Below are 57,671 nucleotides of genomic sequence, written 5' to 3' on the forward strand. Positions count from 1 at the left end.
TGCTGCAGACCACGTATACCGTCAAGCGATTACCGCTGCTGGAACGGGATGTATGGCTGCTCTAGATGCTGAAAGATATTTGGCTGCTAAAGAATAATAAGATCTGGCAGTTTCAAAATAAAAAGTCCCATTTGCAATAGCAAATGGGACTTTTTATAGTTTAGGATATTTTTAAAAAGTCTCTAAACTTTTTATGAAAAGGTTGGGCATAACATTTTCTATTTCAATTTTTTAATCAATTTGGCTTCATCAGCAAATTTTCTTATTTCAATTTTAGCAGCGCCTACCAGTTGGATTTCCGATTTATTAGCCGCATCAATCACTACGGTTGTACTAACATTAACACTGCAATTGGAATAACTTTCTGTCGTCACATCCGCATTTTTTAGCGTTAATTTGTTTGCCGTTAAACTGGCATTATTGTCTAATCGTATCACAGCACTAGTAGCTTCACCTTCCAGAGTCGCATCCGATTTTTGGTACATATCTATTTTTAAATTAGTTGCGGTGATTAAGGCCTTCAAGGAACTATTTTTACTTAATTCAATAGTTGTGTTTTCGGATTTTATGTTGAGCTCTGTTTTTGATTTATCATTGGATTGTAGTACGAATTTTGAAGCATTAACATTCATAAACAACTTGGATGCATCATTCGCTTTCAAGGCGAAATCATCTAATAAAACTTCTTGAATAGCAGTTACCGTGGTTTCGTTTTTAGAGGTAATTGATTTTAGATCGCTCGTATACGTTATTCTGACAATTAATTTTTTGAAGTTAGTTGCTTGTTTTGAAGTGTAAATTCGAAGGGAATTATCACTTTCATCAAGCGCAATAATATCATGTAAATTTTCATCGGCTTCGATTTTTAGTTCTGCTCTTTCCCCTCTTTCCAAATACACTTCTAGATTGTCTTCAACGGTAAGTGATTCGAAGTCACCAATTTTTCTTTGCTCTGTTGTTACTATTTTAGATCCTTTGATTTTATCTTTCTTTTGCCCAAAAGCTACTGTCGTTAAAACAAACAGCAGGAATAACAGCGTATACTTTCTCATAATATTTTAATTTTATATCTACACAAATGTAAAAAAAATCATCCACTTGTAGCGGATGATTTTTTTGATAGTAATAAATAAATGGAGAAGTAGATTACTTCAAAAAGATGTTTAGCTTACTTTTTATTGAATAAAAATTCTTGTCCATTTACCTTAAGAGTAAACTCATTTTTGGATTCTTTAAAATGAATTTCAATTCCTGCTGGTGAATAACTAAATGTATCTGTACCTATCGATTCAAAAGTAAGCGTGGGTTGATCTGTAGCAATTCCGGTAAGATTCCCATTTTCATCTGTTAAAGTGATTTCTATTGGAATCTGTTTGCTTGAAAAACTTCCAAGGTAAGCGTCTAAAATAACTGCTTTTTCCAACTCACTTTTATCGGCGGTCCATACATTATTTTGTGTATTGGTATCTGGTAAGGCATGATCTGGATCGATGGTAATGGATGCAATCTCTTCGGTAGAAGCATGTTTAAATGCCCAATTCGTATTGCGTTGCCAGATCTCTACAGGGAGTTGAACTCTTGAAGTGGCTCCACTTTTAGTTTTGATTTCTAAAACTACTGGCATGGCCATTTTTTCTAAATTATCAATATAAATTTGTGCTCCTAATTTCGGGTCATTTTTTAAATATTTAATTTTAGTAATGCCTTGATCTAGACTCCAATTATTGACGAACCAAGCTCTCCAAAACCAGTTTAAATCCTCTCCAGAAACATTTTCTATTGTTCTAAAAAAATCATCTGGTGTGGGATGTTTAAAAGCCCAACGCTCTGTATATACTCTAAAAGCCTTGTCAAAACGATCCTTGCCTAATACTTGTTCTCGGAGCATAATCAAACCTGAGGATGGTTTTTCATACGCCAATAATCCTAAGTTCGATTCTTTCATCCCGTCGGGTGCAGTCATTATAGGTTCTAATTCTGCATTGGTTAACATATCTGCCATTCGTTGCATATTTGAAGGTCGTTTAGATTTATATTCTCCCTTATTGAAATCTTCAGCACTCAATGAATTGATAAAGGTATTTAATCCTTCATCCATCCAAGCAAATAAACGTTCGTTAGAGCCCACAATCATAGGGAACCATCCATGCCCAAATTCATGATCCGTAACTCTCCACAACTCTCTGTCTTTTGATTTCCAGTCGCAAAAAACAATTGCGGGATATTCCATTCCGCCTTCATTTCCAGCTACATTGGTGGCAGTTGCATACGGATACTCGAACCAACGTTTAGAATAATTTTCAACAGATGATTTGGTGTATTCCGTTGCACGACTCCAAGCATCTTGACCAGCGCTTTCAACAGGATATGCTGAAATAGCTAACGATTTTTTCCCACTAGGTAAATTAATTTTCGCGGCATCTATAACAAATGCTGCTGAGGATGCCCAAGAAACATCACGAGCATTTTTTATTTTAAAATGCCAATCTAAAGTTGATTTTCCAGTAGGTCTAGAAGTTGTATTTGTCACTTCGGCTGCTGATCGGATTATTACTGTGTTGTCGCTTTTAGCAGCTAATGCCCACCTATTCAATTGTTCTGCTGTGTACACTTCTATCGGATTGATTAATTCGCCGGAGCTTACTACAATATGATTTGCTGGTGCTGTAATGGTAACGTCAAAATCGCCAAATTCCAAATAAAATTCGCCAGCTCCTAAATAAGGTAAAGTGTTCCAGCCTTTTACATCGTCATAAACACACATTCTAGGGTACCATTGCGCCATGGTAAATACTTTTCCATTTTTAGTGTCTAAAACACCCATTCTATCCGACCCAAAGTCGGGAGAAATAAATGAAAAATCAATTTTAAGTTGTACACTTCCACCATTTGGGTTTATCTCTTGCGGAAGAAATACTTGCATTCTAGTATCAATTATTTCAAATTTCGCATCAGTTTCTATGGTTTTCCCTTTTTTGTTAGTGACTATCTTAATCGATTTTATTTTATGTCCTCCGTCAAAAATTTGTCCTTTGTCACCGTTACGACTGCCTGCAATGGAGATTATTTTTTCGCCTCTAGAATCATTTTTAAATAGATTTTGATCTACATTCATCCATAAAAAAGAAATTTTATCTGGACTGTTGTTCGTGTACGTTAAAATTTCTGAACCAATAATTTCATTGCTTTTTTCATTCAAAATAGCAGTTAATTTATAGTCAGCTTTGTTCTGCCAATATTTTGCCCCAGGCTGACCGCTCGCTGATCTGGATTCTGTGCCGTTTTTAGTGTAAAAATTGGGGCCAAAAGAATCGTGATAATTGTATTTTGACGCACTTTTATTGTTTATAGTAGTTGCAGTTTTGGTCTCTTGTGCTTGGAGTGACGCTACTCCAAAAAACAAAGCTAAATAAGGTGTAGCTTGAAAGAAAATGTTTTTCATAATGTGATTTTTTGATTGATGATTGCTGGTTGCGATCTTGATTTCGATCTTTAAAATGATTAAAAAATAGGGTTTGGATTGTTAAAAATGTATTATTTTTTTAAACAGGGTTCAAAAAAAACATCCTTGATTAGAGAATGTTTTTTATGACTTTTCAAAATTATTTATATCCTGCTGATACTGCCCCCAGAATTAGATTCTTTACGAACTGATTTTGGTTCTTTACTATAGCTTATGCTTCCGCCACTTGATGCTTCTGCATCTAAACTCACAATGGCATTGGTACTAATAGTTGCACCGCTGGATACATCGGCAGTGACTTCATTTGAGGCCAAATTTTTGGCGTCGATCGCACTGCCACTAGAGGCACTCAATTGTATATTTAAAGCAAGACCATTAATTTTGATAGTGCTTCCGCTACTAGAATCGCAGGTAATATCATCCGCCTCTATAGTGAGATCTATTGTCGCAGCACTTGATGTGTTTAGTGCTATATTCTCTCCTTTTATGGTGTTCTTACTAGTAATTGAAGCATCACTACTGGCTTCGAGTTGTTCAATTACAGGCATTTTAACGGTTACTTTCATAACTTCGGTATTGATAAAATACGTTTCATCACATGATATTACCAGTATTCCATTTTCTACAGTTGTACTAATGTGTTTTTGCAAGTTGTCATCAGCTTCAACCATTATTCCAGTTTCGTCCGATTGTTCAATAACGACATCTATGCTATTGCTAACTTCTATGCTTTTGAAATTGCCTTCAACAATGCGTTTCTCTGTGGTTATGTTTCCACTTCCCTTTATTGAATTCAAATTAATAGAGTGGTTGCACGAGGCAAATAACAATGCTATTATGGCAACCAGAATGAATTTTGTGATTAATGTGATGATTTTTAACATGACTAATTTGTTTTAATGATGATACCGTCTTTATTCATTGTTAAGCTACTTTTGGATGTAGTTGTTGTTATAATATTTTGTCCATTTACTTTTAAAATAACTTCCGAAGAATCACTTTTAGAATTAGGAGCATTGACATCTATATCTGTGGCCTCATTCGTGTTGCTTAGATTATTTTCATCACTCACGCAGTTTATGCATCTCAATATATTGTCTTCAACTCTATAAACGTCATTGCTAGATTCAGGATTCCATAAGAAGTAATCTCCATCAGTACGATCATAATTTCTCATGGATGCATCTGGTTTTATTAGAGTTCCTTTAGGTAAATATAATGTTATTTCAATTTCCTGATCTCTGAATTTATTTTTTAAATCGGTTAATAAATAGTTGTCTAAAATCAATTGATTTCCAATTATTGTATAAGCATATTTAATTTTTTCTGCTCTTTTTTTAGCTTCTGACAATGATTTTCCTTTTGCCTCTTTTTCAATTTGGATGTAAGGTAGTTTTTCGTCTGTATTTTCTATTTTAAAACTAACCTCATTAGAGTAAATGACATCAGTACCCGTAGAATCTTGGCTTACTGTAAAATCAGTGCGGTCTTCAACGTTTTTAGCAAAATAATCATTGTGTCTGAATTTGATATAAAGAGTGTCATTTGGATTCAAATTAATGATTTCTTTCTTAACCACTCGACCGTCTACTGCAAATGCACTTGCTTGTTTTATTCCAATTGATATCGCTATCGAAACTGCAATCAACCAAAGTGCTAACAAGGTGTATTTTGCAATGTTTCCTATAGATTTCATATTGGGAGCTAATAATTTGAACCCTAATAACGCTAGGAAAAAGAAAGGAATTCCAACAGCAAAGAACATCAAAAGTCCAAAAGCCCATATCGGATAATCTGTAAAATTACCTGCTTCTATAAAGCCCTGCCAAGGAAAATCAATAAATAATCCAGATCCAAGTGTAAAAATACCCACCAGCAGAAAAAATAATACTGTTATGCCGGTAATGATCAAAATCACTCCTAAAAACTTAGCAAAAACTTTGAATACAGTCATAACAAAATCACCAAAGGAATTTCCCAATCTTCCTGCACCTGTTTTTATTTGATTCCCGTATTTATCGTAATCAACATTTTTCAATTTATCCGAAACATTTTCAAATTCCTCTCTTACTTTTTTTTCAATATTAGAAATAGTAACTGGTTCTCCCGTCATTTCTAGTTTTTCAGATGTGGTTATAGCTTCGGGTGCTACAATCCAAAGGATGATATAAGCTAAAATTCCAGTTCCAAATCCAGCAAAAACTAATAGTATCAATACAATTCTGATCCAAACAGCGTCTAGTCCAAAATAATGACCTAAACCAGAAGCTACACCGCCAATCATTCCTTTTTCTTTATCGCGGTATAATTTTTTTGTTCTAGTGTTTGCAGTAGAGTTATAGGATGTAGCTCCTTTTAATTCATCCTCTATAATGTAGTCCTCTGGTTGTCCCATAACGGCAATAACCGCATCTACATCTCTTAAACCTACGACTTGTTTGTCATTTACCAGTTTCTCATTCAGTAATTCCGAAACACGCATTTCAATATCTTTTATAATTTCATCATGTCCTGATGAGTTCGATAAAGAACGTTTTATGGCATCAAAATATCGTGTTAATTTTTGGTATGCATCTTCATCAATATGAAAAATCATTCCGCCTAGATTTATATTTACAGTTTTGTTCATGACTATTGTTTTTGGTTGGTTATAAGGTTTACGGCATCAGATAATTCAGTCCAAGTGCCACTAAGTTCTTTTAAAAATGTTTGTCCTATTTCGGTTAGACCGTAATACTTTCTTGGCGGTCCGGATGTGGATTCTTCCCAACGGTAGTTGAGCAATCCATCATTTTTCAATCGGGTTAGTAAAGGATAAATGGTTCCCTCAACTACTAATAACTTTGCGTTTTTTAAGGTGTCTAATATTTCCGAAGTATAGGCATCTTTTTCTTTTAGAACTGATAAGATGCAAAACTCGAGAACACCTTTACGCATCTGGGCTTTTGTGTTTTCAATGTTCATAATTTCTTTTTTTTGATTTTGTTTGGATTAAATAGTTCATTTTTTGATTGATGATTGAATTTTCTTTGCAACGTACAAAGCAGTTTTGAATAACTTATTTTTTTTGTAGCTTAATCCCGCTTTTCATTACAATCTTTTTTATTTTAAAAAAAAATAAAAAAGGATTTCCATTGCAATCGGGGCTAGGGAATTCGCTTGATGAGAGCGTTTACTTGATAAATGGAATCGTTATCGGATAGTTATATTTTTCACCGTTTGATGTTTTGATAGAGGCATATATGATTAAAAAGAATTCAGCGACTTTCAAAAGACCAAATAGTACAACAGCTATTATCCCTACTGTTACCATTCCTATGTTTCCATCTATATTAAAATTTCTAAAAACAAAATCGTGATCATTAACCACCGCCTCAAAAGGAACATTATTAAAAAGTGTGATTAAAAATGTAGGAACAGCAATTAAAACAAGCACGAAAGAATACAATAATAAACTCAACTGAAAATTTAGAACTTGCTTTCCGTGGTGATCCACAAATTCAGAGCTTTCTTTTTTTGAACTCCAAAATAGTATTGGAAAAATATAATTTCCAAAAGGAATAAAATATTGAGTCAATGCACTCAAGTGTGTAAACGTTGCGGTATTTTTTTCAGTTGTGGTTTCCATTTTAATTTTTTTTAATTAGTGATTGATTGATAATTGAAATTTTACAAGGGCTTATTTATTTGTACCTAGTAATTTCTTATGCAAATATATATCTAAAAGACAGTATCTTGCTTCGCATAGTACTTAATATTAACAAAAAATTAACAAAAAAATGTATTAGGCGTGCATAGTATTTTTTTGTATATTAGCAAAAATCCCAGTGATTATAGAGTACGCCAAGATGCAAACTCTCAAAAAGCAGGTATGAATGGCGTCACCTTATTTTTATCAAAAACTTATATTTACTACCTATGAAACTAACAGCATCAAAACTCAATAAATTTCTCTTTTTTAAATTGCCGTCAGCGTTTATCTGTGGTGTGCGAGTCGCAACTATTGATGAAAAACAATGTGTGGTATCTGTAAAACACCGATGGATCAATCAAAACCCATTCAATTCTATGTATTTTGCTGTTCAAGCAATGGCGGCAGAACTAGCTACAGGTGCTTTAGTAATGTTTCAGATTCAAAAAAGTGGTAGAAAAATATCGATGCTTGTGGCTAACAACAAAGGGAATTTTACAAAAAAAGCAACCGGAAGAATTACTTTTACTTGTAATGATGGGCATTTAATCGAACAAGCTATTCAGGAAACCATAGCCACTGGTGAAGGGCAAACCTTCTGGATGAAGTCTATTGGTACTGATGAAAAAGGGGTTCAAGTATCAGAAATGGATTTTGAATGGAGCGTTCGCGCTAAGTAGCTCGCAACAGTTTGGTATAATTTAATAAGACAATGCATATTGCAATTACATATCGTTAAATATCGAAAAACACCGCAGATTTTAGCGGTGTTTTTTTTGGGTACAAATAGAATATTTGAAAATTAACATTTTTTGCCAGATGCCTTTGTCATTGCAGCATCGCACTTTTTTCCTTCAGCTTTGCATTTCACTTGACACTTTTCTAACATTTCAGCACTCATCGCTCTAGATTTGGAATCTTTTTTAGAACAACAGGATTCCTTTTTAGTTCTTTCCTGTGGATTTGTCTTGTTTTCTTGAGCACTTCCAACTATTGTTACAAATGCAAAGGCCAATACAGTTACTATTTTTTTCATTTTCATTTTTTTTAATAGTGTTGATTAATGATCGTGTTCTATTTTTTTAATTTCAAATATAATTAAAATAGTGCCTTACTTAGATGAAGTTTAATTGTCTCAAAATATTTTTGTTTTTAAAACCATAACACTTTTTGATATAAAACAAGTACTATAACACCATCTATTTCGGCAGTGATAAGCAGTATATTTTACCAGCTACTACGAAACAGGATTATATTGGGCGAGTAGATTTAATAGGATAAATTTAGTAATATAATCTAAAATCAAGCAGTTTGCAGCGTGCATATTGCTTTTCAAATAATTCATTAACTATTGCTACAGGATCATCTTGTTCTTCAAATAAACTAAAAAAAAGAGTATCAAGAATACTACTAGTTAACGTGCTAGAGGATGTGCCATAACCTGAAATAGCTCTCGCTCCTGTAACATCTAAGAAATATTGTGCCTCATCATTGCTTAAGTCTAAAACCTTTGAATTGGCAAAATGTATAATTTTCCCTTTCATTTTTCCTTCAAAAATTTCTGCTATTTCTTCTAAAGTATAATAATATGCATTGAGGCAAATAGTATTTCCTTCGCCTTGCATGACAAAGTAGATTATTTCATAATTTTTGAAATTATGATCGTCGTACAGTAATGTATTTAAACTTTCTTCCAAGCTCTCAATAGTATCGCATGTTTTATAAATGCTCGCGATTCCCTGCTTAAAAGCTAATTGTTCTAAATTTTTGACAACTTCGCTAGCTGTTTCAGTTTCAATATCAGCGACTGCTTCAAGGCAAAAAATAAAAGTATCTGAATCCATGGAGTTTAATTTATGATGATGGGTAACGATCTGTAATGCGGAACACATTTAATTTGAACTTAATAAATCTGAGGAGTCCAAATTAACATTAGCATTCTAGTAATTGTTTTTTATTCTATGATCATTTAATGTACATCGTTTAACTTTTTAATTTACAAAAATACTTCAGAAACGAATTCGCTGATAGTTTTTACGCTAATTAATTATTAACTCTTAGAATCCAATTTCGATTATCTAATTTTAAGCTGCGTTAGTCAATTATTAATACTGATTACGTTAATTTTTATACTTAAGAATTATCAAATCAAGCTGAAGAGTCATTTATAAAGAAATAACTTTAATGCTCAATCCAGTCGAAATAATTTAATTAGTATTTTCTGTAAAAGGATTTAATTCCGAATTAAAGGTAAAACAGCCAACTAATTAATAGAAAATCAACCCATAGAAGAATTTACTTTTCCTTACTGAGTAAACGTGGTTACGAATAACCGATATAAAAGTTTGCTTTTGTAATATACAGTATTGTATCAGGTAATTTTTTTCTTTACAGTAGTAAAAGATTCAAATGGATAAAATTTTTAATACCTTAGTTAAGAACTTAATTTCAAATAAATATAATCTCTCATTAAATTCTATAAAAAGACAATTGGTATTTTATTAGTGTAACAAATTACTAAAAAAGGAACTAATCACTCAGAAAGTTAAGAAAATATAAAAAATCAATTAATAAACCTTAAACAATGAAAAACCTAAAAATTTCTTTTGTTGCTGCAGTCGTTCTTATGGCTTCGTGCAATAAAAAAGAAGAATTAATTTCAGGAGTCACCAAAAAAAACATGGATACGCTTGTAAATCCTGGTGACAACTTTGATGCCTATGTAAACGGAACGTGGGTTAAAAACAATAAAATTCCAGCTGATAAAACTTCGTATGGTGCTTTTGATGTGTTGTATGATCAATCTCAAAAGGATGTAAAAGCGATTATCGAAGAAGCATCAAAAGGTACTTTTGCCGAAGGTTCAGATGAACAGAAAATTGGTGATTACTACAGCTCTTTCATGAATAGAAAAGATCGTGATGCCAAAGGAATTGCGCCAATCCAACCAGAACTTAAAAATATTGATGCTATTGCAAATTATTCAGATTTGGCAGCTTATTTTGGAAAATCAAACAGAACAGGTGTTTCAATGCCTTTCTCTGTTGTCGTTACCGAAGATTTTAAAAACCCAAAACAGTACACTTTAATGACTTGGCAAGGCGGATTAGGTCTTCCTGAAAGAGAATACTATTTGCAAGCCGATGCCAAAATGGTAGAAACGCGTGCAAAATATGTAGCACATATAGAAAAAATGCTACAGTTGGTTGGACTTCCAAATGCAGCTGAAAGTGCTACTAAAATTATGGCTTTGGAAACCGTATTGGCAACCAACCACATGAAAAAAGAGGAAACCAGAAACACGGCAAAACTGTATAACAAATACAATGTAGCCGATTTAAAAAAGGTAATGGCCGATTTCGATTGGAATGCAATGCTTAAAAATGCAGGTATCGAAAAAGAAAAAACAATCGTAATTTCTCAGGTGGAATATACCAAAAGCTTAAATAATATTATCAAAAATACACCAATAGATACTTGGAAAACCTACCTAAAATGGAGTTTGATAAACAACACTGCCAACTATTTAACCACTGCTTTAGACAAACAAAATTTTGACTTTTACGGAAAAACACTTTACGGTACAGAAGCTCAGGAAGAAGATTGGAAAAGAGGCGTGAATTCTGTAAACGGTGGATTGGGAGAGATTGTGGGTAAAGTATATGTGAAAAAACATTTCTCGCCAGAAGCGAAAGAACGCATGACCGGAATGGTGAAAAATCTATTGAAAGCTTATGCTGAAAATATCAAGAAGCTAGATTGGATGAGTGAAAATACCAAGAAAGAAGCACTTGCCAAAGTAGATAAATTCATGATTAAAATTGGTTATCCAGACAAATGGAGAGATTATTCAGCTTTAAAAGTGTCCAAAAATGACTTGTTTGGAAATACAGAAAGAGCTAGAGAATTTGAATACAACAGAATGCTAAACAAGTTAGGAAAACCTGTTGATAGAACAGAGTGGGGAATGACACCTCAAACGGTAAACGCCTATTACAATCCTACCTTAAACGAAATTGTATTCCCTGCGGCTATTTTGCAACCACCTTTCTTTAATTTAAAAGCAGAAGATGCAGTGAATTATGGCGGAATTGGAGCGGTAATTGGTCATGAAATTGGCCATGGTTTTGACGATCAAGGAAGTACTTTTGATGGTGAAGGTGTTATGAGAAACTGGTGGACACCACAAGATTTAACATCTTTTAAAGCCAAAACAAAATCTTTAGTAGATCAATACAGCGCTTTCAAGGTTTTTCCCGATTTAAATCTTAACGGAGAGTTTACCCTTGGCGAAAACATTGGAGATTTGGGAGGATTGAGTATTGCAATTAAAGCCTACAAATTAAGCCTTAACGGCAAAGAGGCACCAGTAATGGATGGTTACACTGGAATTCAGAGAGTGTTTTTAGGTTGGGGACAAGTATGGCTAGACAAAAGCCGTGAAAAAGCAATACGCAATCAAATTGCTTCCGATCCACATTCGCCAGCTAAATTCAGAATTAATGCTGTAGTACGCAACGTCCCAGAATTTTATGAAGCATTTAAAATTAAACCAACAGATTCACTTTATTTAGCAACTGATAAACGTGTTAAAATTTGGTAGACGATTTCATATCAAACGAAAGCTCAGCAGAAATGTTGGGCTTTTTTTGTTTTAAAAAACATTCTGGCAAGTGCTATTTTAATTGTAATTAAATTAGAACTAAACTCATAATTCATTGTTTATTTCTTAATTAAAATAGTAAGGTTCTTTCTTCTTGATCCAACAGAAATAGCTTTATGGTTAGTTCGAGTGTGATACTCTCACCAGCGTCTAAGACCTATTGTTCGCACTAGTATTTAGATTTGTTTTTGAATAATCATTGAATTTAAATAAACATTCAAACTAACAACGAAAACCATTAGCGCCGTTGAAATAATAGTTATCTATTCTTAGAAGAGCGAAAATCAAAACTATTTTCGTGGCATAAGAGATAAAACTATTCCTAAAAACTCGTTGTAGTTAAAATTTGCAAAACAGAAAACTACTTCGAAATGATATTAGAATGACGAGTCAGCTTTCCTTTTTTAGGGTTTAAAAAAAATAATAAACATACCATTCTTTAGATAGTGCATCTTCTTGCTGTGTTTCGGATAGCTTATACCAAACTTTTAAATCTACATTTTCTATGTGAATATAAAGTCGTGACTAGTTAGATTTCATTGGCAAATCGTGTACTGTATCGTGTACTGCCATTAAAAGTAACAAAAGTTTAGACATAAAAAAACGGATTAGTTGACACTAATCCGTGATTTACTTGACTTTAAGTCTGTAGCGAGACCGAGATTTGAACTCGGGACCTCAGGGTTATGAATCCTGCGCTCTAACCGACTGAGCTATCTCGCCATTATTCAAGGCCGATTACTACCCCTGAATGCGGGTGCAAATATAAAAATAATATTAATGCTTGCAAGCATAATTTTAATAAAAAAAAATATTTTTGAAAACGTTTTTTTTTCGGAGTTAAATTCTATATATTTCCAAAAAATTAAATGTAGCTCATGGATCAAAAAGTACGTTACGAAATCGAGTTTCCTATAAATTCTTCTCCTCAATTGTTATATCAATACATATCAACTCCGTCAGGTTTGTCTGAGTGGTTTGCTGATAATGTAAATTCTCGTGGTGAATTTTTTACTTTTATTTGGAATGATTCACAAGAAAAAGCTAGACTTGCTTCAAAGAAAACCGGAGAAAAAGTAAAATTTAAATGGGTTGATGAGCAAAGCAAAGACACAGAATACTTTTTTGAATTACATATTTTAGTAGATGAGCTTACCAAAGATGTATCGTTGATGGTAGTCGATTTTGCAGATAAAGATGAAGTGGATGAGGCAACATTGTTGTGGGAAAATCAAATTTCCGATCTTAAACATCTAATAGGTTCCGTATAGTAAAATCGTATTTTATACCTTATATTTGCCCTAAATAAAATTTAGGGCTTTTTTTATGATTAATTTTAATGGAACTATTATATCCGAAGATGCTACTGTATTAACAAAGAACCGAGCTTTTCTATACGGTGATGCTGTTTTTGAAACAATTAAAATCATTAACAACAAGATACTTTTTCTAGAAGATCATTATTTTAGGTTAATGTCTGCCATGCGAGTACTACGAATGGAAATTCCAATGAATTTTACAATGGAATTTCTTGAAGAGCAAATACTTTCTATAGCTGAAAATAATCAAGTAATTGATTCTGCTCGTGCCCGAATTACTGTCTATAGAAATGACGGTGGGTATTATTTGCCTCAAAATAACTCAGTTTCGTATCTTATTCATGCAGTTGGTTTAGAAAATAAAGCATACACAATTGAAAACAAAAGGTATGAAGTAGATTTGTATAAAGATTTTTATATCACAAAGCAACTGCTCTCCTCTGTCAAAACAACCAATAAAATCATTAACATAACGGGAAGCATTTATGCCAATGAAAATGGATTGGATAATTGTTTGTTATTAAACGATAGTAAAAATGTTGTTGAAGCATTACAAGGCAATATCTTTATGTTACAAGGCAATAAACTTATAACACCACCAATTTCCGAGGGATGTTTGAATGGTGTAATGAGAAGACAAATAATAAGTCTAGCAAAAAAAATCGAGAATATAGAGGTTGTAGAAGGCGTTATTTCTCCTTTTGATCTTCAAAAAGCAGATGAATTGTTCATTACAAATGTTATAAAAGGAATTCAGCCCATAACACAATACCGAAAAAAAGAATTCAGCACAAATATGGCTGTGAAATTAGTAGACAAACTAAACCAAATGATAGGTGTTTCTTAGTTTAAATACGGATTTTCTGGAGCGTTAGACCAAATAAGGTACTCTCCACCCAATTCTAAAATTTGCTCTTTCCAAAAATGTGTTGCGGATTTTCCGATAATTTTATTTTCGTAGCTATTCGAGGTTATAATCCAAGAGTTACTTTCCATTTCATTCTCTAACTGGTTTTCATCCCAGCCAGTATATCCAAGAAAGAATCTTATGTTATCATTGCTAATAGCACCTTTGTTAATTAATTCCTTGGTAGACTCAAAATCGCCTCCCCAGTAGATACCATTAGAGATTTCAATACTGTTAGGAATCAATTCGGGAATGTTATGAATAAAATATAGATTATCCTGCTCTACCGGGCCGCCATTGTATATTTTAAATCGCGCCGCTATATCTGGGATTAAGTCATGAATAGTATACTTTAAGGGTTTGTTAATTATAAAACCAACAGAACCTTCAGTATTATAATCAGCTAATAAAATTACCGATCTGTTGAATGATAGATCCCCAATTATAGTAGGCTCTGCAATAAGCAAATTTCCTTTCTTTAGTTTATCTGTAATCATCAGAATGTATTTTTTATTAAATTTATGTTTTTTATTATAATATAGCAAAATAAAATCGTTTAAAAGCATAAAAAAACCTTCCATCTGGAAGGTTTTGATTATACTAGTGTAACTAAATTAGTTTACTGCGCCTTCTAATTCTGCACCTGCTTTAAATTTCACTACATTTTTTGCTGCAATTTGTATAGTTTTTCCTGTTTGAGGATTTCTTCCGTCTCTTGCAGCTCTAGCTGAAACTGACCATGATCCAAAACCTACTAGAGATACTCTACCACCTTTTTTCAAAGTTTCGCCTACATTACCTAAAAACGATTCCAAAGCTAATTTTGCAGCAGCTTTAGTTATTCCTGCATCAGCAGCGATAGCATCGATTAATTCTGATTTGTTCATAATAATTAGTTATTAATTGTTGGTTAAAAATATTGTTAATACACAAATTTAATGGGAAATACGTTCCTTGCAAGACTTTTGCTCATTTTTAGCCTGTTTTGTTGATAACTTATTTTTTTTGTTAACAAGCTAGTCTGTATGTAGTGTTAAAATCGACAAACTACCCGTTTTTATTGATGTTAATGAGCTTTAGCTTCCTCTGAAAATGCAATTCCATTAAGCAGTTCTGATGCGTTCATCTTTTTTTTGCCTGGAAATTGCAAGCTTACTATTTGAATAAATCCATTTTCTACAGCAATCTTCATCTCCTTTTTGGTGCAAATTAGACTCCCTATCTTGAAATCATGGTCTTCTAAAACAATTATAGCCTCGTATATCTTAACATTCCATTCTTCGTTTTTATCTTGAATAAAACACCAAGCAGTAGGATACGGACTCAAACCTCGAATCAAATTATTTATTTCTACAGCTGGTTTGGTCCAGTCTATTTTACAATTCTCTTTGTTTAACTTGTATGCCGTTTTAATATGGGCCGTATCTGTTTGAATAATTGTCGAAACGGTTCCTTTTTCAATCATTTCCAAGGAAGCAATGACAGTTTTACTTCCCAGATCCATCAATCGGTCGTGCAGTTGTCCTGCATTTTCGGTTTCTTCAATCGGAGTTTCAGAACTTAAGATCATGGCACCAGTATCTATTTTATCATCAATAAAAAAAGTAGTAACACCGGTTTTAGTTTCACCATTTATGATTGCCCAATTGATAGGTGCAGCTCCACGATAATTGGGTAGGAGTGAAGCGTGAAGGTTGAAAGTTCCTAATGATGGCATTTCCCATACTACTTTTGGTAACATTCTAAATGCAACTATGACTTGTAAATTAGCATTCAACGATTTTAATTCCGATAAAAAAGTCTCGTCTTTAAGGTTTACTGGCTGTAATAAAGTAATATTATTTTCCAGCGCATACTCTTTTACAGCTGAATATTTTAATTTCTGTCCACGACCTGCAGGTTTGTCTGCGGCGGTAATTACGCCTACAACTTCGTGGTTATTTTTTAGTATTGTATCTAATATCCCTACGGCAAATTCGGGTGTTCCCATAAAAACAATTCGTAATTTTTCCATTATAATTTTAAAGTGTATTTGTTATTTGGTTTAACCAAAATTGTGTTGTTTTCTAATAAATATTGAAGGACTGCGATAACTTCTTCAGAGTTATTTTTAGTCCTGTTTTGTATGTCTCTCGAATTTAAATTTTCTGATTGTAATAAAGTAACGATTGCTGACGCGAGCGATGTATTGTCTTTTTGCTTGTTTTTTTTGGTAATGCAATAGGAACAAATTCCACAATCGACATCTGTTTTTTCACCAAAATAATGCAAGATAAGCTTGTTTTTGCATGCCTTTTTATCTGAAACATAATTCAAAACAGATTGAAGTTGTTCCTTTTTTAATTGATTTTGATTTTCTAAATACTTTGAAACCCGACTAATTGTTCTTTCATCTTCGCGAACTTCATTAAAAATTAATGTAGAATCATTGTTTTTTGATTGGTAATTGATAATCTCTTTTGTTTTTAATTTCTGCAATACTGCTTGTACTTCTGTTTCATTATGATTCGATTTTTTTGCAACTAATGGCAAGTTAAATGCGGTTTGCATTTCATAAATTCCAGGATACGTGCGCAATATTGCCAAAATAATTTCTTCATCATTCGGATTCAAACTCATGTATCGAATCACTTCTTTGGAAGGAATAAGAAATTGCATGGAGATTTTTTCAGAAAATTCTTGGGACAAATTAATAATTCCTTGTCTATCCAGAAATTGCATGGCATTGTAGGCTTTTAAAGTTGGAAACCCATACTTCAAACAAAAATGATGCAAATTGAAGGTAAACTGCTCGTTTATGCCTTCTCCGTATGCAATTTGAAAGTAGTTGCAAAGCTTGACATACATGAGGTTCAAAAACTTTTTGTCAGGAAGAATGTTTATAAATTGGTTTTCAGCCTGAATATTATCTGAAGGACTTGTTAATAAAATAGCAAATGCTTTTTCGCCATTTCGTCCTGCTCGACCGGCTTCTTGATAGTAATTTTCTAAATTTTCTGGCAGTTGAATATGAATTACAGTCTTTACATTGGCTTTGTCAATTCCCATTCCGAAAGCATTGGTTGCTACAATAACTGTTGCGGCTTCATTCATCCACAATTGCATGTTCTTATCTTTTTCTTTAGATGAAAGTCCACCATGATAATAGGTCGCTTTAATTCCTAACGAATTTAATTGCCCCGAAATATCCAGACAGGATTTTCTGTTGCGAACATAAATAATAGAAGATTCTGGGTTTTTCTTTAAAATTTGTTCGATTCTAAAAAGTTTATCTTCTACTTCAAAAACCATGTAGGCGATGTTTTCTCTTGCAAATGATTTCTCAAAAACGTGTACATCCTGCAATCCCAGTTCAGTGATGATATCTTCTTTGACTTTTGGGGTTGCGGTGGCTGTTAATGCAAGGAAAGATATTTTTGGGAAATGTTTTTTTAGTATTGAAATCTTCAAATAAGCGGGTCGAAAATCGTGTCCCCATTGCGATACACAATGCGCCTCGTCAATAGTGATTAAGTTGATTGGAAGATTTTTGATGCGGTCTAAAATCCAGTCTGATTGTAAACGTTCTGGTGATAAATAAAGAAATTTATAATTTCCGAATTGGCAATTGTCCAATAAATCAATCATTTCTTCAGATCGTATACCGCCAGTTAAGGCAATGGCTTTGATGTTCCGCTTTTGCAAATTAGCTACTTGGTCTTTCATTAATGCAACTAAGGGCGAAATTACCAGACAAATACCATCGTTCATCAAGGCTGGAATCTGGAAACATATAGATTTCCCACCTCCTGTTGGCATCAAAGCAAAGGTGTCTTGACCACTTAAAACGGAATCAATAATTTCCTTTTGCAGCGACCTGAATTTGTCGTGTTTCCAATATTTTTGAAGAATAGCTAACGCTTCTTGCATAAATTACAGATTTCAATTCGTAGAAAACATCCCAAATTGTAAATTCTAAACTTGAAAATTATTTAGAAATTTCATCTAAGATAAAAAGAATTCTGTTATCTAGGGTATCTTTAGGAACTTCTATAAGTTCATAACCATAACCTTGATACGTTTCTGTAAGGTGATTGTAGATGAGTTTGGCTTGTTCGAAGTTTTCATACCGTTCGTGATCGCTAATGTAGATTTCTTCCCAAGGTGGTAAAATGAAAATTTTTGAGTAGGTGTGTTCGCGACAAGCACGATCAAAAGAAGCAGGATAGCTATCACCAATGTAGTGCATGTAAGCCAAAACATCTGGAATTCCACGGTCAATAAATACAATTTCATGTGGCTCTTTGTATGCGTTTTGAAACTGTTTTTTTCGGCCTTCAAGAAGTAACTCACTGAAAAGCAGTGGTTTTTCTAGGAACAATTGATCAATTCCTTGCTTTTTTGCCTCTGCAGTTACTTCCCGAGAAATTTCGGGATAACAACAATGTCCTTTGGCTATCAATCCATCAATGATAGTTGTTTTACCTGTTCCTGGACCGCCAATAATAACTATGATTTCTTTCTGCACTTTTAAAAAATAAGCGGCAAAATTACTTAAACTTATTGGGATTTGAAAAAATGATTGCGTTTAAAATAGTATTAGATAAAAAATCATAATTCAAAATTCATAATTCACGTATGAAACAGTATATTTGCCTTTATTTTTAAACTGAAAATGGACAAGAATACTCAAGAATTTTATGATAGATTAAAAGTAGAGTTAGATCTGAGCAATACATGGCCAGCTACGTACTTATTCAAATTTATCGTGCCTAGCGAAAATGATAATATTGATCGTGTTCAATTGGCTTTTGACTGTATGGGAGCGGTAATCAAAACAACAAAATCCAAAACGGGTAAGTTTACCAGTATTTCTGTAGATGTAACTATGAAAGATGCACAAGAAATAGTAGATAAATACCAAGAAGTAGCTACCATTAACGGAATTATCTCACTTTAGTTTCAAAACTACATTTTGATGTTTGTACAAACGAATGATGTCATATCTTCGAAATGGTGCTCATTAAGATCAAAAATATACATTCGAATATGAATTCAAAATATATCAAAGAAAACTCGAACGATGTTGTGCATCATTTGGAGTATAATGCAGAACGGTCTCATTTAATTATTCCAGAATATGGACGCCATTTGCAAAAACTAATTGATCAAGCTACCAAAATTGAAGATGATTTAGAACGCAATAAAGCGGCAAAATACATTATTCAAGTTATGGGTAGTTTGAACCCACATTTGCGTGATGTTCCAGATTTTCAGCACAAATTATGGGATCAGATATTTATAATGTCTGATTTTAAATTAGTAGCTGATTCTCCTTACCCAATCCCATCTCGTGAAGTGTTGCAATTGAAACCGGATGTATTAAGTTATCCTCAAAATTTTCCAAAATACCGGTATTATGGGAACAACATCAAATACATGATTGATGTTGCCAATAAGTGGGACGAGGGCGAAATGAAAAGCGCATTGGTAAAAGTGATTGCCAATCACATGAAGAAATCCTATTTAAGCTGGAATAAAGATACCGTGAAAGATGATGTTATTTTCGAGCATTTATATGAATTGTCAGGCGGGAAGTTGAATTTACTTCAAAGTACCGAAGAGCTTTTAAATACTACTGACTTATTACGAACAAACAAACGAGTTTCGAATAAAATCGCACCTGCAGGTCCTCCAAAAATTCAAAGTAATAAGAATACCAAAATGGGGAAACCAAATCCGATTCACAAAAACCAAAATAGAAAACCGCTTTAGGTTTGTTATGAATTAAGAGTTTTTAGTTTTGAATTTTAGACCCTACTTTTAACTCGTATCTTATAACGCACAATCAATAATTTATAACTCATAACTGTAAAAAAATGGGAATTTTTAAAATAGAAGGCGGCATCAGTCTTAAAGGAGAAATCACGCCACAAGGAGCCAAAAATGAAGCATTACAAATTTTATGTGCTGTTCTTTTAACTCCAGAAAAAGTGATCATCAATAACATTCCTGATATTATTGATATCAATAAACTAATTACTCTGTTAGGAAATTTAGGCGTTAAAATCCAAAAAACGGGACCTGGCTCTTATACTTTTCAAGCGGATGAAGTCAATATACAGTATTTAGAAACCGAAGCATTCAAAAAAGAAGGCGGTTCTCTTCGAGGATCCATAATGATTGTTGGACCACTTTTGGCACGATTTGGTAAAGGTTACATTCCGAAACCAGGTGGTGATAAAATTGGCCGTAGAAGATTAGATACTCACTTTGAAGGATTTATCAATCTAGGTGCAAAATTCCGTTACAACAGAGAAGATCATTTTTACGGTGTAGAAGCACCCAAAGGTTTGAAAGGTGCCGATATGTTGCTCGATGAAGCATCAGTGACAGGAACTGCTAATATTGTTATGGCCGCAGTTTTAGCCAAAGGAAGAACAACAGTTTACAATGCTGCTTGCGAACCTTATTTGCAACAACTGTGTAAAATGTTAAACTCGATGGGAGCAAACATAACAGGCGTTGGATCTAATCTATTAACTATTGAAGGTGTTGAAAGTTTAGGTGGTTGCGAGCATAGAATTCTTCCAGATATGATCGAAATTGGAAGTTGGATAGGTCTTGCTGCAATGACTAAATCAGAAATTACAATAAAAGATGTGAGTTGGGATAATTTAGGAGTTATACCTAGCACTTTTAGAAAACTGGGAATTACTTTGGAACGTCGTGGTGATGATATTTATATTCCTGCTCACTTAGATGGGTATGAAGTAAAAACTGATATAGACGGTTCTATACTTACAATTGCAGATGCTCCTTGGCCTGGATTTACACCAGATTTATTGAGTATTGTTCTCGTTGTAGCTACGCAAGCAAAAGGCGACGTACTGATTCACCAAAAAATGTTTGAAAGCAGATTGTTTTTTGTAGACAAGTTAATTGATATGGGTGCCAAAATTATGTTGTGTGATCCACATCGTGCCGTTGTTATGGGACACGATTTCAAATCACAATTGAAAGCAACAACAATGTCTTCACCAGATATTCGTGCGGGAATCTCGTTATTAATCGCCGCTCTTTCAGCAAAAGGAACAAGTACGATCCAAAACATTGAACAAATTGATAGAGGGTACGAGCGTATTGACGAACGATTGAGAGCCATAGGTGCCAGCATCGTGAGAGCATAAATAAATTAAGAATTTCATAAAATCGTTTTAGTAACCAAGATACAATTTGAATGCAACCATTCAAGACGGTTTACTAAAACGATTTTTGTTTTAGTTCATCTAACAAAAACAAAATGTCAAGCGAACAAACAGCGATTAAAGCCACTTATTTTAGCATCATAGGCAATACGTCTTTGGCAATTATTAAAGGATTTGCCGGCTTCTTCGGAAATTCCTATGCTTTAATAGCTGATGCAATCGAGTCGACTGCTGATATTTTCGCTTCATTTTTAGTGTTGTTTGGCATCAAATATTCGAATAAACCAGCAGATGAAAATCATCCGTACGGTCACGGTAGGGCAGAACCTCTAATTACCTTTTTGGTGGTGGGTTTCTTAATCACTTCTGCTACTATTATCGCTTATGAAAGTGTCATCAATATTAGAACGCCACATGAACTACCTAAACCTTGGACATTGCTTGTTTTAGGCGCTATTATTACATGGAAAGAGTATTCTTTTCGAGTAGTACTTAAAAGAAGTATTCAAACCAATAGTTCCTCGCTTAGAGCCGATGCTTGGCACCATCGCAGCGATGCAATTACATCAGTAGCCGCATTTTTGGGAATTTCAATTGCCTTGATCCTTGGCAATGGTTATGAATCTGCAGATGATTGGGCAGCGCTTTTTGCATCTGGATTCATATTCTATAACAGTTATCTTATTTTTAGACCTGCTTTGGGCGAAATAATGGATGAGCATCTATATGATGATTTGATAGCAGAAATCCGACTCATTTCACTTCAAGTTGACGGGATTATAGATACTGAAAAGTGTTTTATTCGAAAAGCAGGAATGCAATACCATGTAGATTTACACGCAATTGTAGATTCGAATAATACCGTAAAAGAGGGTCATGATTTAGCTCATAAACTAAAGGACACGTTACGAGAACAAATTCCAGAATTGGGACATGTATTGATTCATGTAGAACCAAATTAATTTCATTATTTGAATTATTTATAAAATTAAAAAAGGCACAAGAAGATTATTTCTCGTGCCTTTTTTTGTTAAAAAACTATTTGTATCTATTGATTTACTCTAAAACATTCAAGAATTTAAGTCCAAAAACTACACCGTCTCCTTGAAATCCATTTTGGTAGGAACGCACATAATCAATACGCAACAACTTGAATTTTCCAAAACCTAAATTATCCAAACCAACAGATAATTCTGTATATGGTTTATTGCCTGGGGTAGAAAGTGCATGCCCACCAAGAATTAAAGTTGATTTTAATTTATTCAAAAGCGGAATTTTATTCATAATATAACCCTCGTCATTGTATTCAGAATGCGCTTCAAAATAACGGTTGTTGGTGCTGTTGGAATAATAAGGCAATAAATTAAAGACATTTAGATAACGTGCACTTTGTCCGATGTGCGTTTGGTTGCCGTTAAAATGTTTATAATCCATAAAAGCGATATTTTCAGCATTCAAAAATTTTCCAGCTTTCAAGTTCATGCCAAGTACACCCTTATTCTCTAATTTTAAATCGTACGTTAATTGTGCATTTATATGGTCAAATTCATATTTTTTCTCACTTGCCGCTACAGCTTTTTCATAATTTAATAATAGAGTAGGATACTTTTCATTTCGAATGTTGAATTTACCATCCGGACGAGTAGCATATTTATTTCCAAAATTAATTCTAGTAGTAAGAGTCATCTTTACCAAATGATGCTTTTCAAAAGCAGATGAGGTAAAATCATCTGGTGCCAATGGATTGTTCGAAGTATACAAATCTTCCTTATTGAAATAGGAGAAATCAGTAGTATTAAATAATGGTTTGCGTTGTTGATATGATATTTTTCCACCAAGGTTTACCCCATTTGCGATATTCTGGTTGTATCCAATGGCTGCAGATTCTAAATTATACAACTTCATAAAATTGTTCTTGAAAGACAAAGAACTTATGGAGTTGATAATTTTACTGATGGGTTCACTTGGGTTAAACTGTTGTACGGAACTACCTCCAGTAGCAAATAAGGTAGCGTAATTTTGATTGTTGAATCGATGTATAATTGTTCCCATTACACGCAAACGATCTTCAGCAAAACCATAATTTAGTTTGGTACTGATGGAAGTATAAATTCCTTTTGTTTCTTGGTTTTTTCTATTGGTGTATCGAAACCCAGTGTCAAAATTATACCCTTGTACGGTATTAAAACTCAAAGAACCAAGATTGAATAGTCCATCGTAGCTAAAGGTATTTTTTGTCGTACTGTTATTATAAGTATAACCCGTAATCAACTTTAATAGTTTGAATTTGTTTCCTTTTGCATCAATTGAATCCAAATATTTTTTTGAGTTTCTAACTTTATAAATACTATCTTTCTTAATATAGTCTGTGCTTTCTTCGATAGTTAAGGGAATAGGTCTGTTGCTATTCCAGAAAGTACTGTCCTTTTTATTTGAATTGATTTCAACGCTCGTGATTTCATTGGTAAAGGTTTTTTTTGCAAAAGCATCTACAAATTCGTAATTACTGTACACGTAAGTGTATTTTCCTGTGAATTTTATTCCAAAAGCGCCAGCGGTAATTTCAAGACTTTGTGTGTTTTTAGCCCAGATTTTATTGTTTTTGTTGTAACCGAAGTTTTGTTTTAAGGTCATTACATCTACAAATTCTTCTTTCATACGGTAACCTTTAATGTCTAAATCAACAGCATATAAAGCCCAAGAATCCTCTACAATATAAATGTACCCTTCAAAAACGGGTTCGCTATCTCTAGTGGCAGTCACTTTTATTTTGTTGATCATTTGATTGTTAGCATCGTAAAAAGTATTTTCGAGCTTGTATTTATAATAATTGAAGGCATTAGAAGCGATCGGAGAAATCATTTGCACGCCAAAATCAACGGTGTTGTCATATAAATCATAAAAAGAAGATCGAGCTGTATTGTAACTGTAGCCATTGTCACGTCCGCTAACTTTTGAGGCGGTGACCACTTCTTTTAGATTATTGGGTTTTTCAAAAGTAATTTTAGAAAATGTTTCAGATAAAGAAATAATACCAGTTCCTGTAGAATCTAAAGATCCGTTTAAATCTCCAATTTTTTGACCCAATATCTTTTTTGGTGCATTTTTTAGTTTGAAAATCCCTCGAGAATAAAAGTCGGCATGGAAGCGAGCTGATTTTTTAGTATTTTCTTTTCGGCTTGCAATTGCATTTTTTATGATAGCTATTGCAGGATTAATTTTAGGATTAATCACAACTTCGTTCAAAGAAAAGCTTTCTTCGATCATTTTAACATCAAATGTATAAGGTAATTTATCAGTTTGAACCGCTATTTTTTGTGTTTTGAATCCTAAAAACTGAAAGACAACGGTTTGTTTTTCAGTTTTTTTTAGGTTTAATTCGTATTTGCCCATCTCATTGGAGGTCGTTCCATTATACGTATCTTCTTGAAAAACAGTAACAAAAGGCAATGGATTCCCTTTGTCGTCAGAAACGGTTCCTTTTATTTGAGCATAGTTGGCGATAGAAACCAAGAAAATTAAAAGCAGGTAGTATTTTTTCATGAAAGTTTTTTCTTTCGCAAAAATAGAGGAAGTTTAAAAAGAGGGTATTAATTATATGTTAAACATTCAGCCAAGGTATTTTTATTGCAATTAAAGGAAAGATTGAAGGGCTAATTCATAACTTTTTAAACCAAATCCTAGAATAACTCCTTTTGCATGACCAGAGATGTAGGATTGGTGTCTGAAACTTTCGCGGGCGTAGGTGTTCGAAATGTGCACTTCAACAACAGGAGTTGTAATGGCTTTAACAGCATCACCTATCCCGATTGAGGTGTGTGTATAGGCACCGGCATTGAGAATAATGCCATCGTACCTAAAACCAAATTCTTGAATTTTATCAATAAGTTCTCCTTCTATATTGCTTTGGAAATAGATTAATTCTAAGTCCATATATTTAATTTGCAAAGAGATAAAGTATTCTTCAAAAGTTTGACTGCCGTAAATTTCTGGTTCGCGTTTCCCTAGTAAATTGAGGTTAGGACCATTGATAATGATTATTTTCATGTTTCTATTTTTGTAAAAATAAAAAAACCGTTCCAAATTACGGAACGGTTTCTTGAAAAATAAAGGTTTTATTTAAAATTTGAATCCAGCTGAAACTTGAACTACTGAATTTTTAACTGTTGCATCGCGAGTTGCTTCGGTTAATCCTGCTACATAGCGACCTTGTAAAAAGAAATTTTTTGTAATATTAAAACTTAATCCACCCGCAACTCCAAACTCAAAAGTCTCAGATTCTTTAAAATCCACATTTTTTCGTTCGCTTAATAGGAAAGAAGCTTGAGGACCAAAATCTAAACTTATAAATTTGTTTAAGCTTACTTTAGCAAGAACCGGAATAGATAAATAACCCAATTCGTTATTAAATTCTTCTACTGCATTTTTATAGGTTGCACCTTGTGTAGAATATAGCAATTCGGGTTGTATGGCAAAACCGTCAGTCAATTTTACCTCCGCAAGTAAACCTACATGATAGCTGGTAATAGCTTCACTTTCATAATTGGTGCTATTTACGGTTATATCACTACCATTTTGATTGGCATAGTTTAAACCACCTTTGATTCCAAATTTTACTAATTGTGCTTGCATATCTATCGATGCTGCAAGTAGCACTACTGCGACTAGAATGATTTTTTTCATAATTTATTTTATTGTTATTAATTAAATTTAGGACTATGTCAGAACTATTTTTTTTAAAAAATATTGTATAATCCTACTTGAAAAAGTTATTTGCAAAAATCAGTCCAATGTGTGCCTGATATGATAGCAATTGTTGATTTTTAGTATTAAATTTAAAAAAGTATCCGAATTTAAACATTTAAATGCTAAATATCAAACAGTTACTTTCTTAGTGTACTTTCAAGTTTTAAGGTTGATTTAAGTGCTATTTATGACGGTATGACTTTGGTTTGGAGTTTTCAACGTAAAATATGGTTTACTTCTCAATTGTTTTTTGAATCTTTTACAAATAAAACATTATGCTAGGTTAAAAGTACTAATTTGAATTCCTAATTGCTAAGATAGTTGGTAGTGAATTGAAAGACTTTATATCTTGTGTATTATACTTTTTCATTGTTTTTTTATAAGAATAATCTCTTAAATTATATTATTTCTAAACTTTATTTGTCTCACTAAATTCAGTTAGAACACTTTTTTTAATATTCTGAAATATAGTAGTTTATGATTTTTTTATCTATAAATTTTGGAACGCTGTGAGATTTAATTTAATTTTTTTTTTTCAAAAATTTTATTTTTAGGTATGATTTAATTTACATTTGCGCCATTAAACAAACAAACAAACAAACAAATAAACAAACAAAAACATGAAAAAAATTATTTTAACAGTTGCGGCTGTATTTGCCTTTGGATTTGCTAATGCGCAAGAAACTAAATTTGGTGTTAAAGGTGGATTAAACCTTGCAAACTTTTCAGGAGATATTGAAGATAATTCTTCAAAAGCAGGTTTCCATTTGGGAGGTTTTGTAGAATTTAAAGTTTCGGATAAGTTTGCTATTCAACCTGAATTATTGTTCTCTACTCAAGGAACAAAATTTGACGTGGATGGCGACGATTTAAAATTTAATATTTCTTATTTGAATATTCCAGTTATGGCTAAATATTATGTAGCTGATGCTTTTAGTCTTGAGGCAGGACCGCAAATTGGTTTTTTAACAAGTGCTAAAGCAGTTGTAGGTTCTGAAGATGAAAATATTAAAGACAATTTTGAGTCAATTGATTTTGGTTTTAATTTTGGAGCTGGATATAATTTCACAGAAAATTTATCTGCTGGATTAAGATACAACCTTGGTTTATCTAATATCGCTAAAACAGAAGCTGGAGATAATACTAAAGTTTCAAACAATGTATTATCTGTTTCATTAGGATATAAATTCTAATATTTCTAGAAATAGTTTTCTAAACCTCCCAAATCGGGAGGTTTTTTGTTTACTTTGGAATCTAAAAACATGTTAATAACTTAGTTAAGGTAGGAAGTATATTACTTTTTGTTTTATTTATTTTTACGCTTAAACTAATAATCAAACAAAAAAATGAAAAAAATTATTTTAACAGTTGCTGCTGTATGTGCTTTTGGATTTGCTAATGCGCAAGAAGCAAAATTTGGAATTAAAGGAGGTTTGAATCTAGCATCTTTTTCTGGAGATACTGATGGTTTAGATCTAAAGTCTAAGGCAGGTTTAAATGTTGGTGGTTTTGTAGAGGTTAAGTTATCTGATAAACTTGCTCTACAACCAGAATTATTGTTTTCTATGCAAGGAACTAATATTGATAAATTTGAATTTAGTGATGGAAATCAAACTTTTGTAGTTGATGCAAGCATTAAGATGTCATACATTAATGTTCCAATTATGTTGAAATATTATGCCGCTGAAAAGTTCAATTTAGAGGTGGGTCCACAAGTAGGATTTTTATTGAGTGCAAAGACAGTTGCGAAAGCAAATGGTAACGAAGCTGAAGACGATGTAAAAGATAGTTTTGAGTCTGTTGATTTTGGTTTAAATTTTGGTTTGGGTTATGATTTTACTAAAAATATAGCTGCAGGCGTAAGGTATAATTTAGGGTTGACAAATATTGGTAAGACAGAACCGGGTGATGATTTAAAAATCACAAACTCAGTTTTTTCCCTTTCTTTAGCTTACAAATTCTAATATTTCTAGAAATTGATTTCTAAACCTCCCGAAATCGGGAGGTTTTTTGTTTAATGTCGTACTTAAAATATGTTAATAACTTATCTCAGGTAAGAAGTATATTACTTTGTATTTATTTATTTTTACGCTCATATTAACAAACAAACAAACAAACAAACAAACAAATAAAAAAATTAAAAAATTAAAAAATGAAAAAAATTATTTTGACAGCTGTTGCTGTATTTGCTTTTGCTAATGGATATTCTCAAAAAGAGGGTGGATTTAGAGTTGGGTTAGATTTAGGATATACCGTACCTTCTAATGGAGGTGGAGGAATTTTATTCTCTATTGAACCTAAGTACAACATTAAAGACAATATGAATGTGGGTTTACGCATTGGTGCAGCTGCTATGGTGCGTGATATTCAAGGAGAAGGGGAAACTCAGAGTGCTAAAATTTCAGCTAATGGTTCTTACGTAGGTACTTATGACTACTATTTTAACAAAGGTGGGAAGTCTTTTGTTCCTTATATTGGAGGCGGTGCTGGATATTATTCAATAGCTAATGTTGAGGTTGATAGCAATACGTCAAATGGAGATGTTGCTTTAGATGCAAGTGGCAAAATGGGTGGATTACTTCGAGGTGGATTTGAATGGGGTAAATTTAGAATGGGATTAGAATACAACCTAGTACCAAAATCTACCTTGCAAGATATTAATGGGAATAGTCAAGGGACTATATCTAATTCTTATTTAGGAATTCACCTAGGATTTTTTGTTGGTGGAGGAAAATGGGGTAAGTAATCTTATTTCTATTATATGATAAACCACGTCTATGGCGTGGTTTTTTTATGCTTTAAAATGCTTTACTTTGTACCTATGAACTGGATTTCCTGCATAAAAAATTATCAATCCTATTTGAAAATCGAACGGGGTTTATCAAAAAATACCATCGAAAATTATACTTTTGATGTGGAACGCTTGCTTCTTTTTTTGAATGAAAATGAAATTATCATATCGCCCTTAAAAATTGGAGAGGAGACTTTGCAGCAATTCATTTATAGTGTAGCAAAAGAGGTCAATGCCCGATCTCAAGCTAGAATTATTTCAGGACTCAAAAGTTTTTTTAGTTACTTGATTTTTGAAGATTATCGCAAGGACAATCCTTTAGAATTAATTGAAACTCCTAAAACAGGTCGTAAACTTCCAGACACTTTATCGGTTATCGAAATTGATGCACTTATTGACGCTATTGATTTGAGTACTAAAGAAGGAGAGCGCAATCGTGCCATGATTGAAACTCTTTACGGTTGCGGATTACGGGTTTCTGAACTTGTGGCTCTAAAAATTTCAGATTTATTCTTTGAAGAAGGATTTATAAAAGTAACAGGGAAGGGGAACAAGCAACGTTTTGTTCCAATAAGTGAGGTGACTCAACATTATATTCAAACCTACAGAGATACTATTCGAGTACATGTTACCATTCAAAAAGGCTATGAAGATACGCTCTTTTTAAACAGACGTGGAAAACAGCTCACGCGCGCCATGATTTTCACAATTATCAAAGATTTAGCGGTCAAAATCAATTTGCACAAAACCATAAGTCCACATACATTACGGCATTCTTTTGCTACCCATCTTTTAGAAAATGGAGCCGATTTGCGTGCAATACAATTAATGTTGGGGCATGAATCTATCACTACAACCGAAATATACCTTCATCTAGATCGTACCTTTCTAACGGAGGTTTTACATGCTTATCACCCCAGAAAAAAGGCATTGTAGAGTCAAAGAAAGTATTTCAAAAAAAAAGATGTATTGATTTTTATATCAATACATCTTTTCTATTTATTTTAGAAAGCTATTTATTTAGCAATGTTCACCGCTCTTGTTTCACGAATTACAGTTACTTTAACTTGTCCTGGATAGGTCATTTCCGTTTGTATTTTTTGTGAGATATCAAATGATAAGTTAGCAGCATTTTCATCCGAAACTTTTTCACTCTCTACAATCACACGAAGTTCTCTACCCGCTTGAATTGCGTAAGCATTTTTCACACCACTAAATCCGTAAGCTACTTCTTCAAGATCTTTTAGACGTTGAATGTAAGAATCTAGTACTTGTCGTCGTGCTCCTGGTCTTGCTCCTGATATAGCATCACAAACTTGTATAATTGGCGATAATAATGATTTCATTTCTATCTCATCATGGTGCGCTCCAATGGCGTTACAAACCTCTTCTTTTTCACCATATTTCTCTGCCCATTGCATTCCTAATAAAGCGTGAGGTAGATCACTTTCGGCATCTGGAACTTTACCAATATCGTGTAATAAACCTGCTCTTTTAGCCAGTTTTACGTTCAAGCCAAGTTCAGCTGCCATGATTCCACATAGTTTTGAAACTTCACGCGAGTGTTGTAATAAATTCTGTCCGTAAGAAGAACGGTATTTCATTCGTCCTACTACTTTAATTAGTTCAGGGTGTAATCCGTGAATTCCTAAATCGATAACGGTACGTTTACCAACTTCTATAATTTCATCGTCAATTTGTTTAGCCGTTTTCGCAACTACTTCCTCAATACGAGCGGGGTGAATTCTACCGTCAGTTACCAATTTATGTAGCGCTAGACGTGCAATTTCTCTACGTACAGGATCAAAACAAGAAAGGATAATTGCTTCTGGTGTGTCATCTACAATGATTTCAACGCCAGTAGCTGCTTCTAATGCGCGGATATTTCTACCTTCACGACCAATGATTCTTCCTTTTACATCATCCGACTCAATGTTGAATACGGATACGCAGTTTTCTACTGCTTCTTCTGTACCTACTCTTTGAATCGTATTGATAATGATTTTCTTCGCTTCTTGTTGGGCCGTTAATTTAGCCTCTTCAATAGTATCTTGAATATGAGACATTGCTTTACTTTTAGCTTCTGCTTTCAATCCTTCTACCAATTGATCTTTTGCTTCTTCAGCTGATAAACCAGATATTACTTCTAATTGTTGCAACTGACTTTTATGCAATTTGTCAACTTCAGCTTGTTTTTTATCTAGATTTTCAATTTTTGTTGTGAATTCGGCAGTTTTAGATTCAAAATCATCGTTTACTTTCTTAGCTTTCGATAATTCATTAGAAATTTGAGATTCTTTATCGCGAACTCTTTTTTCTATTTCAGCTACTTTTTTATCACGAGTTAAAATAACTTGTTCGTGTTCCGATTTTAATTCAATAAATTTTTCTTTCGCTTGAAGAATTTTATCCTTCTTTATATTTTCAGCTTCAAGATTTGCATCTTTCAATATAGATGCTGCTTCTTTTTTTGCGTTTTTGATTAAGTTTGAAATGTTACTTTTTTCTATCAGTTTTGCAATACCAAAACCTCCCGCAATACCTATAATTCCTGAAATAATGATCGTTACTATGTTGTCCATGTTTGTTAAAATTTATATATAAAAAAGCCTACATTAGAGGGATTGAATAAACTCGAAAAGACAAGTTTTGAGCTAACTCGTTGTTCAAGCTTCCAAACTGAATTGGCTTGCTATAGTAACGATGATTTGCTCATTCTAAATTGTTAGTGTTGAGTTTACCAAATATGAACTAATGTAGGCAGTATCTTAGTTTTTGTAAAGAACGTTTATTTGTCGAGATATTGGTCTAAAATTAAATTGATTTTTTTAATTCTTTCGATGGTTTCTTCTCCATCAATTGCATTATCAATTTGTTTTTGTTCTGTTTGTGAGGCAAATTGCAAAGCACACATTGCTAGTACATCTTGCTTGTCGCGAACGGCATAATTTTCTTCAAATTGCTTGATCATCTTATCAATTTTTTTAGAAGCGCTTCTTAGGCCTTCTTCCTGAGCGAAATCTACTGTAAGTGGATACACTCGGTCTGCAATTGATATTTTAATTTTAAGCTTTTCGTCCATATCTTATGTTAATCTGATAGCTGGGCTATGCAGTAATCAATTTCGCGAATTAATGAATTTATTTTAAGCTTTGTATCTCTTTTATTATCGTCACTGCCTAGTAATGTATTGGCAACTTTGAGTGTTTCATACTGCGTTTTTAAGGCTTCAATCTCTATGGATTGATTTTGTATTATCGATGCTGTTTTTATTAATTCGTTTTTTAAATCTTGATTATTTCTTTCTAAACTCTTCATTTTTGTAAAAAGTTTTTCAATCTTATCCTCAAGAGTATCAATAAATTCTGCAATTGCACTCATTATATATCCTATTCATTACATAATCATACAAAGTTAGTATTCCTTTTTAATTCTGCAATATTTTATTATTTTTTTTGCATTAAATTAATTAAGTAGCCGTTTTACAAAGGGTTACACTCTATTTTTTTTAGTGTTCTTTTGAATACTTTTTTTATCTTAGCAAAAATGTAAATGATGAAATTTTCCCTATTTTTTTTATTTTTAGGTGTGTCACTTTTTGCACAAGTAGATTATCCAAAAGATTATTTTAGGTCACCTTTAGATATTCCGATGCAGTTATCTGGAAATTTTGGTGAGTTAAGACCCAATCATTTTCATGGTGGTTTTGATTTAAAAACACAACAAAAAGAAGGGTTGCGTGTTTATGCAGTAGCTGATGGATATGTATCCAGAATTAAAATATCCACTTTTGGCAACGGGAAAACAATCTACATTAATCATCCTAATGGGTACACTTCGGTTTATGGACATTTAAAATCAGCCAATGGCGCCATCGAACAATTCATCAAAAAGACCCACTATAAAGAGCAGTCCTTTGAAATTGAAATGTTTTTTAAGCCTGATGAATTGCTGATAAAAAAAGGAGAAGTTATCGCCTTTTCCGGAAATACTGGAGCTTCTGAAGGGCCACATTTGCATTTTGAATTTCGGGATACGAAAACAGAATTTGTAATTAATCCAATGCTTTTTGGATATGATGCACTTATGAAAGATACTAAAAAACCAATAATTTCGGGTCTTTATGTATACCCTTTAGACTCAAAAACATCAGTAAATCGTTCTAAAAGACCTGTATTGCTAAATGTTTCCTTGCAAAAAGACGGTACTTATTTGGCAGACAAAGTTGTTGCCAATGGTTCTATTGGCTTTGGTATTTCGGCTTATGATACTGATGATGTTTCTTTTAATAATAATGGCGTGTTCAAAGTACAATCTTTTTATAATGGGAAACCAAATTTTGGTTATGAATTTAAAACCTATTCGTTTGATGATATGCGATACATTAATGCGCTAATTGACTATTCTAAGTATAAAAAGACACAACAACGGGTGCAGCAATTGTTTATGAAAACACCTTTTGATTTGAGTATTATACAAGTGGATGAAAATAAAGGGGTGTTGCAAGTATCTCCTAATCTCGCATCGCTTTATCGCATTGAGGTATCCGATTTTTTTGGAAATAAAAAAATAGTATCTATTCCCATTCATTATGATTTGTTACCCACAATAATAGCAACGGATGCATTCCCATCTAAATATTTCGTAAGGGCAAAAACAGATACTAATTTTGCTCTTGAAAATATGTCCGTTTTTATACCGGCAGGAACTTTTTATGAAGATTTCAACTTTAATTTTGATGTAAAAAATGACACTCTTTTTTTGCATGAGGATACGGTTCCAGCACACACTAATTTTACAATTTCTATTGAAGACTCCAAGTCGACTGAAGCACAAAAAGAAAAAATGTTTATTGGTAGAATTGACGGTAAAAAAATAAATTACAATCCAACCTATAGAAAAGACAGTGTTTTCAATACCAAAGTTAAAATTTTAGGTAAATACGCATTAGTATCTGATACGGTTGCCCCAACCATAAGTTCAGTATTTCCTATTGATGGTAAATGGATTAGCGATCAAAAAACACTTCAGTTATCCATAGCTGATACTTTGTCAGGCATAAAATCATATAATGGCTATTTAAACGGCAAGTGGGTATTATTTGAATATGATAATAAAACTAGAAAACTAACGCATTATTTTAATGATGGTATTGTGGCAGAAGGTGCTAATGATTTAAAAGTTATCGTGGTCGATAACGTAGGAAATTCAACTACCTTTGAAAGTCGCTTTTTTAGAAGTCAAAAATAATTAAATCATACCCTTTGAGTCCGAAACAACGTATACCACTAGTCTTTTTTCTCTTTATTACTTTAATAATAACGGCACAAACAGCACGGATAAAAGGTGTTGTGTTAGATAAGAATAATCGTCCCGTTGAAAACGTGAATGTTTCGTATTCAAGTAGTGGTACCCAAACTAATAAAAATGGTTTTTACGATTTAAAAGTTCCTGCAAATCAAAATATTACTATCATTTTTACACACATCTCTTTAAAGAAAATAACTATTATTTTTTCTTTGGATTCTAATGAACAAAAAGAGTTTAATCCCGTGATGAGTGATCAAGAGGAGCAAATGGGTGAAGTGATTATTACAGCAAATAACAAAAAGTTGGTTCAAGGAATCACTACGATTGAGCCCGAAGTGATTCGGAAAATTCCAGGAGCAAATGCAGGAATCGAAAATATTTTAAAAACCTTACCTGGCGTAAACTCTAATAATGAATTGAGTACACAATATGCCGTGCGTGGTGGAAATTATGACGAGAATTTGGTCTATGTCAATGAAATCGAAGTGTATCGCCCGTTTTTAGTTCGTTCGGGGCAACAAGAAGGACTGAGTTTCACCAACACCGATTTAGTTCAGAATGTTGATTTTTCTGCAGGAGGTTTTCAAGCAAAGTTTGGCGACAAATTATCATCAGTATTAGATATTACGTATAGAAAGCCAGTTCAATTTGGCGCAAGCCTCGAGGCCAGTTTTCTTGGCGGAAGTCTTTCAGTTGATGCTATTTCTAGAGATAAAAAATGGTCAGCCGTTACTGGAGTTCGATACCGCAACAACAGCCTTTTGGTAAATAGCCAGGAAACACAAACTAATTTTACGCCATCTTTTGCGGATATTCAAACCAATATAAATTACCAGGCTTCTGCAAAATGGCAATGGAGTTTTCTAGGTAATATTTCTCAAAATAAATACCAATACCAGCCATTAACGAGACAGACTAACTTTGGAACCATTGACAATCCTATGGCATTGACTGTTTTTTACGAAGGGCAAGAAAAGGATAAGTATGATACGTATTTTGGTGCTTTAAAAACAACTTTTAATGCCTCCGATAATTTTACATTGAAATTTATTGGTTCGATTTTTCATACTTTAGAACAAGAATATTTTGACATTTTTGCTCAATACAGATTGGGCGAAGTAGACTCTAATATTGGTTCTGAAACTTTTGGCGATGTAGCTTTAACCAGAGGTATAGGATCACAACTAAGTCATGCGAGAAATGATTTAGATGCTTTGATTGTAAACACAGAGATAAAAGGATTTCATGATTGGAAAGAAAACCAATTAGAATGGGGAATAAAATACACACGAGAATCTATACGTGACCGAATAATAGAGTGGGAGGTTATTGATTCCGCTGGTTTCTCTTTAAATCCACCAATTATTGATTTGCCAAGAAATGATCAGCCTTACACGCCTTACACAGGACCATTGGTTCCGTATCAAAATATTCGTGCAACAAATTTTAACTCCATCAATAGATTTTCAGGTTATGTGCAATGGAGTTTGAAATCGAATATTGGTACGAGTCAAGTATGGTATAATGCAGGAATTAGGGCGCACAATTGGGAAGTGATAGGCGCAACAATAGCAGGTAAATCCCAAATAAGGGTGAGTCCTAGAGTACAGTTTGCTATTAAACCAGACTGGGAAAAGGAAATGGTTTTTAGAATTTCAGGAGGTTTGTACCATCAGCCGCCATTTTACAGGGAGTTGAGAGATGCTACCGGAACGGTACAACCCAATACCAAAGCACAACAATCAGTACATTTTGTTTTGGGAAATGACTACAGTTTCAAAATGTGGAATCGTCCTTTTAAATTAGTTTCGGAGTTGTATTATAAATCTTTGACAGATGTAAATACTTATACGATTGATAATGTTCGCATACGCTATGCAGCCAATAATGATGCAACTGCTTACGCACAAGGATTAGATGTACGCCTAAACGGAGAGTTTGTACCTGGAACTGAATCTTGGATTAGTTTTGGTTATTTGAAAACTGAAGAAAATAGTAATGACAGAGGATTTATTGCCAGACCTACGGATCAACGATTGAAATTTGGAATGCTTTTTCAAGACTATATGCCTAATATTCCCAGTATAAAATTGTATCTGAACCTAGTTTACAACACTGGATTGCCTGGAGGTTCGCCATCGTATGCTGATCCATATTTGTACCAAAATAGATTGAATGATTACCGTCGCGTAGATGTGGGTTTTTCTAAGGTTTTTATTGATAACACTACAGTTAAAAGAGATTCGGGTTTGTTCAAAGATTTCCAAGAATTGGCAATAGGATTAGAAATTTTCAATCTTTTTGACAACCAAAACGCCATCACAAATACTTGGGTTAGGGATGTATATTCTAAAAATCAATATGCAATTCCTAATTATATGACAACACGAGTTTTTAATGTTAAGCTTACTGCGAAGTTGTAAACGATATAATTAAAGCAAAGTTGACCCAATTATAAATAGTTAAATCAAGTGGCTAATACCGTTACGGTTTTTAAAAATGATTACATTTGGATATTAATAGTACAACAAAATGAAAAAACTACATATAACAATAGTAGGAATCGCAATTTTGCTTTTAGCCAGTTGCAAAGAGGAAGTTGAAAAACCCAAAGTGACCTACGATGAAACTAGCAAAGCAAGAGAGCTAGTTAAGGCGGATTCTACTCAAATTCAAATTGCTGATTTGCCATTGCAAATGGAAGGAACAGATTATTTAATTCATCCTGTTGGGGATTTAAGTATTCGGGAACGTGGCGTGAAGTCCAGATATGGTTCTTCTAGTGTAAATGATTTGAGTTTTACGATATCGAATTATGGTGAATTTGAAATCACGGGTTTCTTGCAAAATTTAAAATTTCAAAAAGTAGATTCCGATTCTATTAAAAAACTAACAGAAAAGCCTGTTTTGATTCAAACAGCCACCTATTTAAAGTCGGTTGCAAATAAAACCAATAACCAGATTATGGTGTACACGATGGTGGACATGGATACGAATAAAGATGGAAAATTGGATACGAGTGATATTAAAGCATTGTATTTAAGCAAAATCAGCGGTGAAAAATTCACTAAAATATCATCTGATTTTCAGGAATTAATCGATTGGAAATTGATTGAATCCAATAACCGTTTGTACTATAGAACGGTTGAAGATACCAACAAAAACGGACAGTTTGATAAGAAAGACGTAGTAAATTACTACTTCATTGATTTGTCTAAAAAAGAATGGAAAATTATAGGTTACGAGCCGGTTTAATACGCTTTGTTCTAAATCAAAATATCGCTTTCCAAATCTGATTTTTCAATGGTGAAATCAAAACCCAGTTGTTTCACCAATTGTATGATCGGATTTTTCACCAATAATTTTGACTTTTACCAGCACGTTACGCTATTGTTTTGGCTTGAAATACTCTAATGATTCTGGACCAGCGATCATGGCAAAAACAACACCACCAATGATCAAAAGTATCATTATAAGTACAAACAAAGTGCATAAGAAAGTAAAAGTTAAAAGCACACGGCCAATAATACTTTTTAGTGGCTTGATGGGATAAAATCCTTTGAAAAACCAAACCAAAATAAAAGGAATACTTAACATTGTCAAACTTGAGATCACTGTAAAGTAGTCCATATTATTTTTGAAAATAAATAGTAACGGACTAATTATCAATATGCTAAAAAGAGTGTAAACACATACGATATAAGCATTTATTACTACGTGTTCATAATAGTTATTTCCCCATTTTCTAAACGCAAGTTTGGTTGTTAAGGCAAAAACGGGTACAAGCAGTAACATTAAAATTGAATTGTAACTTTTAAGAAAGGTAATTACGTCATTCATGTATGCAGAGGTGAGATTTTCCTTGGCATAAAAAGCACTCATGATTTTCTCAAAACCAATTATTTTTACAGATATAAAAGTGGAGATACCACTTAACACAAATACTAACAATATTGGTTTGTAATGATTTACTCTATTCCCATCAATAAAAGCTCTCGCTGTTTTCCCTGGATTCTTGATAATATTTTTTACAGAGTATAAAAAACCTTTGTTAGTGTGTAAAAAAGTATATTGAATTTCATCCCAAATATATTTTCTATCTATTTTTTTAAATTTTTTCTGACCACAATTATCGCAGAAGTTATTTAAAATTAGTGTGCTACAGTTTTGGCAATTTTGGTCCATTGATGTTGAGGTAAATTAAAGTTGTCTTGATTTAATCTCTTTTTTTAGCATTCCAAAATAGAGCAGTAAAGGCATTAATATTGTAGGTGAAAGGAAAATTGGGACGAATACAACAAATGAAATATTTTTAAAACCTCTTGTAAGGAGAAGGTAAAGGATGAGAGCCAAAACAAAAAGATATATTATTGAAAACCCAATTGCTACTCCTTTCATCAAATCTCTTTTTTTTAAAAGTTATTCGTTTGATAATTCTGCTAAGTTTTTTTTCATACTTGCGAGTTAATTTAAATTTTATAGATAGTTAGTTTTTTGATTTGCAATAGCTTAAAAATGTCTTACTAATTACTTTTTCTAAACGACATTTCTTGTTTAATCTCATTGTAATTCGAACCTGCTTTTGTGAAAAAATATCCCACCAAAATGGGCAAGAAAGTTAAAAATCCAAGTCCGTTTGTCGCGGTACTCCAAACTGCAATACCAATAAATATTCCAACATAAAATCCAGCAAATGTGCGCGTTGATTTTCTTTTATTATATTCTATTGATAGTTCTTCGTTAGTCAAGTTTTTTAAATTCATCTGTTTTATTTTTTTGATTATCGAATTTGTTGCAGTTTTGATGCGAAAATACATCAAAATAATAAATAATCCCTACTTGTTTCAAATAAAGTATAGTTGTGATGTTACTATTTTTCTCTCCTAATAATTTGATATTACAATAATTATCGTGAGATTAATTGGGTGATAAAGTAAAAAGTAGCATTATCATCAAAATTATAAAGAATCTTGATTTGTTAATTTGGAAAGATCCTAAAATGGTTCCATCCAATTGCAATTTTTCGAAGTTTTTGATTCAAATCAAAATATCGCTTTCCAAATCTGATTTTTCAATGGTGAAATCAAATCCCAGTTGTTTTACTAACTGAATAACCAAATTTTTATACCAGTTTTCAGATTTGGGATGAATATATATTTTTTCGATTAATACGTTAATATCAACATTGATTTTTAAACCTTCGTTGATTTTTACTGTACTGTCGCCAATATCAGTCAGGATGCGTACTTCACCTTCGTATTGAAAACTTTTCCGTTTGAATAGAAAAGGAAAAAATAAATCGTCAAACGGAATGTGTTCTTTTTTGTAATCAATATAATTTACTTCGCCGATATATTGATTGAAATTTGTTTCTGGTGCCAATGCTTCCTGCAAACGTCCAATTGTCGATTGAATTGCCAAGCCTTCGCTATTTTGCGTAAAGATCTGCCACATGGCAAAAGATTCGTATTCATTGATGTGCCAGCTACTAATGGCTACTTTCTCCCGATGTATTTTATAGTATTTTAAAAAGTCGGGATTATCAATCGATAGTTTTTTAATCTCCTCAAAAGTAGGTTCGCTAAAAGTACCTTCATACTGATCTTCGAATTTATCAGATCGTGACATGAATAGTTTTTGCGACAGCAATAAATCTAAAAACTTAGACAAATCAAGGTATTTCCAAACCACGGTGTTGGGATCTGTAGGAAGTTTGATAGCCGAATTGTTGATATACATTTAAATTATTTAAAAAATTGTAGAGACAGTAAGTAATAAGACATGTAAAGTTGATCAATTTAATTTAGAATTATGATGTAAGCGCTTGTTTTTTATAATGATTTTGTACAAATAGCTTTTATGGTTTAGATTTTTTTAAGATTTTCAATTCTCCAAAATAGAAAGTCATATTCAGCTATAAAACCAGTTGTGGTTAAATTATTTATGGATTTAATTTCGTCTTTCGTTTTTGTTGCAATCGCTGCACTTTCAGCATTGTTGTTTTAGTCGGCTATATTTATTTTCTTTTGCATAAAAAGGAAAGTAAAAGCAATAGTTCTAATAGGGTATTTTCTTTTATTGATTAGTTTTCAATTTTCGTAGTGTTCTACCAACGAATATACCGCCAATAATTCCGGGGAAACTCCACGCTAATACATCTGGCAAAAAAGTATTGTTCACAACAACAAATGCGGCAAAGGCAGCAATGTATGCGCCTGTCATGCGGCCAATGTGATTTTTCAAGCCGTATAATATGTCAGTTACTTTTCGTGAGTACGCTTTGTATTCAACATAACATAATAGCATACTAACACTTCCAAAAAGAAAGTAAATTATCCCGAAAAATTGTTTTGACATTACGTATTTAAATCCAATATAAAAGAAGATAGTACTGGAAATAAGTATTAAAATTGTCAAAAAAGCATCACCGGTTTGAGGTTTTTGACCTAGATGAGCCTTTTTCAAATGAAGCATTCTATAACCTGAAATAGATAGATAAATTGTAAATATGCCTACTATAAAAAGGAATAAGTTAAGATGCGTAAACGAAAGGTAAAAAGCACACAATCCGGTTGAAACCATTGCAAAAGTAAATACTTTGCCAAGTTTTTCATGAATAGCATCTCCTTTCTTTCGAATTAAAACAATTGTGCCTATAAGTAAACCGATAAATCCAGAAAGGATGTGAAAGATTAAAATAATTTTGAAAAGCATTATACTTGGTTTTAAATAATAAAGGTTATGTAAATATATCTCTATCTTACATAACCTTTAAAAATTCTATACTGAATTGTCTTAATAGAGTTCTCAGTTATATAATTTAACTACTCAAGCGTTTGTAAGCTTACTAGTTTGTTGTAAACACCTTGAAGCGCAATCAGCTCTTCATGATTTCCTTGCTCTACAATTCTTCCTTTTTTCATTACCACAATCACATCTGCTTTTTGAATGGTTGAGAGTCGGTGTGCGATCACAATTGAAGTTCTGTTTTGCATCATGTTTTCTAAAGCGACCTGAACAAATTTCTCACTTTCTGTATCCAATGCAGATGTGGCTTCATCTAGAATCATAATTGGAGGATTTTTCAAGACCGCGCGCGCAATAGATAATCGCTGTTTTTGTCCACCAGAAAGTTTGTTTCCGCTATCGCCAATGTTAGTATGAATGCCTTTTGGTAAATCTTTTACAAACTCAAATGCATTTGCAATTTTCAGGGCTTCAATAATTTCCTCATCAGTTGCATCCGGTTTCCCCAATGAAATATTCGCTTTTATGGTATCGTTAAACAAGATACTGTCCTGTGTTACCAAACCCATTAATCCGCGAAGCGAGTTTAAATGGAGGTCTTTAATGTTTATTCCATCAATAGTAATCGTTCCTTCATGTACATCATAAAAACGGGTTAGCAAGTTGGCAATGGTACTTTTTCCACTACCGGATTGTCCCACTAGCGCTACTGTTTGACCTTTTTTAACTTTAAGCGAAAAGTCTTTTAAAACGTTTTCATCCTCGTACTTAAAGTTGATGTTTGAAATAGTAATATCTGATTCAAATGAATGTTTTTGAATGGCATTTTCTTTAGAGGTGATTTCGTTTTCTACATCTAATACTTCAAAAACACGTTCTGCAGCGGCCAATCCATTTTTAACTGAATACGATGCTTTGGAAATCGCTTTCGCCGGAGTAAGGATGTTAAACGCTAATGTCAAATAGACAATAAAAGAAGCGCCATCTAATGTTTTGTCATTTAAAACTAAAAGGCCTCCGTAAAAAAGTAAAATGGCAATAGTAGTTACACCCAGAAATTCGCTTAATGGCGTAGCCAAGTTGTTGCGGCTTCCTATACTGTTCGTTAAATTCAATAATCGCGTCACTGAATCGTTAAATCTACTTTTAAAAGAAGGTTCGGCATTGTAACTTTTTATAACTTTCAGACCGCCTAACGTTTCCTCTACAACTGATATGAGTGATCCACTTTCTTTTTGGGCTTCCAGTGATTGTGCTCTTAAATTCTTCGCTAATTTTGAAATAATATATCCCGAAATTGGCATGAATATCAAGACAAATAAAGTTAATTTAGTACTGATGGCAAACATCATTCCTAAAGCAAAAATGATAGTTAAAGGCTCTTTTACCACTAATTCTAAAATAGAGAAAAATGAATTTTGAACCTCATTGACATCACCTAGCATGCGCGCCATCATATCTCCTTTTCGTTTTTCTGAATAGTATGAAATGGGCAACTCAATAATTTTATCATACATCGACTGTCTCAAATCTTTCAAAACGCCATTTTTCAGGTGCATGATATGATAGGAAGCCAAATAATTGAATAAATTTTTAATAAAAAATGTGGTTATAACCATTGCTACTACAAAAAGTAATACGATTTCAGTACTTTCTCCTGCTGATAAAGTTGAAATTTTGTAATTCAAATAATCAATTACGTATTCTTTAATACTTCCTATTCCTGCGTATACAGGCTGAGCTAATACTTTTTCTGTTTTTCCAAAAAGTACCTGTAAAACCGGAAACAGTGTCAACATAGAAATAGTGCTAAACAACGCATACAATATGTTGTAAATCACATTCCAAGTAATATGGGACTGATACGGTTTAGTAAAAGGAAATAATTTTTTTAGGTTTGCATCCATTAGTTCAATTGCATTGCAGTAATTATGTTTTTGATCTTGTTGTCTAGATCAGCTTCTACTTCGTCAAAATCTTCAACAGCGTTTAATTCTGTATTTACACTAATATAGAATTTTATCTTTGGTTCGGTTCCACTTGGTCTGGCGCAAATTTTAGATCCATCTTCAGTGTAATAAATTAACACATTCGATTTTGGAATAACCATCTCAGATTCGCTTCCGTCCAGCAAGTTTTTTGCGATAGAGGATTGATAATCTTCGAGCATAATGACACGCTGTCCGTTAATTTCTTTCAATGGATTTTCTCTCATGTCAATCATCATCTGATTGATTTCTTGCAAACCGTCCATTCCTTTTTTGGTCAATGAAACTAAATGCTCTTTGTAAAATCCGTTATCAACATAAAGTTTAAGTAGTTCTTTATAAACGGAGCTTCCTTTCGCTTTGGCTTGAGCCGCTAATTCGCAAATCAATAAGGTAGCCGCTACAGCATCTTTATCACGCACTGCATCGCCAACCATATATCCAAAACTTTCTTCACCACCACCTATAAATTCAAGCTCGGGAAAATCTTTGATCATCTTGGCAATCCATTTAAAACCAGTCAACCCCACTTTACATTCTACATCGTAGTTTGTCGCTAGTTCCATCATCATAGGTGTTGATACAATGGTCGAGCCTACAAATTGTTTTCCGTTAATTTTTCCCGCTTTTTTCCATTCTTCAAGTAGGAAAGCAGTCATCAAAATCATAGTTTGATTGCCGTTTAGCAAAGTCATTTTGCCATTATTATCTCTAACAGCAACCCCTAAACGGTCACAATCAGGATCGGTTCCTACCACAATATCTGCATTTGTTTTATCTGCTAATGCTAGTGCCATCGTCAATGCTTCTGGCTCTTCAGGATTCGGAGACTTTACCGTAGGGAAATCACCATTTGGTACGCGCTGTTCTTCTACAATATGTACTTGTGAATAACCCGCTTGCGATAAAGTATCTGGAACTAATTTTATAGAAGTACCGTGCAAAGAGGTAAAAACTATATTCAGTTCTTTTTTGGCGTCAGCCGAAGTACCAAAACTTGCGTTTTCAATAGTCGATTTTATAAAAGCTTCATCAATATCCTTATCGATATAATGAATTAAATCTTCATTGGCCGTAAACTTGATCTGATCGTAATTTAAATTCTCAATTACATCAATAATGCCTTTATCTTCTGGTGGTACAATTTGGCCACCATCTTGCCAGTATACTTTATATCCGTTATACTCTGGCGGATTGTGCGAAGCCGTAAGTACAATACCGCATTGACAACCTAAATGTTTCACAGCAAAAGACAACTCCGGCGTAGGTCTCATCTCCGAAAATAAGAATACTTCAATGCCGTTTGCCGAAAAAACATCCGCCACTACTTTCGCTAAGGTATCACTATTATGACGGCAATCATACGCAATTGCTGCTTTCAAAGGTTGGTTAGGAAATGCACTGTGCATGTAATCCGAAAGTCCTTGTGTACTTTTTCCAAGCGTGTATTTATTAATGCGATTGTTTCCCACACCCATAATACCGCGCATTCCTCCGGTTCCAAATTCTAGATTTTTATAAAATCGCTCTTCCAAGTCTTTGGGAGAAGTCGTCATTATATCTTTTATCGCCTCTTGAGTAGCGGTGTCAAATGTTGGGGTGAACCACTCATTCACGGCATCCAATATGTTTTGTTTGATTTCCATCGTATGTTTTTTTTAATTTTTAGGAGCTTTTTCCTGCTATACGTTGCAATCTTTTATTCGCCGCGGCGAATAAAAGGATTTCCACTACTATCAGGGCTAGTCACGTTAACATTGAAAATCAGTTTTTATAACCAATTTTAGTTTTTTTCTTCGTTATTTTTAGAATTCTAGTTCGATAAAAAATTATTAATCAGCATGCAACAAAAACTTCCGGTTTCGTCTCCCTCTCCTTTGGAGAGGGTTGGGGTGAGGATTTTCCTTTTCACTGCTTAAAACACTGGAAAGCATTGCTATTCCTTGTTCTGTAAAGGCAAAAGGCATGTACCGAACACCACCTCTTTTTGAGGTAACAATTTGTGACCTCAAAGTATTGAACTCAATTTCTGTAAGTTCAAACATAAAATCTACAGGAAATCGAGTAATGTTTCTTCTTATTGCCTGTTTTAATGCTTTATTTTCAACGTTGTATAGCAAGGCTAAATCAAAGTCAAGCATTACTTTTTGACCTCGAATCTCAAATATTTTATTTTGTATAACTTCTATTTCCATCTATTTCTAAATGTTAATTAATAAAAAAAGTATTCTAAATTAGAGTTTCTAGTTATTACTTCAAAATCAAAGAAAGCTACCTTGAAGCACTTTATTAGGGTATAAGAATTAAGTTTTATAATATGGTAATTTGATTTAATTATTAATTCTAATTAAAATATTTTTACTTAAGAGGCATTTTTGTACAGAATGGTCGTCACTTTTTTGTTAAAAAAAATTTTATTTTCAGTAACTCTACAATAATTTATAAAACACTTCTCCATCAATAATTAACTCTTCAATAGCCCCTCTATCTATAAGTGTTTGTGTTTGTCTTTGCATCATCCATAAAAATGAAGCATCTCTTTTTGAAAATACTTGACCACTTGACTGTTTTAAAAATTTAATCAGATATTCAATTTCCATATTAATGATAGTTTATTTATATTAAACAATTTTATTCAATGATATTAGCAGTATCTGAAATTTTATAGCGCTCCTCATTATTTTTGGTTCGCAAAATGATTTCACCAAGGAATCCAGCTAGAAATAATTGTGTTCCCAAAACCATTGTGGTCAAGGCAATGAAAAACCAAGGATTATTCGTTACCAAGCTGTAGCGCATATCATTATACATGTGGTATAATTTTGAAATACCTATATAACCAGCAAGCATAAATCCTATAATGAACATCAAGGATCCCATGGCACCAAAAAGGTGCATCGGTCTTTTTCCAAAACGAGAAAGGAACCAAATGGTAATTAAATCCAGAAAACCGTTTACAAAACGTTCCATTCCAAATTTAGTTTCACCATATTTTCGGGCTTGGTGTTGCACTACTTTTTCACCAATTTTTCCAAAACCAGCATTCTTAGCCAATACAGGAATGTAACGGTGCATTTCACCCGAAACTTCAATGTTTTTTACTACAATATTCTTATACGCTTTCAAACCGCAATTGAAATCATTCAATTCCACACCCGATGTTTTCCGTGCCGCCCAATTAAATAATTTAGAAGGCAGATTTTTAGCTACAACAGAATCGTAACGTTTCTTTTTCCAACCCGAAACCAAATCGTACTTACCGTTAACAATCATATCATACAAGCCAGGAATTTCCTCAGGACTGTCTTGCAAATCGGCATCCATAGTAATAATGACATCACCTTTAGCCTTAGCAAAACCAGCATGCAAGGCCTGCGATTTTCCAAAATTTTTCATGAAACGAACGCCCTTAACGTTAGGGTTTTGTTGAGCAAATCCATCGATAATAGTCCATGAATTATCAGTACTGCCATCATCTAGAAAAATGATTTCGTAACTGTAACTATGAGATTGCATCACTTGTATGATCCAATTATAGAGTTCATTGAGTGATTCCTCTTCGTTAAGAAGCGGTATGAGGATAGATAGATTCATTAATTTTTATTCTTGTGTAGATTTACTTTTAAAGAATGCTGCCATTACTAATCCTAATATTGCGCAAAAAAAGAGGGCGAAAATGGAACCTTTCAATTGCTCTACAATTGAATAAGGATCCGTTTCTCTTAGTTTAGAAATAGTTTCGTTTAACGAAGACGCAGGAACTCCAAATTTTTCAGAAGTACTAATCAGATATTTTATAGTTAAGTCTAGAAGCGTTTCTTTTACAGAAGGATCAATAAAATTAAATAAAATGATTTTGAATGCAACAGAAATAAGCACTCCTATTGTTGCTGCAATAAAATAATTAGTGAAGGCATCTTTAAAAGAAAATATTCCATTTAACTCTTTCTTTGTTTTTGAAAGCATTATAATAGGTATGATTATGAAAACTGAAAAACTTAAAAGTGTAGTCCACCAAGCGATGAATAATTCAAGATCTACTGCATACATAAAAGCAGTTATTAATGATAGTATAGCTCCAATTATTACACCGTAGGTTATCCCATTCTTTTTAATAATTTCGTTGATCATTTTGATTGTTTTAGAATTAATCGACAAATATAGCAATTCCCAATATATTCGTAGCTAAAAATCGCTTTTTACGATTATATAAAAAAAGTGAAACAAAGATTTGTTTATTGAAAAAATAGTGTAAATTTGCACACTCAAAATAAAAGTGTAAAACAAAAAGTTATATGTGATTTATACCTTTTCTGTTACAAGAAAAGCTTCAAAGTCCCTTATAATTAACAAATAAAAAAGATTAACAAGATGAAAAAAGGAATTCACCCAGAAAATTACAGATTAGTTGCATTTAAAGACATGTCAAACGACGAAGTTTTTATCACGAAATCCACTGCAGATACAAGAGAAACATTAACAGTTGATGGTGTTGAATACCCAGTTGTAAAAATGGAGATCTCTAGAACGTCTCACCCTTTTTACACAGGTAAATCTAAACTTATTGATACTGCAGGACGAATCGATAAATTTAAAACTAAATACGCTAAACACGCTAAATAATTTTAACTTGTTTTCAAGATACAGAAAGCCTCGCAATTTGCGGGGCTTTTTTATGCGCAAACAATTATTTTTTGCTTTGTTGCTATTGATTTTAGTTTTGCAACAACCTTAATACTCTTAATGCCTTAATGGTTCAAAAAAAAGTATAGCACTTAATTTTTTAAACTTCCGTGTTTTCCCAAGAGAGTCTTTTATTTTTATTGCTATTCAAATCTTTGTAACTTTGAACCTTTATAAAATTTGAAACACGATACAATGAATTATATACTTTTTGACGGACCTGCAAGAAACGCTTTATTGCCTTTTACTTTCACACGCCCTGTTGCTGATATTTTAATTGGTATTATGACCATTCGTCAAAAATGGGAAATGCGTCTGGGTTCTACCACAACTACGTTAACAGAAGAATATTTGTCAGAGAAATTTCCAATGGTTGAATTAGAGGTCAACGTGATGATCAATGCCTCTTTTTTGCCCAACGACGTTTTGGCCGAAATGGTAAGTAATTTAGAACCCAATCAAGCTATTTTTAAAGGCGAGGAAGTCATTGCTTTTTATACTGATGATGAACAAGAAGAAGTAGATTTTGACACCTACGAAATTATAGAGTACAACGAAGATTGCTTGACAGTTCAAAACACTTGGGATATTTTCTCCAATAATGACGCAGCTATTCGGGAGGATTTTGAATTCTTGACTGAAGATAGAAAGTCACAACCTATTCCTAAAAGCGTGAATGTTATTGCGCCTGAAAATATATTTATTGAGGAAGGCGCCAAGTTAGAATTCGTTACTCTAAATGCATCAACGGGTCCGATATACATTGGGAAGGATGCCGAAATTATGGAAGGCTCCGTAATTAGGGGTCCGTTTGCCTTGTGTGATCATGCACAAGTAAAATTGGCCTCAAAAGTGTATGGAGCAACAACAGTTGGGCCACATTCTAGAATAGGTGGCGAAGTAAATAATTCCGTTTTATTTGGCTATTCTAATAAAGGACACGATGGATTTCTAGGGAATTCTGTTCTGGGAGAATGGTGTAATATTGGTGCAGACAGTAACAATTCGAATCTAAAAAACAATTACGAAGAGGTAAAATTGTGGAGTTACGAAACCGAAGGTTTTGCCAAAACTGGACTTCAGTTTTGTGGCTTGATGATGGGAGATCATAGCAAGTGCGGCATCAATACCATGTTTAATACTGGTACGGTAGTAGGAGTAAGTGCTAATATTTTTGGTAGTGGATTTCCACGTAATTTTGTACCTAGTTTTTCGTGGGGAGGAGCTTCGGGTTTTACGACTTACATCACTAAAAAAGCTTTTGAAACCGCTCGATTGGTCATGAGTCGAAGAAACGTTGACTTTGACGAAAGAGAAGCAGCGATTTTAGAACACGTTTTTGAGGAAACAAAGAAGTGGAGAAAAGAATAAATGCTTCTTTTTAAAAAAAATATAAAGCCATTAATCAGCCGCCAATTCGCTAATTATAAAAGATGCTTATTGGCAATTTTTCTATAGGAGTAGTAATAATTAGCAATTGGCTAATATGGTTTCAATTTGATTTCGGAAAATTTATTTAAACTGATTAAATTTTTGATCTCTTAGGAAATGGTTTGAGATTGTTGTTTATATTTAAGTTTACTAAATTTATTTTTTGTTCACTATTAATTATTTTTCGCGTTTCTTAATTTAAATATAATTACATGAAAACAATCAAATTTGTTTTGGTTACACTTTTTGGTTTTTTAGGATTTATTTATGCACTGATATTATTGTATGTTTATTTTTATCAAGGAGAAATGATTTTTAATGCTTCAAAACTTCCGAGCGATTATAAATTTGAATTTGAAGGGGATTTTGAAGAACTTTCTATTCCATCATATGATAATGTAAAGTTACACGGAATTTTGTTCAAGATTAAAAAACCAAAGGGGTTACTGTTTTATTTACATGGAAATTCGGGAGCCTTAGATACATGGGGAAATATTGCAAGTATATATAATGATTTAGGATATGATATTTTTATTTTAGATTACAGAGGATTCGGGAAAAGTGAAGGAGTAGTTGAAAATGAGGCGCAGATTAACAATGATGTTTTGTTTGCATATCAAAAATTATTGTCAAAGTACAAAGAAGATAAAATAACTGTCATAGGCTATTCAATAGGGACTGGACCAGCAACCTATTTGTCATCACGATCAAATCCTAAAAGTTTGATATTGCAAGCGCCATATTATAATTTTTTGGAATATTCAGAAACCAGAGTTCCATTTGTTCCTGATTTTTTAAAGAAATTTAAATTTGAAACCAATATATTTATAACAAAAGTTAAAGCGCCTATTTATATTTTTCACGGAGATATAGACAACATAATTCCAATGTATAACTCTGTAGAATTGAGTAAAATGCTAAAACCAAATGATTGCTTTTATATTTTGAAAAACCAAGGTCATATAGGTATGAGTGAGAATCAAGAATATCTTTCGGACCTGAACAACGTACTATCTAAGTAATGTAAATAATGAAGTAAAGTTATTTTATTCTAAAAAATAAAAAAAGTTAATGTTAAAACATATTTTGGAAGTACAAAGAAAATAGGGTTTATATCTCTTAATGTAGAGTTTTTTTTTAAATCCATTTTAGTAGTAAATAGATATAACAATTTATGGGTTGTATCGTAACATTGAATTTATTCAAAAAAATCCCGCTAATTCGCAAATTTTAAATTCGTGAATTAGCGGTTTTTAGTTTCTGGCATAAAAAATTAATAATTGCTCAATTCCTTATTTAAGCTATCTTTGCACTTTCAAAAAAATCTTGCTGAGAGTCTAGAAGTCTAAGCAGTCTAAAAATCTAAAAATCTGAATGATTACAGTTAACGATATTTCCGTACAATTTGGTGGAACAACTCTTTTTAGTGACGTTTCCTTTGCCATAAATGAAAATGATAAAATTGCCCTTATGGGTAAAAATGGAGCAGGAAAATCGACTCTTCTTAAGATAATTGCAGGACAAAGCAAGCCCTCAACCGGTAATATCTCGGCGCCAAAAGATGCTATAGTAGCTTATTTGCCTCAGCATTTATTGGCTACTGATGGCGCAACGGTTATGGAAGAGACCTCAAAAGCGTTTGGTGAAATCTTTGGTATGAAAGCCGAAATAGACGAAATCAATGAGCAATTAACGATTCGTACCGATTATGAAAGTGATGCCTACATGAAATTGATCGAACGCGTTTCGGACCTTAGTGAGAAATTTTATGCGATTGAAGAAGTAAATTACGAAGCCGAAGTAGAGAAAATTCTACTGGGTCTAGGATTTGTTAGGGAAGACTTTAACCGTCAAACTACAGAATTTTCGGGAGGTTGGAGAATGCGAATTGAACTCGCTAAAATCCTATTACAAAAACCAGATTTAATTTTGCTAGATGAGCCCACCAACCACATGGATATCGAAAGTATTCAATGGTTAGAGGATTTTTTGATTAATTCAGCTAAAGCTGTCGTAGTTATTTCACACGATAGAGCTTTTGTAGATAATATTACTAATCGGACTATTGAAGTAACGATGGGACGTATTTATGACTATAAAGCTAAATATTCTCATTATTTAGAATTAAGAAAAGACAGAAGGGTTCACCAGCAAAAAGCCTATGACGAGCAACAACGCATGATTGCGGATAACCGGACTTTTATTGACCGTTTTAAAGGGACATTTTCTAAAACCGATGCCGTGCAATCGCGTGTAAAAATGCTAGAGAAATTAGTTATAGTTCAAGTTGATGAGGTAGATACATCAGCACTAAAATTAAAATTTCCACCAGCAGCACGTTCTGGACAATATCCAGTAATCGTAAAAGATTTGTCAAAATCATACGGAGATCATGTTGTTTTCAAAGATGCCAATATTGTTATTGAAAGAGGCGAAAAAGTCGCTTTCGTGGGGAAAAATGGTGAAGGAAAATCTACGATGATCAAAGCCATTATGAAAGAAATTGAAATTAATGGTGGAAGTTTAGAAGTTGGGCACAACGCACAAATTGGTTATTTTGCGCAAAACCAAGCTTCGTTATTAGATGAAAACGCTACTATTTTTGAAACTATAGACGACATTGCTGTTGGTGATGTGCGAACAAAAATCAAAGATATTTTAGGTGCTTTTATGTTTCAAGGAGACGATGTTACCAAGAAGGTAAAAGTACTTTCTGGTGGAGAGAAAACCCGTTTGGCAATGATAAAATTATTGCTCGAGCCAGTTAATGTATTGATTCTAGATGAGCCATCGAATCACCTTGATATGAAAACCAAAGACATTATTAAAGATGCTTTACGTGATTTTGATGGAACTTTAATTTTAGTTTCTCACGATAGGGATTTCCTTGACGGATTGGCGACTAAAGTTTTTGAATTTGGAAATAAACGAGTTGTAGAGCATTTTGAAGACATCACTGGTTTCTTGGCTCACAAGAAAATGGAAAGCATGCGCGAGATTGAAAAGTAATTCTAGTAAATTTGTAATAAATAAAAACGGCTGTGTTTTCAATGACACAGCCGTTTTTTTATAGGCGAATTCCTGGTGGAAGTAATTCTTTGTAAATGGGGTTTTTCTTAAAAAAGACTACTATTTTGGGCAAAATAGGTACTACTTTTAATTTTCGTTCTATTGCAATTTCCATTATGTTTTTTAAAAAATCAGTAAGGAATTCCTCGTCTTCGTAGCCATCTGGAGCGTGTATTTTGGTGAGGAATATTTTCTTTTCTTGAAAGGAGTATTCCACCGTAACTAAGCCTTGTGCGGTTGTGGTTTCAAATTGTCTTGAAAAAGCATTGTCTTTAATTTCCATAGGAATTGAATTGCTACTACTGCATTGGTACTTCGACCAAAAGTATTTTTGATTGGGAATTGATGCTGATGTCAAAGGCATCAAAATTGGTTATTCCCATGGCATCTCTTGCCTTTAAAATTTGATTATTAACCGTTATTTCGCCTTCGATTAAAAATAAATAAACACCGTTACTAGGAATTTGAACCTGATATGTTGTGTTGCTATTGGCGTCAAATATTCCTAAGTGAAAAAAAGTTTTTTGGTAAACCCAAAGCGCGTTACCATCATTTTGATCCTTTGGTGAAACAACGTTAACAAAGGTATTGATTTGATTTTCAATATCAAATGATTTCTGGCCGTATCTGGGCGCAACTTCCTCAGTGTCAGGAAAAACCCATAATTGCAGTGTTTTTGCATGTTCTGTAGCGCTAGCATTCATTTCAGAATGTTCTACACCGCTTCCTGCACTCATGACTTGCACTTCGCCAAAACGAATAACACCTTCATTTCCCATACTGTCTTTGTGCATCAAACCGCCTTCGAGTGGTATGGTAATAATCTCCATATTGGCATGACCGTGGGTTCCAAAACCAGCTCCGGCCGCAATGGTATCATCATTTAATACACGCAATTTTCCGAATTGTACACGCTCTGGATTGAAATAATTACCAAAAGAAAAGGAAAAATTGGCTTTAAGCCAACCGAAATCAGCAGTGCCTCTTGTATTGGCTTTGAATAATTGTGTAGTCATAAAGTAGTGCTAATATAAAGTTGATAATACGCGAAGTTCAGATAAAAAAATTAATTTTATACCATACAAAATTCACCATAAAAAAGCGTAAAGTTGTTATAAAATCGTTAAAACAGTTATGAGTAAAATTCCCGTTTATTTTATGCCAGGATTGGCAGCCAGCGCTTTGATTTTTGAACGAATTGTACTTCCAAAAGATACATTTGAAATCTATTTATTAGAATGGGAAATTCCGTTAGATAATGAATCTTTGACTCATTATGCTAAGCGAATTTCTGAGAAAATTAAACATGAAAATCCAGTCTTAATTGGCGTTTCGTTTGGAGGTATTCTGGTTCAAGAAATGTCAAAACATCTTAATGCTCGCAACGTACTTATTATTTCGAGTGTCAAAAGTAATCTAGAATTCCCTCTAAGATTGAAACTTGCCAAAACAACTAAAGCTTATAAACTTATTCCGATGAGTTTGATTTTGAATATAGAGTCTTTGGCTAAATTTTCTTTTGGCGAAAAAGTAAACCAACGCCTTAAGTTATATGAAAAGTTTTTGTCTGTTCGGGATATTAGGTATCTCAATTGGGCTGTAGAGCAAGTTGTTTTATGGGATAGAACGGTAATTGATGAAAGCGTAATTCACATTCACGGCGATATGGATGACGTTTTTCCGATTAAAAATATTAAGGATTGTATCGTAGTCAAGGGAGGCACTCATATTATGATTTTAAATAAATACAAATGGTTAAACGAGAATTTACCGCGTATAATCAGTACGGGCAGTGTTTAGTATGGGGTGCTTAGTGAGAAGATACTATTTGTGAAACTTTTTTTCAGTTCATCACTAATAGAATTGCAAGTGCTTGTTCATTGTTGGCGTATTGGTTGTCGCATTTTGCTGTAAAAGGGAGTGTTGTAGAATAGATTTTTTTTTGATAACTGCACTATAAACATTAACAGGATCAGGATTAAGGCTTGTCAATTAAACTTAATTTGGTATTTATGGGTCTAATAATTCCTTCAAAAAGAGTGTAGCTAAAAGCAAATGCCGCATCCTTAGAAATTTTAATTTTATTCTGATTTTTGATTCGGTTGATATTGACTACTTTTTTATTTTCGTCTATTAAATATGCGGCAGGCAATCCTAATGTGTGTTTTAAAATGGCCACGATTTTAAAGTCATTTCTGTAGGCCTCATTCGCGTAGCAAATTTTAATTTTAGAGTTGAAATGATTTACCGTTTTCTTCAAATTCTCCCGCTTATCCCAAAATACAACAACAATTTGTAAATCATTAGCGTATTTGTTGGCAAGTTCATTTAATGCTGGAGCATCTCCTTTATTGCGTACGCACCAACTGGCGTAGGTGACTAATAAAATTGTTTTTTTTATTTTGTTTAAGATGACTTTTTTAGATTTATATCCTTTTATAGTAAAATCATCAAACCGAGTGCCGTTAAGTTTGTATTGAACTAGTGAATCAAATAATCGCTTTCCTTCTTCAGAGTCCTTATTCTCAAAGGCTGAAGTACTTGCTAGGCGATAAGGTTTAATATTTAGTTTTACAGCATCAGAAAAGTAGACAATGCTGTCTTGCGCATAAATGCTGGTAGTATATAAGAAAAATAGTATTATATGTAATTTTATCTGCATAATTTTTACTATATGGCATAAATTTATCTTTATTTATCAACCAATATCAATAAAATCGTTAAACAGTAAAAAAAAAACGATGAAAAGCATATTTCATAAAAAAACCACCTACAATTGTAAGTGGTTTAAAATTAATTAGTTGAACAGGTGTTAAATTTTCTTCATTTGCTCTTTCATCATCACAATTTGTTCTTTTAACATATTCTGTTTATCTAACTTTTTAGCTTCATTCAGTAAGGTGGTAGCCTCTAGTTTTCTTCGGCGTGTCATTGCTACACCTGCGAGGTTTAATTTGGCTACAGCCAAATCCATATCCATAGATAATCCTAGTTCAATTGCTTTTTTGAAGTATTTCTCTGCTTGATTGATGTTGGTTTGTGAAAGCATGATGCCGTGCAGGTAATTAAAGTATCCTTGTTGTTTTTGTACCAAAGCGGTTTCTGGATTTTTGATGTAAGCCAACCATTTTTTAGCACCTTCGAAATCTTGTTTTCTTAGTTTTAGAAATGCTAGTAAAATGAATTCATTTTTAAAGTAAAGAAAAATGGGTATAGCACTCAATACTATGAGGAAAATTCCATTACCAATATTACTTTCTGTAAATTGCCAAATGCCAGTAGCGATAATAAGTCCGGCGATAATAAGTTTAATATTTCTGTGAAACATAGCAGGTTTATTTTAAGATTACAAATATAGTAAAATGAATTGAAAATAATTTTACAAAAGGGCTTGTGAGAAAAAAAAGTCTTTGTATATTTGCACTCGGTTTTAGAATAACTGTTATTCAAAATTAAGAAGACATATAAATAAGATTTTAAAGATAAAAAGCAATGAGCAAAAGAACGTTTCAACCATCGAAAAGAAAAAGAAGAAATAAGCACGGATTTATGGACAGAATGGCTTCTGCAAATGGAAGAAAAGTTCTTGCGCGTAGAAGAGCAAAAGGAAGACATAAATTGACTGTTTCTTGTGAACCAAGACACAAAAAATAATGTTTTTATAAACATAAATAAGGCGTTACTTTTTTTAGTATCGCCTTTTTTTATACCTAGTCGGTAAAAAAAGACACCAGATTTAAAGTTAAAAGAACTGATTGCATTAACTTTAATTTTTTCAAAAAAACAACTACACAACACACTACAAAATGCCAAAAGACAATTCCATAAAATCCGTTTTGATAATAGGCTCAGGACCTATAGTAATTGGTCAGGCCTGTGAATTTGATTATGCAGGATCACAATCTGCTCGTTCTATTCGTGAAGAGGGAATAGAGGTGATCTTAATCAACTCGAACCCAGCTACTATTATGACTGATCCCTCTATGGCAGATCACATCTACTTGAAACCGTTGACAACCAAATCAATCATTGAAATCTTAAAAGCCCATCCTCAAATTGATGCGGTTTTACCAACAATGGGCGGACAAACGGCTTTGAACTTGTGTCTTGAAGCTGATGAAAAAGGAATTTGGGCTGATTTTGGTATAAAAATGATTGGTGTTGATGTTAATGCCATTAACATTACCGAAGACAGAGAACAGTTTAAGCAATTGCTAAAAAAAATAAATGTACCATCGGCACCTGCTGAAATTTGTACGTCCTACCTGAGAGGGAAAGAGATTGCACAGGAATTTGGTTTCCCGTTAGTGATTCGTCCTTCGTTTACATTAGGAGGAACGGGAGCGGCGATTGTGTATAAAAAAGAAGATTTCGATGAGCTTTTGACTCGCGGTCTTGAAGCGTCGCCCATTCATGAGGTTCTGATTGACAAAGCTTTGATGGGCTGGAAAGAATACGAATTGGAATTATTGAGGGATAAGAATGATAACGTAGTGATTATTTGTTCGATCGAAAATATGGATCCAATGGGGATTCACACCGGAGATTCCATCACTGTTGCGCCTGCAATGACTTTGTCTGACACGACTTTCCAAAAAATGCGTGATTATGCTATCTTGATGATGAGAAGCATCGGAAACTTTGCTGGAGGTTGTAACGTGCAGTTTGCCGTTTCGCCAGATGAAAAAGAAGATATTGTAGCCATCGAAATCAATCCTCGTGTATCGCGTTCCTCAGCATTAGCATCAAAAGCAACGGGTTATCCGATTGCGAAAATTGCGTCTAAACTGGCTTTAGGATACAATTTGGATGAATTGCAAAATCAAATCACTAAGTCAACTTCGGCTTTATTCGAACCAACATTGGATTATGTGATTGTGAAAATACCACGTTGGAACTTTGATAAATTTGAAGGAGCTGACCGAACATTAGGACTTCAAATGAAATCTGTAGGCGAAGTAATGGGAATTGGACGTTCGTTCCAAGAAGCTTTGCACAAAGCGACTCAATCACTTGAAATAAAAAGAAATGGGTTAGGAGCTGACGGAAAAGGCTACACCAATTATGAACAAATTATAGAGAAACTTACCTACGCCAGTTGGGACCGTGTTTTTGTGATTTATGATGCTATCGCATTGGGAATTCCATTGAGCCGCATTCATGAAATTACAAAAATAGATATGTGGTTCTTGAAACAATATGAAGAGCTTTATACATTAGAAAAGGAAATTTCTAACTTTAAAGTTGAAACTTTGCCAAGAGAATTGTTACTAGAAGCGAAACAAAAAGGTTTTGCCGACAGACAAATTGCACACATGATGGGTTGTTTAGAAAGCCAAGTGCATACGTTGCGAACTACAATGAACATTAATCGAGTATTCAAACTGGTTGATACTTGTGCAGCGGAGTTCAAAGCAAAAACACCGTATTACTACTCGACATTTGAAGCCGAAATAGAAAAAGCAGATGGAACGCGTTACGTTGACAACGAAAGTATCGTTACAGATAAAAAGAAAATAATTGTACTTGGCTCAGGGCCAAATAGAATTGGACAAGGAATAGAATTTGATTATTCCTGCGTGCATGGTGTACTTGCCGCCAAAGAATGTGGTTACGAGACCATCATGATCAACTGTAATCCAGAAACGGTTTCGACCGACTTTGATACTGCTGATA

At 33.3% G+C, this 57,671-nt stretch carries 57 protein-coding genes and 1 tRNA gene (2 of these 58 cut by a window edge); 23 read left to right on the forward strand and 35 right to left on the reverse strand.

What is annotated here, in order from left to right; all coding sequences use genetic code 11:
* Window positions 1-97: the 3' end of a thioredoxin-disulfide reductase gene (gene trxB, locus ACNQGB_RS10450; RefSeq protein ID WP_417944090.1), read on the forward strand. It extends 851 nt beyond the left edge of the window; only the last 97 of its 948 coding nucleotides appear in the window; its start codon lies off the left edge, out of view; the stop codon is at window positions 95-97.
* Window positions 98-218: 121 nt separating this feature from the next.
* Here the strand turns inward: trxB and ACNQGB_RS10455 are convergent, their stop codons facing one another.
* The 6 genes from ACNQGB_RS10455 to ACNQGB_RS10480 all read right to left on the reverse strand — a co-directional run bounded on the left by ACNQGB_RS10455 (window position 219) and on the right by ACNQGB_RS10480 (window position 7,091).
* Window positions 219-1,052, reverse strand: a complete 834-nt coding sequence (locus ACNQGB_RS10455) for a GIN domain-containing protein (RefSeq protein ID WP_417944091.1) — start codon at window positions 1,050-1,052, stop codon at window positions 219-221.
* Window positions 1,053-1,168: 116 nt separating this feature from the next.
* Window positions 1,169-3,442, reverse strand: coding sequence for a M1 family metallopeptidase (locus ACNQGB_RS10460; RefSeq protein ID WP_417944092.1), 2,274 nt, complete (start codon window positions 3,440-3,442; stop codon window positions 1,169-1,171).
* Between the two features lie 164 nt (window positions 3,443-3,606).
* Entirely contained in the window at window positions 3,607-4,347 is a 741-nt protein-coding gene (locus tag ACNQGB_RS10465; RefSeq protein ID WP_417944093.1) for a head GIN domain-containing protein, read from the reverse strand.
* Window positions 4,348-4,349: 2 nt separating this feature from the next.
* Entirely contained in the window at window positions 4,350-6,092 is a 1,743-nt protein-coding gene (locus ACNQGB_RS10470) for a PspC domain-containing protein (RefSeq protein ID WP_417944094.1), read from the reverse strand.
* Window positions 6,093-6,094: 2 nt separating this feature from the next.
* A complete protein-coding gene (locus ACNQGB_RS10475; RefSeq protein WP_099713267.1) occupies window positions 6,095-6,427 on the reverse strand; it encodes a PadR family transcriptional regulator in 333 nt (110 codons plus the stop codon).
* 208 nt (window positions 6,428-6,635) lie between these two features.
* The gene (locus tag ACNQGB_RS10480; protein ID WP_417944095.1) at window positions 6,636-7,091 is read right to left on the reverse strand and encodes a DUF4870 domain-containing protein; all 456 of its coding nucleotides are present in this window, start codon (window positions 7,089-7,091) and stop codon (window positions 6,636-6,638) included.
* 290 nt (window positions 7,092-7,381) lie between these two features.
* Here ACNQGB_RS10480 and ACNQGB_RS10485 point away from each other — a divergent pair, with 290 nt between their 5' ends.
* Entirely contained in the window at window positions 7,382-7,834 is a 453-nt protein-coding gene (locus tag ACNQGB_RS10485; RefSeq protein ID WP_417944096.1) for a DUF4442 domain-containing protein, read from the forward strand.
* A gap of 122 nt (window positions 7,835-7,956) precedes the next feature.
* Here ACNQGB_RS10485 and ACNQGB_RS10490 read toward each other — a convergent pair whose 3' ends face one another.
* Together ACNQGB_RS10490 and ACNQGB_RS10495 are read right to left on the reverse strand one after the other, a co-directional pair.
* On the reverse strand, window positions 7,957-8,190 hold the full coding sequence (locus tag ACNQGB_RS10490; protein ID WP_417944097.1) for a hypothetical protein: 234 nt from the start codon (window positions 8,188-8,190) through the stop codon (window positions 7,957-7,959).
* A gap of 247 nt (window positions 8,191-8,437) precedes the next feature.
* Window positions 8,438-8,998 carry a DUF6642 family protein gene (locus tag ACNQGB_RS10495; protein WP_417944098.1) on the reverse strand — a complete coding sequence of 187 codons (561 nt, stop codon included), beginning with the start codon at window positions 8,996-8,998 and terminating at the stop codon, window positions 8,438-8,440.
* Between the two features lie 740 nt (window positions 8,999-9,738).
* Here ACNQGB_RS10495 and ACNQGB_RS10500 point away from each other — a divergent pair.
* On the forward strand, window positions 9,739-11,757 hold the full coding sequence (locus ACNQGB_RS10500; RefSeq protein WP_417944099.1) for a M13 family metallopeptidase: 2,019 nt from the start codon (window positions 9,739-9,741) through the stop codon (window positions 11,755-11,757).
* A 709-nt stretch (window positions 11,758-12,466) separates the two neighbouring features.
* Here ACNQGB_RS10500 and ACNQGB_RS10505 read toward each other — a convergent pair.
* Window positions 12,467-12,540 (reverse strand) — tRNA-Met (locus tag ACNQGB_RS10505).
* A 155-nt stretch (window positions 12,541-12,695) separates the two neighbouring features.
* Between ACNQGB_RS10505 and ACNQGB_RS10510 the strand changes: the two genes are divergently transcribed.
* Both ACNQGB_RS10510 and ACNQGB_RS10515 read left to right on the forward strand, forming a co-directional pair.
* Window positions 12,696-13,088, forward strand: a complete 393-nt coding sequence (locus ACNQGB_RS10510) for an START-like domain-containing protein (protein WP_309760675.1) — start codon at window positions 12,696-12,698, stop codon at window positions 13,086-13,088.
* Window positions 13,089-13,143: 55 nt separating this feature from the next.
* A complete protein-coding gene (locus ACNQGB_RS10515) occupies window positions 13,144-13,983 on the forward strand; it encodes an aminotransferase class IV (RefSeq protein ID WP_417944100.1) in 840 nt (279 codons plus the stop codon).
* Here ACNQGB_RS10515 and ACNQGB_RS10520 read toward each other — a convergent pair.
* The 5 genes from ACNQGB_RS10520 to ACNQGB_RS10540 all read right to left on the reverse strand — a co-directional run bounded on the left by ACNQGB_RS10520 (window position 13,980) and on the right by ACNQGB_RS10540 (window position 18,550).
* The gene (locus tag ACNQGB_RS10520; RefSeq protein ID WP_309760679.1) at window positions 13,980-14,540 is read right to left on the reverse strand and encodes a YqgE/AlgH family protein; all 561 of its coding nucleotides are present in this window, start codon (window positions 14,538-14,540) and stop codon (window positions 13,980-13,982) included. The two genes, ACNQGB_RS10515 and ACNQGB_RS10520, sit on opposite strands and share 4 nt — an antisense overlap.
* Window positions 14,541-14,657: 117 nt before the next feature.
* Window positions 14,658-14,930, reverse strand: a complete 273-nt coding sequence (locus tag ACNQGB_RS10525) for an HU family DNA-binding protein (protein WP_026706853.1) — start codon at window positions 14,928-14,930, stop codon at window positions 14,658-14,660.
* 179 nt (window positions 14,931-15,109) lie between these two features.
* Window positions 15,110-16,057, reverse strand: a complete 948-nt coding sequence (fmt, locus tag ACNQGB_RS10530) for a methionyl-tRNA formyltransferase (RefSeq protein ID WP_417944101.1) — start codon at window positions 16,055-16,057, stop codon at window positions 15,110-15,112.
* Window positions 16,057-17,952 (reverse strand): RecQ family ATP-dependent DNA helicase, encoded by a 1,896-nt coding sequence (locus ACNQGB_RS10535; protein ID WP_417944102.1) that lies wholly within the window; start codon window positions 17,950-17,952, stop codon window positions 16,057-16,059. The genes fmt and ACNQGB_RS10535 overlap by 1 nt, the downstream gene beginning before the upstream one ends.
* A gap of 58 nt (window positions 17,953-18,010) precedes the next feature.
* Complete coding sequence (locus ACNQGB_RS10540; protein ID WP_417944103.1) at window positions 18,011-18,550, reverse strand: AAA family ATPase; 540 nt, start codon at window positions 18,548-18,550, stop codon at window positions 18,011-18,013.
* Between the two features lie 147 nt (window positions 18,551-18,697).
* Between ACNQGB_RS10540 and ACNQGB_RS10545 the strand changes: the two genes are divergently transcribed.
* From ACNQGB_RS10545 to ACNQGB_RS10560, 4 genes are all read left to right on the forward strand, one after another.
* The gene (locus ACNQGB_RS10545) at window positions 18,698-18,982 is read left to right on the forward strand and encodes a DUF493 family protein (RefSeq protein WP_417944104.1); all 285 of its coding nucleotides are present in this window, start codon (window positions 18,698-18,700) and stop codon (window positions 18,980-18,982) included.
* Between the two features lie 89 nt (window positions 18,983-19,071).
* Window positions 19,072-19,797, forward strand: a complete 726-nt coding sequence (locus ACNQGB_RS10550) for a DUF4290 domain-containing protein (protein WP_417944105.1) — start codon at window positions 19,072-19,074, stop codon at window positions 19,795-19,797.
* A gap of 104 nt (window positions 19,798-19,901) precedes the next feature.
* Complete coding sequence (gene murA, locus ACNQGB_RS10555) at window positions 19,902-21,212, forward strand: UDP-N-acetylglucosamine 1-carboxyvinyltransferase (RefSeq protein ID WP_417944106.1); 1,311 nt, start codon at window positions 19,902-19,904, stop codon at window positions 21,210-21,212.
* Between the two features lie 113 nt (window positions 21,213-21,325).
* Window positions 21,326-22,192, forward strand: a complete 867-nt coding sequence (locus ACNQGB_RS10560; RefSeq protein WP_417944107.1) for a cation diffusion facilitator family transporter — start codon at window positions 21,326-21,328, stop codon at window positions 22,190-22,192.
* A gap of 94 nt (window positions 22,193-22,286) precedes the next feature.
* Here ACNQGB_RS10560 and ACNQGB_RS10565 read toward each other — a convergent pair whose 3' ends face one another.
* The 3 genes from ACNQGB_RS10565 to ACNQGB_RS10575 all read right to left on the reverse strand — a co-directional run bounded on the left by ACNQGB_RS10565 (window position 22,287) and on the right by ACNQGB_RS10575 (window position 25,913).
* Complete coding sequence (locus ACNQGB_RS10565) at window positions 22,287-24,773, reverse strand: DUF5686 and carboxypeptidase regulatory-like domain-containing protein (protein WP_417944108.1); 2,487 nt, start codon at window positions 24,771-24,773, stop codon at window positions 22,287-22,289.
* Between the two features lie 90 nt (window positions 24,774-24,863).
* Window positions 24,864-25,277, reverse strand: a complete 414-nt coding sequence (aroQ, locus tag ACNQGB_RS10570; RefSeq protein ID WP_309758979.1) for a type II 3-dehydroquinate dehydratase — start codon at window positions 25,275-25,277, stop codon at window positions 24,864-24,866.
* Window positions 25,278-25,349: 72 nt separating this feature from the next.
* Complete coding sequence (locus tag ACNQGB_RS10575) at window positions 25,350-25,913, reverse strand: porin family protein (RefSeq protein WP_417944109.1); 564 nt, start codon at window positions 25,911-25,913, stop codon at window positions 25,350-25,352.
* Between the two features lie 683 nt (window positions 25,914-26,596).
* Here ACNQGB_RS10575 and ACNQGB_RS10580 point away from each other — a divergent pair.
* From ACNQGB_RS10580 to xerD, 4 genes are all read left to right on the forward strand, one after another.
* Window positions 26,597-27,169 (forward strand): porin family protein, encoded by a 573-nt coding sequence (locus ACNQGB_RS10580; protein WP_417944110.1) that lies wholly within the window; start codon window positions 26,597-26,599, stop codon window positions 27,167-27,169.
* A gap of 153 nt (window positions 27,170-27,322) precedes the next feature.
* A complete protein-coding gene (locus ACNQGB_RS10585; protein WP_417944111.1) occupies window positions 27,323-27,940 on the forward strand; it encodes a porin family protein in 618 nt (205 codons plus the stop codon).
* Window positions 27,941-28,128: 188 nt separating this feature from the next.
* Window positions 28,129-28,722 (forward strand): hypothetical protein, encoded by a 594-nt coding sequence (locus ACNQGB_RS10590; RefSeq protein WP_417944112.1) that lies wholly within the window; start codon window positions 28,129-28,131, stop codon window positions 28,720-28,722.
* A gap of 75 nt (window positions 28,723-28,797) precedes the next feature.
* Entirely contained in the window at window positions 28,798-29,703 is a 906-nt protein-coding gene (gene xerD, locus ACNQGB_RS10595; RefSeq protein ID WP_417944144.1) for a site-specific tyrosine recombinase XerD, read from the forward strand.
* An 80-nt stretch (window positions 29,704-29,783) separates the two neighbouring features.
* Here the strand turns inward: xerD and rny are convergent, their stop codons facing one another.
* From rny to ACNQGB_RS10610, 3 genes are all read right to left on the reverse strand, one after another.
* Entirely contained in the window at window positions 29,784-31,349 is a 1,566-nt protein-coding gene (gene rny / locus ACNQGB_RS10600; RefSeq protein ID WP_417944113.1) for a ribonuclease Y, read from the reverse strand.
* A gap of 206 nt (window positions 31,350-31,555) precedes the next feature.
* Window positions 31,556-31,849, reverse strand: coding sequence for a cell division protein ZapA (locus ACNQGB_RS10605; RefSeq protein ID WP_309760337.1), 294 nt, complete (start codon window positions 31,847-31,849; stop codon window positions 31,556-31,558).
* An 8-nt stretch (window positions 31,850-31,857) separates the two neighbouring features.
* Entirely contained in the window at window positions 31,858-32,148 is a 291-nt protein-coding gene (locus tag ACNQGB_RS10610) for a hypothetical protein (protein WP_417944114.1), read from the reverse strand.
* A gap of 171 nt (window positions 32,149-32,319) precedes the next feature.
* Between ACNQGB_RS10610 and ACNQGB_RS10615 the strand changes: the two genes are divergently transcribed.
* The 3 genes from ACNQGB_RS10615 (at window position 32,320) to ACNQGB_RS10625 (ending at window position 37,332) form a co-directional block, all read left to right on the forward strand.
* Entirely contained in the window at window positions 32,320-34,017 is a 1,698-nt protein-coding gene (locus ACNQGB_RS10615; RefSeq protein WP_472777111.1) for a M23 family metallopeptidase, read from the forward strand.
* Between the two features lie 14 nt (window positions 34,018-34,031).
* Window positions 34,032-36,500: a TonB-dependent receptor gene (locus ACNQGB_RS10620; protein WP_417944116.1), complete on the forward strand. Its 2,469-nt coding sequence runs from the start codon at window positions 34,032-34,034 to the stop codon at window positions 36,498-36,500.
* Between the two features lie 109 nt (window positions 36,501-36,609).
* Window positions 36,610-37,332 (forward strand): hypothetical protein, encoded by a 723-nt coding sequence (locus tag ACNQGB_RS10625; protein WP_417944117.1) that lies wholly within the window; start codon window positions 36,610-36,612, stop codon window positions 37,330-37,332.
* 132 nt (window positions 37,333-37,464) lie between these two features.
* Here ACNQGB_RS10625 and ACNQGB_RS10630 read toward each other — a convergent pair whose 3' ends face one another.
* From ACNQGB_RS10630 to ACNQGB_RS10680, 11 genes are all read right to left on the reverse strand, one after another.
* Window positions 37,465-38,262 (reverse strand): DUF3667 domain-containing protein, encoded by a 798-nt coding sequence (locus tag ACNQGB_RS10630; RefSeq protein WP_417944118.1) that lies wholly within the window; start codon window positions 38,260-38,262, stop codon window positions 37,465-37,467.
* Window positions 38,263-38,277: 15 nt separating this feature from the next.
* Entirely contained in the window at window positions 38,278-38,475 is a 198-nt protein-coding gene (locus ACNQGB_RS10635; RefSeq protein ID WP_417944119.1) for a hypothetical protein, read from the reverse strand.
* Between the two features lie 125 nt (window positions 38,476-38,600).
* Entirely contained in the window at window positions 38,601-38,840 is a 240-nt protein-coding gene (locus tag ACNQGB_RS10640; RefSeq protein WP_417944120.1) for a hypothetical protein, read from the reverse strand.
* A 274-nt stretch (window positions 38,841-39,114) separates the two neighbouring features.
* Entirely contained in the window at window positions 39,115-39,816 is a 702-nt protein-coding gene (locus ACNQGB_RS10645) for a hypothetical protein (RefSeq protein WP_417944121.1), read from the reverse strand.
* A 336-nt stretch (window positions 39,817-40,152) separates the two neighbouring features.
* Window positions 40,153-40,791: a DUF2306 domain-containing protein gene (locus tag ACNQGB_RS10650; protein ID WP_417944122.1), complete on the reverse strand. Its 639-nt coding sequence runs from the start codon at window positions 40,789-40,791 to the stop codon at window positions 40,153-40,155.
* Between the two features lie 110 nt (window positions 40,792-40,901).
* A complete protein-coding gene (locus ACNQGB_RS10655) occupies window positions 40,902-42,731 on the reverse strand; it encodes an ABC transporter ATP-binding protein (protein WP_417944123.1) in 1,830 nt (609 codons plus the stop codon).
* A complete protein-coding gene (locus ACNQGB_RS10660; protein WP_417944124.1) occupies window positions 42,731-44,458 on the reverse strand; it encodes a phospho-sugar mutase in 1,728 nt (575 codons plus the stop codon). Before ACNQGB_RS10660 ends, ACNQGB_RS10655 begins: the two co-directional genes overlap by 1 nt.
* Window positions 44,459-44,644: 186 nt before the next feature.
* Window positions 44,645-45,007 (reverse strand): ORF6N domain-containing protein, encoded by a 363-nt coding sequence (locus ACNQGB_RS10665; RefSeq protein WP_417944125.1) that lies wholly within the window; start codon window positions 45,005-45,007, stop codon window positions 44,645-44,647.
* Window positions 45,008-45,241: 234 nt separating this feature from the next.
* The gene (locus tag ACNQGB_RS10670) at window positions 45,242-45,412 is read right to left on the reverse strand and encodes a hypothetical protein (protein ID WP_417944126.1); all 171 of its coding nucleotides are present in this window, start codon (window positions 45,410-45,412) and stop codon (window positions 45,242-45,244) included.
* A gap of 31 nt (window positions 45,413-45,443) precedes the next feature.
* Window positions 45,444-46,406 carry a glycosyltransferase family 2 protein gene (locus ACNQGB_RS10675; RefSeq protein ID WP_417944127.1) on the reverse strand — a complete coding sequence of 321 codons (963 nt, stop codon included), beginning with the start codon at window positions 46,404-46,406 and terminating at the stop codon, window positions 45,444-45,446.
* Window positions 46,407-46,412: 6 nt separating this feature from the next.
* On the reverse strand, window positions 46,413-46,943 hold the full coding sequence (locus tag ACNQGB_RS10680) for a DUF4199 domain-containing protein (RefSeq protein WP_417944128.1): 531 nt from the start codon (window positions 46,941-46,943) through the stop codon (window positions 46,413-46,415).
* A gap of 240 nt (window positions 46,944-47,183) precedes the next feature.
* Here ACNQGB_RS10680 and ACNQGB_RS10685 point away from each other — a divergent pair, with 240 nt between their 5' ends.
* The 4 genes from ACNQGB_RS10685 to ACNQGB_RS10700 all read left to right on the forward strand — a co-directional run bounded on the left by ACNQGB_RS10685 (window position 47,184) and on the right by ACNQGB_RS10700 (window position 51,935).
* Window positions 47,184-47,435 carry a type B 50S ribosomal protein L31 gene (locus tag ACNQGB_RS10685; protein WP_066077760.1) on the forward strand — a complete coding sequence of 84 codons (252 nt, stop codon included), beginning with the start codon at window positions 47,184-47,186 and terminating at the stop codon, window positions 47,433-47,435.
* 255 nt (window positions 47,436-47,690) lie between these two features.
* Window positions 47,691-48,866 (forward strand): GlmU family protein, encoded by a 1,176-nt coding sequence (locus tag ACNQGB_RS10690; RefSeq protein WP_417944129.1) that lies wholly within the window; start codon window positions 47,691-47,693, stop codon window positions 48,864-48,866.
* A 272-nt stretch (window positions 48,867-49,138) separates the two neighbouring features.
* Entirely contained in the window at window positions 49,139-49,948 is an 810-nt protein-coding gene (locus ACNQGB_RS10695) for an alpha/beta hydrolase (RefSeq protein ID WP_417944130.1), read from the forward strand.
* Between the two features lie 352 nt (window positions 49,949-50,300).
* Window positions 50,301-51,935, forward strand: a complete 1,635-nt coding sequence (locus ACNQGB_RS10700) for an ABC-F family ATP-binding cassette domain-containing protein (protein ID WP_417944131.1) — start codon at window positions 50,301-50,303, stop codon at window positions 51,933-51,935.
* A 58-nt stretch (window positions 51,936-51,993) separates the two neighbouring features.
* On the opposite strand, the gene ACNQGB_RS10705 is transcribed toward ACNQGB_RS10700, so the two are convergent.
* Both ACNQGB_RS10705 and ACNQGB_RS10710 read right to left on the reverse strand, forming a co-directional pair.
* Complete coding sequence (locus ACNQGB_RS10705) at window positions 51,994-52,278, reverse strand: GNAT family N-acetyltransferase (RefSeq protein WP_417944132.1); 285 nt, start codon at window positions 52,276-52,278, stop codon at window positions 51,994-51,996.
* A 16-nt stretch (window positions 52,279-52,294) separates the two neighbouring features.
* Window positions 52,295-53,011, reverse strand: a complete 717-nt coding sequence (locus tag ACNQGB_RS10710; RefSeq protein WP_417944133.1) for a pirin family protein — start codon at window positions 53,009-53,011, stop codon at window positions 52,295-52,297.
* A 118-nt stretch (window positions 53,012-53,129) separates the two neighbouring features.
* Between ACNQGB_RS10710 and ACNQGB_RS10715 the strand changes: the two genes are divergently transcribed.
* The gene (locus tag ACNQGB_RS10715) at window positions 53,130-53,795 is read left to right on the forward strand and encodes an alpha/beta hydrolase (RefSeq protein WP_417944134.1); all 666 of its coding nucleotides are present in this window, start codon (window positions 53,130-53,132) and stop codon (window positions 53,793-53,795) included.
* Window positions 53,796-53,973: 178 nt separating this feature from the next.
* Here the strand turns inward: ACNQGB_RS10715 and ACNQGB_RS10720 are convergent, their stop codons facing one another.
* Window positions 53,974-54,657 carry a TlpA family protein disulfide reductase gene (locus ACNQGB_RS10720; protein WP_417944135.1) on the reverse strand — a complete coding sequence of 228 codons (684 nt, stop codon included), beginning with the start codon at window positions 54,655-54,657 and terminating at the stop codon, window positions 53,974-53,976.
* Between the two features lie 150 nt (window positions 54,658-54,807).
* Entirely contained in the window at window positions 54,808-55,323 is a 516-nt protein-coding gene (locus tag ACNQGB_RS10725) for a DUF2892 domain-containing protein (protein WP_417944136.1), read from the reverse strand.
* 164 nt (window positions 55,324-55,487) lie between these two features.
* On the opposite strand from ACNQGB_RS10725, the gene rpmH reads away from it, so the two are divergent.
* Entirely contained in the window at window positions 55,488-55,649 is a 162-nt protein-coding gene (gene rpmH / locus ACNQGB_RS10730) for a 50S ribosomal protein L34 (protein WP_007136275.1), read from the forward strand.
* Between the two features lie 152 nt (window positions 55,650-55,801).
* Window positions 55,802-57,671, forward strand: the 5' portion of a protein-coding gene (carB, locus tag ACNQGB_RS10735; RefSeq protein ID WP_417944137.1) for a carbamoyl-phosphate synthase large subunit. The gene runs 983 nt beyond the window's last position; 1,870 of the gene's 2,853 nt are visible here — the first part of the coding sequence; its start codon is at window positions 55,802-55,804; its stop codon lies beyond the right edge, outside the window.

It is taken from the genome of Flavobacterium frigidum, assembly GCF_048286795.2.

Excerpts from the sequence above, each read along its gene's own strand:
- fmt (WP_417944101.1), bottom strand. The coding sequence starts at position 16,057 with ATGGAAAAATTACGAATTGTTTTTATGGGAACACCCGAATTTGCCGTA.
- ACNQGB_RS10630 (WP_417944118.1), bottom strand. The coding sequence starts at position 38,262 with ATGGACCAAAATTGCCAAAACTGTAGCACACTAATTTTAAATAACTTC.
- ACNQGB_RS10695 (WP_417944130.1), top strand. The coding sequence starts at position 49,139 with ATGAAAACAATCAAATTTGTTTTGGTTACACTTTTTGGTTTTTTAGGA.
- ACNQGB_RS10625 (WP_417944117.1), top strand. The coding sequence starts at position 36,610 with ATGAAAAAACTACATATAACAATAGTAGGAATCGCAATTTTGCTTTTA.
- ACNQGB_RS10500 (WP_417944099.1), top strand. The coding sequence starts at position 9,739 with ATGAAAAACCTAAAAATTTCTTTTGTTGCTGCAGTCGTTCTTATGGCT.
- ACNQGB_RS10615 (WP_472777111.1), top strand. The coding sequence starts at position 32,320 with ATGATGAAATTTTCCCTATTTTTTTTATTTTTAGGTGTGTCACTTTTT.
- ACNQGB_RS10685 (WP_066077760.1), top strand. The coding sequence starts at position 47,184 with ATGAAAAAAGGAATTCACCCAGAAAATTACAGATTAGTTGCATTTAAA.
- ACNQGB_RS10715 (WP_417944134.1), top strand. The coding sequence starts at position 53,130 with ATGAGTAAAATTCCCGTTTATTTTATGCCAGGATTGGCAGCCAGCGCT.
- ACNQGB_RS10580 (WP_417944110.1), top strand. The coding sequence starts at position 26,597 with ATGAAAAAAATTATTTTAACAGTTGCGGCTGTATTTGCCTTTGGATTT.
- ACNQGB_RS10515 (WP_417944100.1), top strand. The coding sequence starts at position 13,144 with ATGATTAATTTTAATGGAACTATTATATCCGAAGATGCTACTGTATTA.
- ACNQGB_RS10585 (WP_417944111.1), top strand. The coding sequence starts at position 27,323 with ATGAAAAAAATTATTTTAACAGTTGCTGCTGTATGTGCTTTTGGATTT.
- ACNQGB_RS10480 (WP_417944095.1), bottom strand. The coding sequence starts at position 7,091 with ATGGAAACCACAACTGAAAAAAATACCGCAACGTTTACACACTTGAGT.
- ACNQGB_RS10700 (WP_417944131.1), top strand. The coding sequence starts at position 50,301 with ATGATTACAGTTAACGATATTTCCGTACAATTTGGTGGAACAACTCTT.
- ACNQGB_RS10605 (WP_309760337.1), bottom strand. The coding sequence starts at position 31,849 with ATGGACGAAAAGCTTAAAATTAAAATATCAATTGCAGACCGAGTGTAT.
- ACNQGB_RS10725 (WP_417944136.1), bottom strand. The coding sequence starts at position 55,323 with ATGTTTCACAGAAATATTAAACTTATTATCGCCGGACTTATTATCGCT.
- ACNQGB_RS10475 (WP_099713267.1), bottom strand. The coding sequence starts at position 6,427 with ATGAACATTGAAAACACAAAAGCCCAGATGCGTAAAGGTGTTCTCGAG.
- aroQ (WP_309758979.1), bottom strand. The coding sequence starts at position 25,277 with ATGAAAATAATCATTATCAATGGTCCTAACCTCAATTTACTAGGGAAA.
- ACNQGB_RS10610 (WP_417944114.1), bottom strand. The coding sequence starts at position 32,148 with ATGAGTGCAATTGCAGAATTTATTGATACTCTTGAGGATAAGATTGAA.
- ACNQGB_RS10670 (WP_417944126.1), bottom strand. The coding sequence starts at position 45,412 with ATGGAAATTGAATATCTGATTAAATTTTTAAAACAGTCAAGTGGTCAA.
- ACNQGB_RS10675 (WP_417944127.1), bottom strand. The coding sequence starts at position 46,406 with ATGAATCTATCTATCCTCATACCGCTTCTTAACGAAGAGGAATCACTC.
- ACNQGB_RS10485 (WP_417944096.1), top strand. The coding sequence starts at position 7,382 with ATGAAACTAACAGCATCAAAACTCAATAAATTTCTCTTTTTTAAATTG.
- murA (WP_417944106.1), top strand. The coding sequence starts at position 19,902 with ATGGGAATTTTTAAAATAGAAGGCGGCATCAGTCTTAAAGGAGAAATC.
- ACNQGB_RS10470 (WP_417944094.1), bottom strand. The coding sequence starts at position 6,092 with ATGAACAAAACTGTAAATATAAATCTAGGCGGAATGATTTTTCATATT.
- ACNQGB_RS10565 (WP_417944108.1), bottom strand. The coding sequence starts at position 24,773 with ATGAAAAAATACTACCTGCTTTTAATTTTCTTGGTTTCTATCGCCAAC.
- ACNQGB_RS10460 (WP_417944092.1), bottom strand. The coding sequence starts at position 3,442 with ATGAAAAACATTTTCTTTCAAGCTACACCTTATTTAGCTTTGTTTTTT.
- ACNQGB_RS10705 (WP_417944132.1), bottom strand. The coding sequence starts at position 52,278 with ATGGAAATTAAAGACAATGCTTTTTCAAGACAATTTGAAACCACAACC.
- ACNQGB_RS10655 (WP_417944123.1), bottom strand. The coding sequence starts at position 42,731 with ATGGATGCAAACCTAAAAAAATTATTTCCTTTTACTAAACCGTATCAG.
- ACNQGB_RS10525 (WP_026706853.1), bottom strand. The coding sequence starts at position 14,930 with ATGAACAAATCAGAATTAATCGATGCTATCGCTGCTGATGCAGGAATA.
- ACNQGB_RS10650 (WP_417944122.1), bottom strand. The coding sequence starts at position 40,791 with ATGCTTTTCAAAATTATTTTAATCTTTCACATCCTTTCTGGATTTATC.
- rny (WP_417944113.1), bottom strand. The coding sequence starts at position 31,349 with ATGGACAACATAGTAACGATCATTATTTCAGGAATTATAGGTATTGCG.
- ACNQGB_RS10720 (WP_417944135.1), bottom strand. The coding sequence starts at position 54,657 with ATGCAGATAAAATTACATATAATACTATTTTTCTTATATACTACCAGC.
- rpmH (WP_007136275.1), top strand. The coding sequence starts at position 55,488 with ATGAGCAAAAGAACGTTTCAACCATCGAAAAGAAAAAGAAGAAATAAG.
- ACNQGB_RS10550 (WP_417944105.1), top strand. The coding sequence starts at position 19,072 with ATGAATTCAAAATATATCAAAGAAAACTCGAACGATGTTGTGCATCAT.
- ACNQGB_RS10710 (WP_417944133.1), bottom strand. The coding sequence starts at position 53,011 with ATGACTACACAATTATTCAAAGCCAATACAAGAGGCACTGCTGATTTC.
- ACNQGB_RS10545 (WP_417944104.1), top strand. The coding sequence starts at position 18,698 with ATGGACAAGAATACTCAAGAATTTTATGATAGATTAAAAGTAGAGTTA.
- ACNQGB_RS10455 (WP_417944091.1), bottom strand. The coding sequence starts at position 1,052 with ATGAGAAAGTATACGCTGTTATTCCTGCTGTTTGTTTTAACGACAGTA.
- ACNQGB_RS10590 (WP_417944112.1), top strand. The coding sequence starts at position 28,129 with ATGAAAAAAATTATTTTGACAGCTGTTGCTGTATTTGCTTTTGCTAAT.
- ACNQGB_RS10495 (WP_417944098.1), bottom strand. The coding sequence starts at position 8,998 with ATGGATTCAGATACTTTTATTTTTTGCCTTGAAGCAGTCGCTGATATT.
- ACNQGB_RS10465 (WP_417944093.1), bottom strand. The coding sequence starts at position 4,347 with ATGTTAAAAATCATCACATTAATCACAAAATTCATTCTGGTTGCCATA.
- ACNQGB_RS10635 (WP_417944119.1), bottom strand. The coding sequence starts at position 38,475 with ATGAAAGGAGTAGCAATTGGGTTTTCAATAATATATCTTTTTGTTTTG.
- ACNQGB_RS10645 (WP_417944121.1), bottom strand. The coding sequence starts at position 39,816 with ATGTATATCAACAATTCGGCTATCAAACTTCCTACAGATCCCAACACC.
- xerD (WP_417944144.1), top strand. The coding sequence starts at position 28,798 with ATGAACTGGATTTCCTGCATAAAAAATTATCAATCCTATTTGAAAATC.
- ACNQGB_RS10640 (WP_417944120.1), bottom strand. The coding sequence starts at position 38,840 with ATGAATTTAAAAAACTTGACTAACGAAGAACTATCAATAGAATATAAT.
- ACNQGB_RS10690 (WP_417944129.1), top strand. The coding sequence starts at position 47,691 with ATGAATTATATACTTTTTGACGGACCTGCAAGAAACGCTTTATTGCCT.
- ACNQGB_RS10660 (WP_417944124.1), bottom strand. The coding sequence starts at position 44,458 with ATGGAAATCAAACAAAACATATTGGATGCCGTGAATGAGTGGTTCACC.
- ACNQGB_RS10680 (WP_417944128.1), bottom strand. The coding sequence starts at position 46,943 with ATGATCAACGAAATTATTAAAAAGAATGGGATAACCTACGGTGTAATA.
- ACNQGB_RS10560 (WP_417944107.1), top strand. The coding sequence starts at position 21,326 with ATGTCAAGCGAACAAACAGCGATTAAAGCCACTTATTTTAGCATCATA.
- ACNQGB_RS10535 (WP_417944102.1), bottom strand. The coding sequence starts at position 17,952 with ATGCAAGAAGCGTTAGCTATTCTTCAAAAATATTGGAAACACGACAAA.
- ACNQGB_RS10665 (WP_417944125.1), bottom strand. The coding sequence starts at position 45,007 with ATGGAAATAGAAGTTATACAAAATAAAATATTTGAGATTCGAGGTCAA.
- ACNQGB_RS10575 (WP_417944109.1), bottom strand. The coding sequence starts at position 25,913 with ATGAAAAAAATCATTCTAGTCGCAGTAGTGCTACTTGCAGCATCGATA.
- ACNQGB_RS10520 (WP_309760679.1), bottom strand. The coding sequence starts at position 14,540 with ATGATTACAGATAAACTAAAGAAAGGAAATTTGCTTATTGCAGAGCCT.
- ACNQGB_RS10490 (WP_417944097.1), bottom strand. The coding sequence starts at position 8,190 with ATGAAAAAAATAGTAACTGTATTGGCCTTTGCATTTGTAACAATAGTT.
- ACNQGB_RS10510 (WP_309760675.1), top strand. The coding sequence starts at position 12,696 with ATGGATCAAAAAGTACGTTACGAAATCGAGTTTCCTATAAATTCTTCT.